Below are 55,818 nucleotides of genomic sequence, written 5' to 3'. Positions count from 1 at the left end.
CAGGATCAACGGCGACGGCGTCTTCCACGTCCTCAAGTACGGCATCGAGGCGATGCTGCGCGGGGGCGGGGGCGCGATCGTCAACACCTCGTCGACGGCGGGTCTGACCGCCCAGGACAACATCTCCCCGTACACGTTCACCAAGGCCGGGGTGGTGGGGCTGACCCGTTCGGCGGCGGTGGAGTACGCGGCGCACAACATCCGGGTGAACGCCGTCGCCCCGACTGTGGTGATGACCCCGCTGGTGGAGAACTTCATCGCCAGCGCCCCGGATCCGGAGGCGATGCGGACCCGGATGGAGTCGTTCAACCCGAAGCCGGGCATCCCGACCCCGGACGACATCGCCGGGGTGGTGCTCTTCCTCGCCTCCGACGACGCCGCCTGGATCACCGGGCACACCGTCCCGATCGACGGCGGGTACGTGGCCCGGTGACGGGGGCCGGGGTCAGCGGCCGTCGAAGACGGGCTTGCGCTTCTCGACGAAGGCCTGCGTGGCGGCCCGGTGGTCCTCGGTGGCCCCGCAGATCGCCTGGGCCTGCGCCTCGGCGGCCAACGCCTCGGTGAGGGTCCCGGCGTCGGCGATGGAGAGTTGCCGTTTGATCGCCCCGTAGGCCACCGTCGGGCCGGCGGCGAGCCGGGCGGCCAGCTCCTGCGCGGCGGGCAGGACCTGCTCGTCCTCGTCGACAAGCCGGGTGAGCAGCCCCAGCCGGTGTGCCTCGGCCGCACCGACCGGCTCGGCCAGCATCAGCAGTTCGACGGCTTTGGCGTGGCCGACGAGGCGGGGCAACGTCCAGGAGGCGCCGGTGTCGGCGGCCAGCCCCACCCCGGCGAAGGCCATCAGGAAGCGGGTCTTCGGCCCGCCGATGCGGAAGTCGGCCAGCAGGGCCAGGGAGGCACCCGCCCCGGCGGCCATTCCCCGGACCGCCGCCACCACCGGCTTGGGCAGGTCGGCGAGGCGTGCGGCGATCGGGTTGTAGTGCGACCGTACGGTGGCCAGCGGGTCGGGGCCGTCCAGCGCTTGTACGTGTTCGCGCAGGTCCTGCCCGGCGCTGAACGAGCCGCCCGCCCCGGCCAGGACCACCGCCCGGCAGGTCCGGTCCTGCTGGAGTTCGGCGAGGGTGTCCCGGAGCGCCTCCTTGAGTGCCACGTCGAGCGAGTTCAGGGCGTCCGGGCGGTTCAGGGTGAGGGTCACCACGGCGTCGGTACGGTCAACGAGGAGGGGCTCGGTCACTTGTCAACGACCCTTCTGTCGGGGCAGGCGGACGCCGGAGTCGAGGCACTGCTCGACGTAACGGTCGGCGGCGGGACGCAGGCGGGTGGCGTGCCTGTCGAAGAAGCCGGCGGCCTTCGCGCCGGGCCAGCTCTCGGGCAGCAGCGCCGGGGGCAGCTGGGGGTCCCGGAACAGGAACGTACGCCACGCGTGCACCAGCCGGAACCGGGCCGCGTATGCCTCCTCGTCGGAGCTGCGGACCGTCACCCCGGCCAGCAGGGGACGCTGTTCGGTGATGAACCGGTCGTAGGCGCGGCCGATCTCGGCGAGGTCCCAGGCGCGGCTGACCAGCCCCATCGCGCCGGGGGTGCCGGCGGCGTGGACGGCGGTGAACCGCTCGTAGCGGACCCCTGCCTCGTCGAGGAGCAGGTCGACCTCGGTGGAGGTGCGGGTCGCCACCCAGAACTGCTCGTCGAGGGTGCCGTAGCCGAGGAAGACCAGGTTCGCGGCGAGGCGTTGCCGGTCGCGGCGACCGGTCGGTGGCTCCAGGACGAGCAGATCGAACCGTCCGTCCCAGTTGATGCGACCGGTTCGGTAGATCCGGGCCGCCGATTCGTCCAGTCGGCGGGCCGCTTTCGACGTGATCGAATACCCCGGTCCGGTGGCGAGTCGCAGGGGGTTCAACCACCCTTGACGGACCATACGGGAGACGGCGGTGCGAACCGCCGGCGGTGCGATTCCCAGCGGTGACAGTAATTTGACCAGGGAAGCGACCGGAGCGCGACCACCCCTGTTGCGGAGGTGGTCGCCGTAGAGGTCGAAGAGCGCCGACCGTGCCTGCATGACCGCACATTGTGACAGGCGTTCCCAAGATATGCTAGGTGCTGTTACATCCCTGCTGCTTCAGTTTGGGTCCGGCGGTGTTCATCAGGGAAAATCGTTGGTCGACACCCCGCGAAGGCTGCGGTGGTCATTGCGATGGAGGCTGTGGGGCAACCCACCGACCCTGGTGTAGGTCTGAGGGGAGACAACATGGCGGCGATGAAGCCGCGGACGGGCGACGGTCCGCTGGAGGTCACCAAGGAGGGCCGGGGCATCGTCATGCGGGTCCCGCTGGAGGGTGGTGGCAGGCTCGTCGTCGAGATGACTCCCGACGAGGCCAACGCGCTCGGTGACGCGCTGAAGGCAGCCGCCGGCTGACGAGGCGCGCCCGGTCCGGCGGCATTCGTCGTGCGGACGGTTCGTCGACCCTGAGTCACCGGCGACGCCGGTGACTCAGGGTTCTTCATCAACCCCGACGTGGGGCGCGTTCGTGCGTACCCGCAGCGACTCCTGGAGGTACGGACCAGCGTGCTTGCCTTCCGCCTGGTGGCCGAGCCGGAGCGGCTCGACACCCTCGTCCTGCCCATCCGACCCGACGACCGCACCGACGACGGGGACGCCCCCGCCGCCCTGCTGGCGACCCTCGGCTGGGAACCGGCCGAGGAGGTCGGCGCCGAGGCGCGGGCGCTGCTGTCCGTGGCCCGACTCCACGGGCGGGCCGGCGAGGCGCGGATGCACCTCCGTCCGCTGGGTTCCCCGGGGCGTCTGCTGCTGATCGGCACCGGGGACGGCGACGAGGCGGCCTGGCGGACCGCCGGGGCCGCACTGGCCCGCGCGGCCTCCGCCGAGGAGCACGTCACCGTCGTGATGCCTGCCGACGCCGTCGACTCGGCGGTCAGTGGCCTGGTCGAGGGGCTGCTGCTGGCGTCGTACCGGTTCCGGCTCACCGAGGCGGGCGACTCGCCGGCACTCGCCGGGGTGGACGTCGTGGTCGCCGACCCCGCGGCCCACTCCCGCAGCCTCGACGTGGCACGGATCACAGCCGAGTCGACCCGGTTCGCCCGGGACCTGACGAACACCCCGTCCTCGACGAAGAACCCGCAGTGGTTCGCCGAGCAGGTAGCCGCCGAGGTGGCCGACCGACCCGGGTTGACGGTGCGGGTCCGGGAGCCCGAGGAGTTGGCCGCCGAAGGGTTCGGCGGGCTGCTCGCCGTGGGCGGTGGCTCGGCGAGCGGCCCCCGTCTGGTCGAACTGAGCTGGCAGCCGCCCCAGGCGACCACCCACGTGGTCCTGGTCGGCAAGGGCATCACCTTCGACACCGGCGGCATCTCGATCAAGCCGGTTCCGGCGATGAAGCTGATGCGCAAGGACATGGCCGGCGGGGCGGCGGTGGCTGCCGCCACCCTCGGCGCTGCGGCGCTGGACCTGCCGGTCCGGATCACCACGTTGATCCCGCTGGCCGAGAACATGCTCAGCGGAGCGGCCTTCCGCCCCGGCGACGTCGTCCGCCACTACGGGGGGCTGACCAGCGAGACCACCAACTCCGACGCCGAGGGGCGGCTGGTGCTCGCCGACGCCCTCGCGTACGCGGTCGCCGAGCTCTCCCCCGACCTGCTCGTCGACCTGGCCACTCTGACCGGCGCCAACTCCGTCGCGCTGGGTAACCGGACGGCCGCCCTGTACAGCGAGAACGACGAGCTGGCCGGGGCGCTGCTGACTGCCGTCTCGGAGGCCGGTGAATCGGCCTGGCGGATGCCGCTGCCCGCCGACTACGTCGAGTACCTCGGCAGCGACCTGGCCGACCTGTACAGCGCCCCGACGCAGGGGGGCGGGTCGGTGACCGCCGCCCTGTTCCTCCGCGAGTTCACCGGGGACCTGCGGGACCGCTGGGTGCACGTCGACATGTCCGCGCCCTCCTGGGCGGCTGCCGCCGAGGCCGAGCTGACCAAGGGTGCCACCGGTTGGGGCGTACGCGGTCTGCTGCGCTGGCTGGGCACCCTCGACTGAGCCGGAGGCGGACCCGGGTCGGCGACGGCCGCACTGGCACACCGCCGGTGCCGGTCGGTGGCGAGCGGCCCCTGCCCGGTCAGCAGTGGACGGCGGCGAGCAGCCCGTGCCCGACCGGAAGGAGCGCCGGGATCCAGTGCTCCGACTCCCGGATCGCCTTGATCGTCTCGCGTACGGTCACCGTCTCGACGTCCCGGGCCGACGGGTCGCCGATCCGGCCGTCGGCGAAGGCTCCGTTGAGGACGAGGACGCCGCCCGGCCGCAGCAGCCGCAGGGCGGCGTCCACGCAGGCACTGAACCCCATCGCCTCGGCGTCCACGAACACCAGGTCGTACGCCCCGTCGGCGAGCCGGGGCAGCACGTCGAGCGCCCGACCGGCGATGATCCGGGTACGCCCGGGCGGGAACCCGGCCCCGGTGAAGATCCGGCGGGCGATCCGCTGGTGCTCCACCTCCACGTCGATCGTGGTCAGTACGCCGTCGGCGCGCATGCCGCGCAGCAACCAGACCCCGCTGACTCCGGTGCCGGTGCCGATCTCCACCACCGCACGGGCACTGCCCGCAGCGGCCAGCAGACGCAGGGCGGCCCCGGCCCCCGGCGTCACCGCCTCGACCCCCACCTCCTGGGCGAGACCACGGGCGGTACGCAGGACGAGATCCTCGGTGACGTACGACTCGGCGAACTGTCCGGCCTGCGTCGACGGACCACCGGGACTGCCGGGACTGGCGACCATGGCGACGGGGCACCTCCGGGCGGCGATGTGGTGCGGGGCGGGTTGGCGCTATGAGCCTAGAGGCGTACGCAAACGGGTGCAGCCGGGCGGTCGCCGGACAACCACTGACCCCACCCGGCGCATCCGTGCAATCCTGGAGGCGGTACCCCATCGGTCGCGACGGCCCGGTTCGACGCCGACAACCGCGGCGGGGGCACCAGGGGACACAAGTGGGAGGCACCGACGTGACCGACGGCTGGGACTGGCGCCAGCCCGGGACAACTGGGGCACCGGCGGGACAGCCGGCACCCGGTTCTCCACCGGCAGGGCCGCCGACGGGACCACCGTCCGAGGCCGGAGCGCCTTCGACGGGACGTTCCGATCATCCGACCGCTCCGCCGCCCGGCCCGACGCCGGGCGTACCGACGACGCAGCAGACTGCCCGTTCGGGCATGACGGCGGGGCAGCCCGCCGCCCATCCGGGCATGCCGGTGGGGCAGCAGACTGCGTATCCGGGCCCGCCGGTCCATCAGTACGGGGCGGGAGCCGCCCCAGGTGCTCCCTACCGGATCTCCGGCCTCCCGGGTGGTCCGTCGACTCCGGGTGCCCCGACGGCCCCCTACGGTGTCGCAGGTGCCCCGGGTGGGGCGTCGCCCTGGTGGTCCGACGCCCTGGCCGACCCGTGGCGGGATCCGTCCGCGCCGACGGCGGTGGTGCTCAGCGCCCCGTCGACCCGGGGCAGCGACCCGGAACCGGTCACCGACCCGGACGCTCCGGGCCGCACCACGCTGCGGCACCTCCTGGTGATCCCCCTGATCACCGCGCTGCTCGCCGGGAGCCTGGGCGGTGCCCTGGGCTACGCCTTCGCGGTACGCGGCGGGGCCGGTGCCCCCACGGTCCTGGGTGCCGGGTCCAGTGAGCCGCCCTCGCTGGCCCAGCGCCGCCCGGAGTCGCTGGCCGGGGTCGCCGAACGTGTCCTGCCCAGCGTGGTGACCGTACGGGTGACCGGGATCGGTGGGACCAGCGAGGGGTCCGGCTTCGTGGTCAGCGGGGACGGACACGTGATCACCAACGACCACGTGGTGACCGGCGGGTCGGGCCGGGCGTCGGTGGTCTTCCACGACGGCAGCACCGCCTCGGCGACTGTGGTCGGTCAGGACCCGGAGTCGGACATCGCGGTGATCAAGGTGGCCCGGACCGGGTTGCGTCCGGTGGAGTTCGGTGACTCCGACTCGCTCGCCGTCGGTGATCCGGTGCTCGCCATGGGTTCGCCGTTGTCGCTCGCCAACACGGTGACCGCCGGGATCGTCAGCGCGCTCGACCGGACCATGCAGGCCGGTGAGCCGGGTGGGCCGGTCCGCTACTACGCGGCGATCCAGACCGACGCGGCGGTCAACCACGGCAACTCCGGTGGACCGCTCGTCGACGGGGCCGGTCGGGTCATCGGGGTGAACTCGACGATCAAGTCGCTGGTCTCCGAGGGACAGGAGGCGGGCAACATCGGCCTCGCCTTCGCCATCCCGATCAACCAGGCCAAACGGATCACCCAGGACATCATCGGCACCGGCAAGGCCCGGCGTACGGTGATCGGCGCGCAGGTCGGTGGACCCGGCGGGACCAACGGCAACGGCGTACGCCTGACCGCCGTGGAGCCGTCCGGGCCGGCGGCCGGGGCGGGCCTGCGCACCGGTGACGTGATCCTGAAGGTCGCCGGTCGGCCGACGAACGAGCCGAGTGACCTGATCGCGTTGGTCCGCAAGTTCGCGCCGGGTTCGGTGGTGACGGTGGAGTACCGGCGCGGATCGGATCGGCAGGACGCCTCGGTGACGCTGGCCGCGGATGTCAAGTAGCGACCTTTCACCCCCTCCCCGACCCCCCTGTGACGTGCGTACCCTTGCCAGGACGCCGACGAGGAGGCTCAGGCAGTGTTCGAGAACCTGAACTGGTGGGAGATCGGGGCGCTACTGCTGCTGGCGCTGCTGATCTTCGGTGACCGGCTGCCCAACGTGATCAGCGACGGCCTGCGGATGGTGCGCAACCTGCGCAACATGGCCACCAACGCGACAACGGACCTGAGCCGGGAACTGGGCACCGACATCAAGCTGGAGGACCTGCACCCGAAGGCCTTCATCCGTAAGCACCTGCTCTCCGAGGAGGATGAGCAGGCGATCCGCAAGCCGGTGCAGAGTCTCTACGAGGACCTGCGCAAGGACGTCACCGGCGTGCAGGACGAGCTGAAGCAGGTGGCAGCGAACGTCGACCCCCGGTCGCCGGTCGCCACGCAGGCGCGGGAGACCACGCCCGCCCCGCCGGTGACGCCGGTTCCCGCTCCGCGTCGGCAGAACTTCGACGACGTCACCTGACGAGGTGCCCCCGCACCGTCACGGGTGCGACGTGCCCCCGCACCGTCACGGGTGCGACGGGCCTCTGCACCGTCACCGGTGCGGGGGGGGGTCAGCGGCTGGAGGGGGTGAGCCCGAGCGGGCGCCCGGCCAGCGACTCCCGGCGGACGGCGAGCCGGTCGGCGATCTGGGACAGGGCCTTCGCGGCCGGGGACTCCGGCTCGGCCAGCACGATCGGGGCGCCCGCGTCGCCGGCCTCCCGGACCCGGGTGTCCAGCGGGATCTGCCCGAGCAGCGGAACCTGCGACCCGATGGTCTGGCTCAGCGAGTCGGCGACGGTCTGTCCGCCACCGGCGCCGAAGATCTCCATCCGGGAACCGTCCGGCAGCTCCAGCCAGGACATGTTCTCGATGACCCCGACCACCCGCTGGTGCGTCTGCAGGGCGATGGCCCCGGCCCGCTCGGCCACCTCGGCGGCGGCGGCCTGCGGGGTGGTCACCACCAGGATCTCCGAGGTCGGCAGCAGCTGGGCCAGGGAGATCGCGACGTCGCCGGTGCCCGGGGGGAGGTCGAGCAGGAGGACGTCGAGGTCGCCCCAGAAGACGTCGGCGAGGAACTGCTGAAGGGCCCGGTGCAGCATCGGACCCCGCCACACCACTGCGGCGTTGCCGGCGGTGAACATCCCGATGGAGATCACCTTCACGCCGTTCGCCTCGGGCGGCATGATCATGTCCTCGACCCGGGTGGGTCGGCCGTCCGCGCCGAGCATCCGAGGTACCGAGTGTCCGTAGATGTCCGCGTCGACCACCCCGACGGAGAGCCCCCGGGCGGCCAGCGAGGCGGCCAGGTTCACTGTCACGCTGGACTTGCCGACCCCGCCCTTGCCGCTGGCGACCGCGTACACCCGGGTGCGGGAGCCGGGCTGGGCGAACGGGATCACCGGCTCCTCGGTGGCACCGCCACCGCGCAGCTTCGCCTGGAGCTGCTGGCGCTGCTCCTGACTCATCACCCCGAACTCGATCTCGACACCGGTCACCCCGGGGACCGCGCCCACGGCGGCGGTGATGTCGCCGCGCAGCTTGTCCTTGAGCGGGCAACCCGCCACCGTGAGGAGGAGCTCGACCCGGACCACCCCGTCGTCGCCCACCTCGGCGGAACGGACCATGCCCAGGTCGGTGATCGGCCGGCGGATCTCCGGGTCGTCGACGGTGGCCAGGGCGGCCTGGATGGCATCCGCGAGGGTGCTGACAGGTGCTGACATGCCCGCAATGCTACGTCGGCCGTCGTCAGGGGCCACGACCAGCGGGGGCGGTGTGCGCCAATCGACGCCCCCACCCGGCGAATCGAGTTCCTCACCCCGCCAATCGACTCCCTCACCCCGCGAATCGACTCTCGGCCCGGAGAAACGTCGCCCGGCCCGGAGAAACGGCGGCCCGGTCGGCGAATCGTCAGCCGTCCGGGGGTGGACGGGGTGGCCCGACCGGTGGGACGATCCCCACAGACGCCGCCCGCCTACGCCCCTTGAGGCAGGCGGCGTCTTCGTGCCCGTTCACCGCCCGCCCCCTGCGGTTGCCGGGGGTCGGTCACCCGTCGACGTCGTCGCGGGGCTCGTCGAGCGGTTCGCCGGACCGGCCTCGGTGCGGCACCCGGTCCTGCTGGCGGCGCTCCAGGCGCTGCCGTCGCTCGTTCGCCTCGTCCAGCTCCTCGGCCAGCCGCGTCAACTCCGAGCGGAGGAAGTCCCGGGTGGCCACCTCGCCCATCGCGATCCGCAGGGCGGCGACCTCCCGGGCCAGGTACTCGGTGTCCGCCTTCTGCATGGTGGCCCGCCGTCGGTCCTCCTCCAACGCCACCCGGTCCCGGTCCGTCTGGCGGTTCTGGGCCAACAGGATCAGCGGTGCCGCGTACGACGCCTGCAACGACAGGACCAGGGTCAGGAACGTGAAGGTGTACGGGTCGAAGCGCCAGTCCGGTGGGGCCAGCGTGTTCCAGCCCAGCCAGATGCCGATGACCACGGTCATGTAGACGATGAACATCGCCGTACCCATGCCCCTGGCGATCCCCTCCGACCAGTGGCCGAACGCCTCGGGGTCGATCCGGGGCAGGCGGAACCCGCGTGGCTCGCGCGGCTGGTCCAGCCGCTGCGGCCGGTGCTGGTCAGCCATGTCCGCCGTCCAGGGCCGGTCCGGTCAGGGTCGGTTCGGACGGATTGTCCCGGTCCCGCCAGTCCGGCGGCAGGGACTGGTCCAGGACGTCGTCGACTGTGACCGCGCCCACCAGGCGGTTGTTCTGGTCGATCACCGGCATGCCGACCAGGTCGTACGTGGCCATCCGGCGGGTGACCTCCGGCAGCGGGGTGTCCGGGCGCAGCGGGTCGATGTCGTTGACCACCACCCCGCCGAGCAGGTCGGCCGGGGGTTCCCGCAGCAGCGCCTGGAAGTGCACCATGCCCAGGTACCGACCGGTCGGGGTGGCCAGTGGCGGCCGGGCGACGAAGACCTGGGCGGCCACGGCGGGCGAGAGCTGGGGTTCCCGGATCCGGGCGAGGGCCTCGGCGACTGTCGCGTCCGGGGGCATGATCACCGGCTCGGAGGTCATCACGCTCCCGGCAGTGCCGGGGTTGTACTTCAACAGCTGGCGTACCGGGTCTGCCTCGCCCGGACGCATCAGGTCCAGCAGCAGGTCCTGTTCGGGCTGGGGCAGCTCGTTGAGCAGGTCCGCCGCGTCGTCAGGGTCCATCTCCTCCAGGACGTCGGCGGCGCGTTCCCGGTCCAGGGCGGCGAGGATCTCCACCTGGTCCCGCTCGGGCAGCTCGCTGAGCACGCTGGCGAGGCGTTCGTCGTCCAGTGCCGCCGCCATCTCGTTGCGGCGGGTGTCGGGAAGGTCCTGGAGGGCGTTGGCCAGGTCCGCCGGACGCATCTCCTCCAGGACGGCCAGCAGGTTGGCAGTGCCCCGGGCGTCGGCGACCCCGGTCAGCCCCGGGACCCGGTCCCACTCGACCTGGTGCAGGTTGCCCCGGCGGGACAACCTGCCGGTGTGTTCCCGGACCGCGACCCGGGTCAGCGACCACTCCCCGTCCCGGGCGCGTTCCATCGCCACGTCGACCACGCTCGCGGCCTGACCGTTCGGTTCGAGCTGCACCCGCCGGTCCAACATCTCCTCCAACACCAGCAGTTCGCTGGGGCGCTTCTCGAACCGGCGCAGGTTGAGGGTGCCGCTGCCCAACACGACCGCGTCGGCCTCGATCGTGGTGATCCGGTTGATGGACAGGAAGATGCGTCGCCGCATCGGCATCTCGGCCACCAGGCCGACCACCTCGGGCTGCTGCTGGGCGGGGCGGATCCGGGCCACCGCGTCACGGACCCGGCCCACCTGGTCACCGTTCGGGTCGAAGACGGTGACGCCGGCGAGGCGGGCGAGGTAGACCCGGTTCGGCGCGCTCACGGGCACCAGCCTAAGGGCCTAGTGTCTGTCAGCATGTCGACCCTGGCCTACGAGATCGTGGACGTCTTCACCGACCGCCCCTTCGCCGGAAACCCCCTGGCGGTGGTCTTCGGCGCCGACGGGCTCGCCGCCGAACAGATGCAGGCGCTCGCGATGGAGTTCAACCTCTCCGAGACGGTGTTCGTGCTCCCACCGACCCAGGTCGGGGTCACCTACCGGGCCCGGATCTTCACCCCCACCGCCGAGCTGCCCTTCGCCGGGCACCCGAGCATCGGTGCGGCGGTCACCGCCGCCCGCCGGGGGCTCTTCGCCGCCGGTCAGGTCGCGCAGGAGTGCGGGGCCGGGGTCATGCAGATCGAGGTGGGCGAGGACCGCGCCACCCTCACCGGCGGAATCCCCACCCTCGGCCCCGAGCTGGGACCGGAACCGTTGCTGGAGATGGCCGGGCTCACCAGCGACGACCACGTGGGCCCGGCGGCCCGGGTGGCCGGTTGCGGTCTGGAGTTCCCCTACCTTCCGGTCCGCCCGGACGCGGTGGCGCGGGCCCGGCTGAACTCGGCGGCGGCACGACGGTACGGAGTGGAGCACGTGAGCGTCTTCTCCTGGAACGCCGAGTCGCAAACCGCCCACGCCCGGGTCTTCGTTCCCGGGCTGGGTGTGCCGGAGGACCCGGCCACCGGTTCGGCAGCCCTCGGGCTGGGGGTGTGGCTGGTCGCCAGTGGTCTGCTCCCCGGTGACGGCCGTTCGACGTACACGGTGTTCCAGGGCGCCGAACTGAACCGTCCCTCGGTGCTGGCCTGTACGGTGACCGCCGGTGGCGGGGTGGCGTTGGGTGCCACCGTGACCGGGAACGTGGTTCCGATCGCCCGGGGCGAGATCGTCGTCCCACCTTTCGTGGGTTGAGCGCCGAGTCGGATGCGACAGGAGGCAGGCGATGACTGACCGGACGGCTGGGCCCCCCACCGGGCCCCTCGTCGACGAGGCGATGAAGAAGGCGGCAGTGGCCTGGGTGAACGTCCCCGGCTCTGCGGCGTACGCGCTGTGGTGTGTGGCGTCGGAGGGGGCGCTGGTGGTGGTGAGCGGGCCGGGGGAGCAGCGGGCCCCCGGGCTCGCCGACGCCGAACGGGCCGAGGTCAGCCTGCGTGGCGACCACGGCGGCCGGATCGTGACCTGGCCCGCCCGGGTGACCCGGATCCTGCCGGGCACCGAGGACTGGGAACAGACCGCCCCGGTGGTGGCGGCGAAGCGGCTGAACGCCTCCGGTAGCAGCGCCGACCTGGTGGCCCGGTGGGCCGCCGAGGGGTGTGCGCTGAGCCGGTTGTCACCGGCCGGGGAACCGTCGGCGGGGGAGGACCTGCCGGACGGCTCCCTGGCCGAGCCGCCGCGGGACGCCCCGGTGCTCCGGGCGACCCGCAAGCCGTTCCGGCTGCACCGGGTCCGCCGCCGCTGACCGGCGCCGCCCACCCCCGGGCGGGGAGCCGTCGATCCCGTCGACGACGTCGACGACGTCGCTGAGCGACTGCAACACCGGGCCGGGCCAGGCGATCTCCGGGTTGAACACCAGGTGCCCGGCCAGGTCGGGGGCGGCCAACTGGAGGGCGGTCAGCCCGGCCCGCTGTGCCCCGGTCAGCTCCTGGCTGCCGCCGTCACCGACGTACAGGCACTGCTCCGGGGCCAGGCCGAGATGCCGACAGGCGGCCAGGTACAGCGCCGCGTCCGGTTTGCAGCGCCCCACCTGCACGGAGAAGATCCGTACGTCCAGCAGCGGCCCGACCGCCAGCTGCGGAAGGAACGCCGGTAGTTCGTGGGTGCAGTCGCTGACCACCCCGGTTTGGATGCCCCGGTGACGCAGCGCGGCCAGGGTGGGCACCGCCTCGGCGCGTAGTCGGGTGTCGGCCCGGATCGCCAGGTGTCGGGAGGCGAGCGCCGCCCGCAGAGCGCTCGCCGAGGGGTCGACGCCGGCCTGGGTGCATACCCAGCGCAGTGTCGCCTCCGCGTTGCCCAGCTGTCCGGTGGCCCGTTCGTAGAAGGTCCGGTCCAGCACCTCCGCCAGCCGGTCGGTGGTGCACCCGAGCAGGGCTGCGGTGCCCCGGTGGGCTCGGCCGCGTTGGACGGCGTGGGTGAGGGTGCCGAAGAAGTCGAAGAGAACAGCCTTGAATCGGGGCACGGGAGATCGCTCCGGGCGTCGAGGGGGAGGGCCGCCGGCGGGTCGGGAAGATCGTAACCGAGTGGTAGCTCTCCGTCTCGTGTGAGGATTGCCCATCGTGCTGTCTGTCGCCTCCCGCCCGTCGCTGGACCCGGTGACCGCCGGGGCCCTCGCCCTCGCCGTCGTCGCGGTCTCGTCCTCGGGGCCCCTCGTCGCGTACGCCGCCGCTCCGGCCCTGGCCGTCGCCTTCTGGCGGAACACGCTCGCGCTGGCCGTGCTCGGCCCGTACTCGCTGGCCCGTCGGCGGGTCGAGTTCCGGGACCTGGCCCGGGGGACCGGGCGTCGCGAGGGCCTCTTCTGCGTCCTGTCCGGGGTGGCCCTGGCCGCCCACTTCGCCACCTGGATGCCGGCGGTGCAGCTCACCTCGGTGGCCACCGCCACCGCCATGGTCGCCACCCAGCCGGTCTGGCAGGGGCTCATCGCCCGCGCCCAGGGCCGTCGGCTCCCGGGGCTGGTCTGGGTGGGTATCGGGGTGGCCGTCTGCGGGGCGGTGGTCGCCTCCGGAGCCGACTTCGTCGTCTCGGCCAGCGCCTTCGCCGGTGACCTGCTCGCCGTGGTCGGCGGGTTGTTCGCGGCGGTCTACACGGCGCTCGGCGAACGGGCCCGGGTCAGCATCAGCACCACCACCTACACCACCATCTGCTACGGGGTCTGCGCCCTGGTCCTGCTGCTTGTCTGCCTGGTCGGCGGGGTGCCCCTGAGCGGGTACGACCTGGGCACCTGGGCGGCCGTCCTCGCCCTGGTGGCCGGTGCCCAACTGCTCGGGCACTCGATGTTCAGCTACGCCCTGCGGCGGGTCTCGGCGACCACGGTCAGCGTGCTGATCCTGCTGGAGGTGCCGGGGGCGGCGCTGATCGCGTGGGCCTGGCTGGGGCAGCTGCCCCGGATCACCGCGCTGCCCGGATTGGCGTTGCTGACGGTGGGGGTGGCGGTGGTGGTGCTCGGCGGTGCGCGCGTCGGCCGCCGGGTCGCCCCGGCACCGGTGCCCACGGACCCCACCCCGCTGGACCGCTGACCGTCAGGCGGACCCACCCCGCCGGACCGGCGACCGCCATGGTGCCGACCCGGGGACCGATGTCCGTGACGTCGGTTACCGTACGTCATGGCATACGACTTCCAGGTGACCGTGGACTCGTCCGGCCCCCACGACCTGGCCGAATGGTGGGCGGAGACGCTCGGCTGGCGGGTCGAGCCCACCGACGCGGCGTTCATCAGGGGTCTCGTCGACCAGGGGGCGGTCACCGAGGCGGAGACGATCGTCCACCGTGGGCAGCTGATGTGGCGGGCCGGTGCCGCGATCGTCCACCCCGACAACGGCCGACGGGTCCTCTTCCAGGTGGTGCCCGAGGGCAAGACGGTGAAGAACCGGGTCCACCTCGACGTCCGGGTGGGTGCCGACCGGATCGAGGAGGAGCTGGCCCGGCTCACCGAGCGGGGTGCGACCTTCCTGCACCGGGGCGAGCAGGGGCCGTACTCGTGGGTGACCCTTGCCGATCCCGAGGGCAACGAGTTCTGCCTGACCTGAACCCGACGGTCCGACAGCGCACCTTCCCGGGACCGGGCGGACCCCCTCGGCGGAGGGCCACCCGCTGGTCGGGCGGCCCTCCGCCGGTACGCGACGGCGGTCGGCGGTCAGGGGGCGCTGGTCGCGGCGGCGGTGGTGCCGAGGATCGCCCAGACGATGATCACGACGTAGAAGAGGATCGCGAGGACCATGAAGGCGGTGATGATCCAGCCGACGATGATGCCGGCCTTGGCGAACCCCTCACCGCTCTCACCGGTCTCCCGGATCTGCTTCTGGGCGATGTGCCCCAGGATCGCGCCGATCGGCGCGGTGATGCAGGACGCGACGCCGACCAGGGAGAGGATCAGCGAGGCGAGGGCCAGGCTGTTGGTCCGGGGCGCCGGGGGGTAGCCGTACCCGTAGCCGCCGGGCGGGTAGCCGGGGGCACCGGGCGGGTACCCGGCGGCCTGGTACGTGTCGAAGCCCGGGGCGGGCGCGCCGCTGTACGGATTGGCAGGGGCGGGCGCCCCGCTGTACGGATTCGCCGGGGCGGGCGCCCCGCTGTACGGGTTGGCCGGTGCGTGGCTCTCCCTGCTCACCGGGGCGTGCGCCTCCGGTCCGGCCGGGGGGTACGCGGACTGGTCGGCGGGGGCCGGTGAGGACGGCTCCGGGTCGGCGGGCGGCGCGGGGATGGACGCCTGCCCGGGGGTGTAGGAGTGCTGGGGCGCGATGAGGGTCGGGTCGAGCGGCGGGGCGGACTGCGGCTGCGGTGCCGACGACTGTGGCGTGACCGCCGTCGGGTCGGACCAGTTGTCGGGCGAGGGGTTCGTCATATGGGGTCTCCGTCGGATGCGGGGTAGCGCCGTCAGGGTAGCCAGCACCACTCAATTCGTCTGCGACGCTCCTCGAAGCTCGGTCAGCGCGCCACCGGGTGCCGCGTTGCCCGGGCCGCCGTGACCGGGCAGGATCGCGGTCATGGCGATTGACGCGCGAGCTGCGGACCGTTCCGGCAGCCGACCCAGACGGGACGCCAGCCGTCCCGGGTTCGCCCGACGGGCCCGGGGCCTCAACACCTCGGCCGGGACGGGACCGGACGAGCCGCTGGCGTTGCCGGAGCCGGTGACCCTGCGCCTGGACGGCAAGGTCGCGTTGGTGACCGGGGCGGGCAGCCCGGACGGCATCGGGTACGCCACCGCGCGTCGACTGGCCGACCTCGGGGCGCGGGTGGCGATCGTCTCCACCACCCGGCGGATCCACGAGCGCGCCGGTGAACTGGGGGTCACCGGTTTCGTCGCCGACCTGACCGACGAGTCGGAGGTCGGTGCCCTCGCCGACGCCGTGACCGAGCAGCTCGGCGACGTCGAGGTGCTGGTGAACAACGCCGGGCTGGCGAGCCGGGCCAGCCCGGAGATCCTCCGCCCGGTGGCTCAGCTGAGCTACGACGAGTGGCGGGGCGAGATCGACCGGAACCTGACCACCGCCTTCCTGTGCAGCCGGGCCTTCATCGGGGGGATGGCCGAGCGGGGGTGGGGTCGGATAGTCAACCTGGCGGCGACGGCGGGGGCGGTCAACGCCCTGCCCACCGAGGCGGCCTACGCGGCGGCGAAGGCGGGGGTGGTCGGACTGACCCGGGCCCTGGCGATGGAGATGATCGCCGACGGGGTGACTGTGAACGCCGTCGCGCCGGGAACCATCCACACCGCCGCGTCCACGATGGCCGAGATCAAGCAGGGGCTCGGCACCCCGGTCGGCCGCTCCGGCACCCCCGACGAGGTGGCTGCGGCGATCACCTTCCTGTGCTCCCCGGCGGCCTCGTACATCACCGGTCAGATGCTCGTCGTGGACGGCGGGAACAGCGTCCGGGAGGCGGAGTTCCGCTGACCGTCCGCCGGGGCGGGGTCCGCGTCGGTGCCGCCCCTCACCGGTACGACCCGGTGCCCCCGTCGGATCCGGCCCAGAACAACACTGCTACCCATCCGATGCAGCCGAGGACGTACAACGCGGTGAAGACGTAGCCGAGGATCAGCCCCCAGGTGGCCAGCCCGTCGCCCTGCTCGCCGCTGCGCCGGATCTGTCGTTTGGCCAGGTGACCGAGAACGATCCCGGCGGGGGCGAACACGAAGGCGAAGATCAGCGACAGGACGGCCATGACGTTGGTGCCGCCCACCGACGGGGGACCGTACTGCCCGTAGGGGACCTGTGGGGCGTAGGGGGGTTGCTCTCCCCAGTGCGGGTGTGACCCGTGCCCCGTCGACGGCTCGTACGGTGACGGCGGCTGCTCCCCGTCGGTCGGACGCCCGTCGGGCCGGTCGGATCCTGGTGGTTGGCTCACGCCTGCCCCCTCGACGCCTACGGCTCCCCGGTCGACGCTACCGCCGCAGCGGGTCGCCGAGGGCGGCTTTGCCGGCCTCGGGAGAGGTCGTCAGGGCAGTCGGGTCAGGCCGGCGGCGCCCCGTTCGACGATCAGGCAGCGATCCTCGACGTAGTCGATTCCGGCCTCCTCGGCGATCTGTCGGGCCTGCGCCGAGACGATCCCGAGCTGCAACCAGACCGCCGGTGCGCCGATCGCCACCGCCTCCCGGACCACCTCGACGGCGTCGGCCGCCGGTCGGAACACGTTCACCAGGTCGACCGGGTGCGGGATGTCGGCCAGGGTCGGGTACGCCGGTTCCCCGAAGAGCGCGTCGACGGTCGGGTTCACCGGGACGATCCGCCAGCCGTACCGCTGCATCTCGGCGGGCACCCGGTGTGCGGCCTTGCCGGGGTTCCGGGACGCGCCAACGACGGCGATCACTGCGGAGTCGGCGAGGAGTTGCTGGGCGGTACGCACCTGGCGACTGTAGCCCGCCGGGGCGCTCGCCGCCGGACCTCGTACCGCCACGGTGCGACAATGGGGGCATGGAGACGTCCACGTTCGTCTACGACGGCGACTGCGCGTTCTGTACGCGTTGCGCGGAGTTCGTCGGGCGGCACATCCCCGGTTCGTTCACCGTCCTGCCGTGGCAGTTCGCCGACCTCACCGAGCTCGGGTTGGGCGCGGCCGAGTGCAGCGAGTCGGTGTGGTGGGTCGGGGTGGACGGCACCCGGGCCGCCGGTCCGGACGCCATCGCCCGGCTCCTCGGGGCCAGCTCGGCGCACTGGCGGGCGGCCGGGGCGGTGCTGCGTCTCCCACCGGTACGCGCGCTGGCCTGGCCGGTGTACCGGTGGGTGGCCCGTAACCGTCACCGGATGCCAGGCGGTACGGCTGCCTGCGCGGTCCCCTCCGCCCCACGGGACTGACCCCGCCGCCGAGCCGACGCGGCCCCCGAGCCGACGGCCCGGCGGGACTGACGCCGCTGCGGAGCCGACGGCCCGGCGGACTGACGGCCCGGCGGGACTGACGGCCCGGCTATCCGGGCCGGACCGACGGGGCGGTGCCCCTGTCGTCGCCCGCCACCGCGAGGGACTGTTCGGCCACCGGGGCGGATGCCCCGTCGTCGGTCCCCGGTCCGCGACGGTCCGCGCCGACCAGTCGCCGCAGCCGGTGCACCGGTCGGACCCGTTCCAGCGGCAGGAAGGCGGCCATGGCCACCAGGTGCGGGGCGAACGAGATGGTGATCGTCGCCATGGTCACCGCGTGGAACGAGTAGAAGAACCCGACCATCGCCAGGCGCCAGCGTTCCCGGAGCACCAGGACCACCGGACTGAGCAGCTCGAAGGCGACGATCCCGATCTGGGCGACGATCAGCAGGTACGGCACGGCGGCGATCAGGTCGGCCAGTTCGGTGCCGCGCCTGATGATCGCGCGGGCCAGCACCGACCCGGTCAGCCAGTCCAGCCCGCCGAAGCGCAGCTTGGCCCAGGCGGCCAGGAAGTACGTGCAGATCACCGCGATCTGGGTGACCCGCAGGGCCCACCCGCCCGCTTCGGTGCGGGTGGCGTCACCGTGCCGGGCCCGACCGGCGGTGGGCAGCACGGCCAGGGCGACGAGCAGGGCGAACCGGTCGTGGTCGACCTTGCCGTAGCTCATCGCGATGATCATCCACTCGAAGTAGAGCAGGAAGACCGACCAGCCGAGGAGCCGGGGAAGTCGCCCGGAGGCGGCGAGCAGGGACACCCCGAGCAGCAGCCAGAAGACCATCGAGACCAGGGCGGGGGTGGGGGTGGGCAGCGGGAGGATCCGGCCGACGAAGAGCGGTTCGTAGAGACTCCCGGGCACGCTGACCCGGGTCCGGATCCACGGGGTGAAGAAGACCAGGTCCGCGGCGACGAAGAGATAGACCAGGGTACGGAAGGCCGCCACCCGGCCTCGGGGGACCGGCTCGGTCAACCACCGGGTCACGGGGTGCCCGCCTGCCACTGGACGACAGTCTCGTCGTGGTACGTCCCGGTCGGGCGGCCGTCGGTGATGCCGTGCCACCTGATGACGATCCGCACCTCGGCCAGGGCCGGCGCGTCGGGGTGCCGGTCGGCGTACGCGTCGGCCACCTCGCGGAGCCGTTCGGGCTCGGCGACGTACCAGCTCTGCTGCCCCTCGATCTCGGCCCGGCGGATGCCAGTGGCGTTCTGGTCGAGGTCGACGAGGGCCCCGTCGCTGTCGACGCCCTCGACCCTGGTGTCCGGGGCGGGCTCGTTCGGGGGGTTGGAGGTGGCGTACATCCGGAACGGCCCGAAGGGGAAGTGGTCGTCACTGCCCCAGACGGTGCCGGCGAGCAGCAGGGCGAGGCCGAGTGCGGTGGCACCCAGCCGCAGGGCCCGGCCCCGAGTGGTCAGTGTCTCCATGGGGCGCTGACGCTACGCGTAGCCCGGTGGTGACGGGTACGTCCGTTCGGTCGGTTTGTCCCCTCCGGTCCGGGAATTCACGCCGGTGCCCACCGGGAACGACGGACGGCCGAGCCGGTCCCGCGCGGAGCGGGACCGACCCGGCCGTCACCGGTCGACGATCAGTGCTGGTGCTCGGACAGCTTCTTCCGGACGTCGTCCATGTCCAGCGCCTCGACCTGCTCGATCAGGTTCTCCAACGCCGACTCCGGCAGCGCACCCGGCTGGGAGAAGACGATCACCCCGTCCCGGATCGCCATCACGGTCGGGATGGAGCGGATGTCGAACTTGGCCCCGAGTTCCTGTTGGGCCTCGGTGTCCACCTTGCCGAAGACGATGTTCGGGTGCTTCTCCGAGGAGCGCTCGTAGAGCGGAGCGAACCGCTTGCACGGGCCACACCACTCGGCCCAGAAGTCGACGAGCACGATGCCGTCCTTGCCGGTCACCTCGTCGAAGTTCGCCGTGGTCAGCTCAACGGTTGCCATTGCCTCTCCGATCACCGCAGATTCGTTTACGCCCCCTCAAACGACAGGGGGGTGTCCGAGAATTCCCGGACCGGCGGTGGTGAAACGCCCGGAGCGCTCCGGAAGCCACCGAAATCATCGACGTACGTCGGTGTGGCGGGCGCTCGGCGGTTGGCAAGTGCAGTACGCAATTGCGTGACCACGGGTGATGGGAGCGTTTCCAGTCCCCTCGGGTTGTCAAGGCGGTGCGGGCCGGCAACTTCGCTGCTGACAAGGGTGGATGTGACCTGCGGAGATCGCGGTGAGAATCGATCTCCGTGACTCTTCGTATTGTTACGAAAAGATAAATGTGACCCCGGTCTCTGTTGGGATGGCGTCGGGCTGGGGCAGAATCTTCCCCATCAGAGCGTGGGCGGCGGGTGCCGGGGAGGGCCCCGCCGCTCATTGCGTCTGCACCCGGTTCGAGCGGTGACCACGACCCCCGCCGGGCGACGAACCCGACGACTCGGATCAGCCCCCCGACGTGTTTGCCTCCGTGTCCCGCCTCCGTCGGAAACGGCACATATGCTGACGCCGGAGGTCCGCATGAGCCACTCCGTCCCCGCCGAGCCACCCTCGGCCGACCGGCGCGTCGCACCGCTCGCCGTCGCCGCGTACACCCCCGCCGAGTGGGACCTGCTCACCGAACTGCCGGGGCGGGCCGTGGTGGTCGCCGCCGTACCCGGTCCCGGTCGGGCCGACCCCGGCGTCGCGGCCGGTCTCGCCGGTCTGGAGGCGGTGGCCGCCGGCCGGTCCTTCGACAGCGAGCTGGTCCGTGCCGTGGCCGCCGCCATCTACGCCCGGCACGACGTGGGCACCCCGCATCGGGTGCCCTCGGCCGCTCCGGACGACCTGCTGGCCGCCGCCCGGGTCGCCACCCGGGTGCTGCACCGCCGCGCCGATCCGGCCGACTCCGCCGCCTACCGGCAGTGGGTGCAGTCGGTGGCGGCCCGGGTCCGCCGGGTGGTGCCCCCCTCCGTCGCCGCGCCGCAGCCGCCCGACGCCGACGACCGGCTCTTCCTGGACCGGCTGGGCCGGGCACTGCGACTGCGCTGACCGCGGACGGCGCCCGGTGTGGACGAGAGCGCGGCGGCGGGACGGCCGCGAGCACGGGCGGCGGCGGGACGACCGCCGTGCCGTAACCTGTTGTCCCCGTGACCGATGAGCAGCTTGAAGTCGGTGTCGGCCCGTGGACGGGCGACCCGCCGGAGGACCCCCGCTACGACCCCGAGCTGCTCGCCGAGGGCGACCGCCGCAACGTGGTCGACAGGTACCGCTACTGGAGCCGGGAGGCGATCGTCGCCGACCTGGACCGGCACCGGCACGGGTTCCACGTCGCCATCGAGAACTGGCAGCACGACTTCAACATCGGCACCGTGGTCCGCAACGCCAACGCCTTCCTCGCCGCCGAGGTGCACATCGTCGGGCGGCGCAGGTGGAACCGGCGTGGAGCGATGGTGACCGACCGCTACCAGCACGTTCGACACCACGACACGATCGGGGAGTTCGTCGACTGGGCGGCCGGGGAGGGGCTCCCGGTGGTGGGGATCGACAACCTGCCCGGTTGCCGCCCGCTGGAGACCGCCGTCCTTCCGCGTCGCTGCGTGCTCGTCTTCGGTCAGGAGGGGCCGGGTCTGTCCGAGCCGGCCCGGGCCGCCTGCGACCACCTCTTCTCCATCGCCCAGTACGGCTCGACCCGATCGATCAACGCCGGGGTGGCCAGCGGGATCGCCATGCATGCCTGGGTACGCGCACACGCCGGCCCTCCACCGCCCTGACCTGCCCCGACGTCACCCGTCGGTGAACCGGATCCGCCGCCCGGCTTGACGGGGCGGCTGGACAGGAGAACGGTGGAGATGTGAGCGTCGCGGTGAGTTGTCCAAGATGTGGCGGGCCGGTACGGCCGGCGGACCTGATGAACTCCGAGTCGCGCTGTCTGGCCTGCGGCCCGGTCCCGCCGTTGCACGTGCCCCGGAACATCGGCGCGGAGATCGTGGCGAGCGTCGTCGACCGCCTCGCCGCCGACGTCGACCCGCCCTCGCGTCCCGGGGTGCCGCTGTGGTGTCCCTGGCCGCTGCCGGCGGGCTGGACGCTCACCGGTGTGGCGTACGCCGGTGACGACAGGGGTGGGATCCGGGCCACAGCGGTGGCCTGTGCCGGCCCCGCCCCGCTCGGCGGTGGCCCCGCCGATCTGCTCTTCGTGGCCGAGGAACCGGGTGTCGGGCTGGGCACCAGGTTCGCCGGGACGACAGGCCCCGACCCCGGCCCTGAGCTGGTCGAAGCACTCCGTGATCCGGGTCCACGCCATCCGGGACACCGCAGCACCGCAAAGATCAAAGTGGCCGGTCACCCCACTCCACTGTGGGTCGTGGAGTCCCGCGACGATCGAAGCGCGTACGCCGGAGAAGCTCGGGGAATGTGGCTTCATGCGATAGCCTGGCCGGCGAGTGCGGGACATCTGCTCGCGGAGGACGTCGTGTTGCACGACCTGACCGAGTGGACACCCCCCGAACTCGTGTACGGCGCACCGTCTCCGTACCTGCAGGGCAGGGCCTGACCGGGTCGTGTCGATCGAGGCAGAGTGGCCTCGATCTAGGACAGGGCTTGACAACCTGCCTCAGGTGTCGGAGAAAGGACGCAGATATTCACTGTACGACACCTTGCTGATACTGTGGGTGCCGCTGCGGTAATCGAACCCGGCGCCGCGCGAGAGGATGGGACCGCCATGGTCAAGAAGGTTCTCACCTGGGCCGGTATCGCATTCCTGGTTTTCTTCGTCGCCTACCGACCGAACTCGGCAGCAGACGTCTTCAAGTCGCTCGGTGGCGGCATCGTGGACATCGCTGAGGGGTTCGGCGACTTCTTCACCAGCATCGTGGCCTAGCCACCGATGGGTAGCCCCTCGGGTCCACCCTTCGACCCTGACGACCCGGATCGGGCCCGCCGGGAACACGACACCGAGCCGATCCCTCGCTACCGTGAGGACGGTCCGGAGTCGGGCTTCGGTGCCCGCCCCGTCTTCTCCGACGACGTCGGATACGGCGACCGCGCCGGCTACTCCGGCGAGGAGCGGCCCGGCCAGACGTGGGTCCGTGACCCCGAGCCCGACTACCAACCCCCCAGCATCTCCGAAGAGGAGCTGGCGGGCCTGCGGGTCGACGCCTCCGGGATGCCGCTCGGCCCCCGCCGGGTGCTGCCCCTGGAGGACGAGCCCAGCTCGCTCGTCGCCCGCTACCTGTTCCCCACCGAGCGGTACCGGGGCGAGTGGAAGCGACACTGGATCCACCTCACCACCCCGGTCCTGGTCGGCGTCGCCGCCACCTTCGTCCTCGGCTACCTCTCCGGTTTCCTCGCCGGGCAGGACGTCGGTGCCCTCACCACGATCGCCGTACTGGTCTGGTTCGCGGTGATGGGATGGGTGGCCTGGCGGGTCGCCGACTGGTGGTACGACAGGTTCATCCTGACCAACAAGCGGGTGATGGTGGTCAACGGCATCATCACCCGCAAGGTCGCGATGATGCCGCTGGCCCGGGTCACCGACATGAAGTACGAACAGTCCCCCACCGGCCGGGCCCTCAACTACGGCACCTTCGTGCTGGAGTCCGCCGGTCAGGACCAGGCCCTCCGCGAGATCAAGAACCTGCCCAACCCCAACGAGCTCTACCTGCGCGTCGTCGAGGAGATGTACGAGCCGCAGGCGGTCGAGGCGCGGCTGGGCAAGGAAGCCGACGAGGCGAAGGCCGACGACGGCGCCTGACGGCTTCGGCGCGGCGGGGCACGGAGGTGTGCGGTGGCGACCAGGGACCCCTTGGAGGAGGAGTTCCGAGAGTTCGTCGCGGCCCGCTCCGCCGCGCTGTTGCGGACGGCGTACCTGCTCGCCGGGGACTGGGCCACCGCAGAGGACCTGTTGCAGACCGCGTTGACCAAGACGTACCTGGCGTGGCGGCGGCTCGGCGGGATCGACGCCGTCGAGCCGTACGCCCGACGGGTCATGGTGAACACCTCGACGAGCTGGTGGCGACGTCGGTGGCACGGGGAGCGCCCCACCGACGTGCTGCCCGAGTCGGCCGCCGTCGACGAGATGGAGCGGCGACTCGACCGTGACCTGCTCTGGCAGCACCTGCGGATGCTGCCCAACCGTCAGCGGGCGGTGCTGGTCCTGCGCTACTACGAGGACCTGTCGGAGTCGCAGACGGCGACCCTGCTCGGGATCTCCACCGGCACCGTGAAGAGTCAGACGGCCCGGGCACTGGCGACCCTGCGCCGCCGCCTGGGCGACCAACTGGTCCCCGACCTCGCGGCCCACCCCCGCCCGGCCGACCCGGCACCCGGCAAGCCCGCACGCCGGAGTGATCCGGTGCCGAGTGTGGGTCAACGGCGGCGGACACCCGTACAACAGGTGACGCCGGCGCTCGCCGGACCCGTCGTACCGACGGCGGTGGAGACCCGGTGAGCGGGGTGACGGGCCGGCCCGGCCCCCGGACCCCCGACCGGCCGGTGCCCACCGACGACCAGGGTGACCAGCCCGACGAGCTGGAACTGGCGGTACGGGAGTCGTTGCGGCGACAGGCCGAGTTGGCCCGACCGCTGCCCGTCGACCCGGCCGACCGGGCGATCCGCCGGGCGAACCGGACCCTGCGGCGGCGGACCCTGACCGGGGTGGCCCTGGCTGCGGTCGCCACCGTCGCTGTCAGTACCGGGGTGGCGCAGATCGGGGGCGGGTCGACCCGGCCGGACTCGCCGGTGCTCATCGGTGACCCCCTCGGCCCCTCGACTGCCGTCTCCGTCGGTCCACAGCCCCCGGCGGTCGGGGCGGTACGCGCCGAGGCCGACCTGATCGTCGGCACGTCGCTGGGGACCACCGAGGGCCGCCAGATCGAACTGGAGGGGGTCGGCCCGGTCGAGCGGGCCCAGCGGATGCCCGACGACACCGGGTGGCTGCTCCTGGGCCGGGCGACCGCTGCCGGTCGTACCCTCTGGTCGGTCGGCTCGGACGGGACCGTCGGGGTCCTCCTGGCCGGGGCCGCGACGATCGTGGCGGCCCCGGACGGTCGACGGGTGGCGTGGCGCGACGGCGGGCAGCTCCACACCGCCGGGGTGGTCGCCGGGCAACTGGTGGCGACGGTGGGGACCCCGGTGGCCGACGGTGTCGAACCCGTCGGCGTCGTCGGCGACACGGTCCTGGTCCGCCGGAACCCGGACCGGCCGGGCCTGGCGAGCTGGCGACCGGCCGAGGGGCCACCCCGGGACCTCGACGGGTCCGTCCGGCACGTCTACGGCAGCCGTCCGGACGGGCGGCTGGTCGGTCAGGTCGTCGACGGAGACGGCCGGTCCTGCCTGGCGTCGCTCGGTCCCACCGGACGGGTCGAGGGCCGGCCCGGCTGCGTGCCGCTCGGTCCGGACGGGCACGGGGCGGTCTCCGCCGACGGGCGCTGGCTGCTCGTCAACCGGGCGGACGGGGACGCGGGAGCGGTCCTGGTGGATCTGGACACCCTCGGTGGGGCACCGGGGGTGCACCCGGCCGGTCCGTCGTTGACCGGCGCGGTGGCCTGGGCTCTGCCGGGTACCGCCCTCTACGCCGACCGGGCGGGCAACCTGGTCCGGCTGCGGGTCGACCGGGTGCTCGCCGGTGACCGGGGCACCTCGACCAGCCTGGCCGGGGCGGGGCCGGAACACCCGCCGGTGGTGGTCACCCCGAGCCACCCGTGACCGGGCGGCGGTCGCGGGAGCCGTCGGGCGAGCCCGGTACGGTCGGATCGTGATCACCAGTCCCCGCATCGACCTGCACACCCACTCGACGGCGAGTGACGGCACGCTGACCCCGGCGGAGCTGGTCCGGGCCGCTGCCGACGCCGGCCTCGACGTGGTCGCGATCACCGACCACGACACCACCGCCGGGTGGGCGCCGGCCGTGGCCGCCCTGCCGACCGGGCTGAGCCTGGTCCGGGGGGCGGAGTTGTCCTGCTGCTGGCACGGCGTCGAACCGGCGCTGTCGCTGCACCTGTTGGCGTACCTGTTCGATCCGGAGTCCCCGGAGCTGGTGGCGGAGCTGGCGCGGGTACGGATCGCCCGGGAGACCCGGGCCGAGCGGATGGTGGCGCTGCTGCGCGCCGACGGGGTCGAGGTGAGCTGGCCGCAGGTGCTGGCCGGGGCCGCCGGGGGGACCGTCGGTCGACCGCACATCGCGGCGGCGCTGATCCGGGCCGGTCTGGTCGCCGACACCGCCGAGGCGTTCGCCCCACGGTGGCTGGGTGAGCGGTACCGGCTGCCCAAGGACGACATCGACGTGTTCCGGGCGGTGGAGTTGGTCCGGGCAGCCGGTGGGGTGCCGGTCTTCGCCCACCCCCGGGCCAGCCGTCGGGGGCCGATCGTGCCCGACGAGTTGATCGCCGACCTCGCCGCCGCCGGGTTGGCCGGGTTGGAGGCCGACCACGAGGACCAGTCACCTGCCGAGCAGGCCCACGTGCGGGGTCTCGCCGCCGAGTTGGGCCTGCTGGTGACCGGGTCGTCGGACTTCCACGGCACCCACAAGACGGTCCGGCTCGGCGCGTTCACCACCGCGCCGCAGGCGTACGAGCGGATCCTCGCCGAGGCCGGTGAAGTGACCCCGGTCGCAACCGGATGACCTGAATATTCCCTGCCCAGGGCACCGATACCGTGTCCGGGTGGATGTGCAGCTGTTCGGCGCGGTATTCGTGACCCTGTTGGTGATCGTCGACCCACCGGGCATGATGCCGATCTTTCTCGCCCTGACCGGTCCGTTGTCGGCCCGGGACCGGAACCGGGCCGCCTGGCAGGCGGTGGCGTTGGCGCTCGGCGTCATCGTGATCTTCGCGGTCGCCGGGCAGACCATCCTGGCCTACCTGCACGTGGACCTGCCCGCGTTGCAGGCCGCCGGTGGGCTCCTGCTGATCCTGGTCGCCCTGGAACTGCTCACCGGCAAGACCGACGACCCGACGAAGCAGGCCACCTCCAACATCGCCCTGGTGCCGCTGGGCACCCCGCTCCTGGCCGGGCCGGGGGCGATCGTGGCGACGATGCTCTTCGTGCAGCAGGGCGACGGCCCCGGTGACTACGCCTCGATCGGGGCCGCGATCGTCGCGGTGATGGTGACCGTCTGGGTGGTGCTGCGCTTCTCCGGTGGGATCGTCAAGGTGCTGCGGCCGGGCGGGATCGAGGTGCTGACCCGGATCGCCGGTCTGCTCCTGGCGGCGATCGCCGTACAGCTCATCGCCGATGCGGTCTTCGCCTTCGTCACCCAGTACGCCCAGCAGGTCTGACCGGACCCTGGTTCGCCCGGCAGGTCTGATCCGGTCCCGGCGGGTCACCGGATGCCCGTGTCGTACCGGGATGGCAGGATCGCAGGGGTGCGACGACCCACCTCGAACAGCCGTCCCTCCTCGACGGGTCGACGGGCCCCCCGTCCCCGGGCCGACCAGTCCGAGCAGCTCGGCTTCGAGGGCATGCCGGAGCGGTTGTTCGTCTGCACACCGAGCCGACTCGGGGCGTACGCGGACTGCCCCCGCCGGTACCGCTACTCCTACGTCGACCGGCCCGCCCCGCAGAAGGGGCCGCCGTGGGCGCACAACTCCCTCGGTGCGAGCGTGCACACCGCCCTGAAGAACTGGTACGCCCTCCCGGCCGACCGGCGTCGACCGGAGGCGATGGCGGCGCTGCTCAAGGGCGTCTGGGTCCGTGACGGGTACCGCGACGACGAGCAGGAACGGGCCGCCTTCCGGCGGGCCTCGGACTGGCTGGAGTCCTACGTCGGCACCCTGGAGCCGGGCGTGGAGCCGCTCGGGGTGGAGCGGGTGGTCGCGGTGAAGACCGCGGTCCTGGCCTTCAACGGCCGGGCCGACCGGATCGACTCCCGGACCGGCCCGGACGGGCCGGAGCTGGCGATCGTCGACTACAAGACGGGCCGGTCGGGGCTGGACGCCGACGACGCCCGGGGATCACAGGCCCTGGCCCTCTACGCGTACGCCGCCGAGCGGGTGTTCCGCCGCCCGTGTCGCCGGGTGGAGCTGCACCACCTGCCCACCGGGACCGTCGCCGCACACGATCACACCGCCGAGTCGCTGGCCCGGCAGGTGTCCCGGGCCGAGGCGGCGGCCAGGGACATCATGGCGGCCGAACGGGCGGTCGCCGACGGAGGCGACCCCGACGAGGCCTTCCCCACCACCCCGGGCGCCCTCTGCGGCTGGTGCGACTTCCGGCGTACCTGCCCGGACGGGGCGCAGGTCGACGGGAAGGAGCCCTGGGCGTCGGTGGAGCGGACCCTCACCGACCCGTCCGGCGGCGGTCCGGACTCGACCCGTGGTGTGTCGGCGGCGACCGGTGGCCTGTCGGGTTCCACAGGCAGTGCGTCGGTGGCGACCGGCGGTCTGTCGGGTTCAGCCGGCGGCGTGCCGGGCGGCCCGCTCCCGGGCGGCGACCTGGATCGGGCCGATCAGTAGGTGCCTCGGGACGGCGGTCAACGCCAGTCTGAGGGTGCGGACGCCCAGGTCCGCCGAGAGGGCGGTGGTGGGCAGTCCCAGACCTCCGTAGAGCCGACGGGCCCAGGCGGGCAGCAGGCCGAGCGCGGTGGTGGCGAGACCCAGGTACGCCCAGCGGGGCGGTCCGAGGGTCAGGCCGAGCCGGACCGGGAGGCTGACCTTCCACGGGATCGGCGGCACGGTGAGGAAGAGCGCCGTCTCGGCGGCCTCCCGGGTCATCCGTAGCTGCGGACGGACCTCCCGGTAGTACGCCTCGACCTCGGCGGCCCTTCCGGGGACGCTGTCGGGGTCCAGCCCGACCAGGGCGGCGGCCCGACGCTGCTCGGTGTAGTACCTGTCGACCTCGTCGCCGGTGAGGGCCACTCCGGCCCGACGGGCGGTGCCGACGAAGGACTCCACCTCGGTCACGTGCACCCATCGGAGCAGGTCGGGTTCGTCGACCCGGAACGGCGTACCGGTGAGGGGGTCCGTCGCCCTCATCCGGGCGTGCACGGCCCGGATCCGGCGTCCGGCCCGTTCGGCTTCGGCAGTGGTCCCGAAGATGGTGGTGGCGACGTACTCGGAGGTGCGGACCAGGCGGCCCCACGCGTCCGTACGGTAGTTGCTGTTCTGCGCCACCCCGGCCATCGCCCTCGGGTGCAGCGACTGGAGGTAGAGCGCACGCAGGCCCGCCACCATCAGGACCGGCTCCGCGTGCACCTTCCAGGTGACCGAATCCGGACCGAAGAGGCCGAGATCATCGGAGTTCACCGACCAAGAGTGCCACGTCGGGCCCGCCGGTCGGCAACCGTCGCCGACCCGGGACCGCTGATCCGTGACTCGGGAGCCGGGTCAGTGGTCGGTGTCGCGCCGGACCCGGCAGGCGGGGCAGAGCCCCCAGAAGGTCACCTCGGCCTCGTCGATCTCGTACCCGTGGGCGATGTTCGGGTCGAGGCAGGGGGTGCTGCCGGTGGCGCAGTCGACGTCGGCGATCTCGCCGCAGCCCCGGCAGACCACGTGGTGGTGGTTGTCGCCGGCGCGGGCCTCGTACCGGGCGGGGCTGCCGGCCGGTTCGATCCGCCGGGACAGTCCGGCCCGGGACAGCGCCCCGAGGATGTCGTAGACGGCCTGGGTGGAGACCGAGTCGAGCCGCATCCGTACCCGGCGGGTGATCTCGTCGACCTCCAGGTGGCCGCCGCCGCCGAGCACGTCGAGTACGGCGAGGCGCGGCCGGGTGACCCGAAGTCCCCTCGACCGGAGCAGTTCCTCACCGGTGGACATGAGGCAATGACAGCACGCAGGAGTTCGGCAGACACGCGAACCTGTCGGCCGGGTGGCCCCGACCACAACCGAACGTCGGGTGAAACGTGGGTGAACCGGACCGGAACGGGCTGCGTGTACAGCTGAGACAGGCCGGAGGCCGTACGCTGGCGACCCGCGACCGTAACCCGACGTCGGAGGAGCCGGTGTTCAAGGAGTTTCTCGGTCTGCCGCTGCACCCCCTCGTGGTGCACGCGGCGGTGACGCTCATTCCACTGCTGGCGCTACTGGGGCCGGTCTACGCCCTACGGGCGCGGTGGCGTCCGAAGATGGACTGGGCGGTGGGGCTGTTGGCACTGGGCGCACCGGTGGCGGCGTTCGCCGCGACCCAGTCCGGCGAGGCGTTGACCGACGCCCTGGTGGCCAAGGGTTACCCCCAGGAGGCCCTCGACGAGATCTACTACCACTCCCAGCAGGGTGACTGGCTGTTCCGGTTCACCATCGCCCTGTCGGTGGTGACCCTGGCGCTGCTGGTGGTCACCAGCGACCACCCGAAGGCCCCGAACCCGCCGTCGTGGGTCGGGCGGGTGCTGTCGGTGCTGGTGGTGGTGCTGGCCGTACCGGTGTTGATCTACACCTTCCGGGCCGGGCACAGCGGGGCCGAGACGCTCTGGCAGAACACCTTCTGACCCTCGGGCCGCTCAGGAGATCCGACTCTGGGGCTGCTCAGAACAGCAGCCGGGTGCAGAAGAGGCAGAGCAGGATCAGCAGCACCGCCCCGGCCACCGAGCCGACCACGTACGTGATCCGCTGGGCGCGCTGCTCGTCGGTGTCCAGCTCGACCATGTCCTGGGCGGGCAGCCGGCGGGGGGCCGCCGGTTGCAGGTGCAGGGGCGGCCGCCAACCGGCCGGCGGGGCGACGGTGGGCGGGGGCCCGGCGTACCCGTTGGTGGGGGGTCCGGGCGGCGGGGACGCGTCCGGCCCGGAGGGGCCCACCGGCTGGTCCGCGGGGCGTCGCCAGTGGTCGTCGGCGGAGCTGGCACCGCTGGGCGTGGTCACGTCGACCGACGCTACCAACCCGCCGGGTGCCGTGGTGCGCCCTCGACGGCGGGTCGGGGAGCAGGATGCCGGGGCGGCCGGGCGCTATCCTTGCCCCTCGTGAGCGTGGATCCGGGGGTACGCGGCGACGACGACCGGGTGGTCGACCTGAGCGAGGACTTCGTCGTGCTGCCCGAGCAGACGTCCGACGACACCGACCGGGGCTGGGGCGAGCGGGGTGTCGGCAACGACGACCGGCTGCTCGCCGAACGGCCCCCACACTGGGACTGACCCTGTCGGAACCGGGCCGCCCGTAGGCGGACCGGTCCCGGGTGGTCGACGTCAGGACGAGGTGGTTCCGGAGCCGCTGGCGGCCGGGGCCTTCGCGGACCCGCCGGAGGACCCGCCCGACGAGCTGCCCGACGAGCTGTTCGACGATCCGCTGCCGGAGGTCCCGGACGAGCTGCCGGAGTCGGACGAGGAGCTGCTCGACGAGGTGGCGGCGGACTTGTCGCCCCCGCCGCCCCCGCCGCCCCCGCCGCTCCTGCCCTCGGAGCCGGAGGAGCGGGAGTCGGTGCGGTAGAACCCCGACCCCTTGAACACCACCCCGACGGAGTTGAACACCTTGCGCAGCCGGCCCTGGCACGCGGGGCACTCGGTCAGCGGGGCGTCGGCGAAGGACTGCACCGCCTCGAGTTGGTCACCGCACGCGGTGCAGGCGTACTGGTACGTGGGCACGGTCTCCTCCGGAGTTCTGGAACGGCCGATTGGCACTCGACGTATTCGAGTGCCAATGTTGCGTCATCACCCCCGGGTTCGTCCAGCGGAAGTGTGGGGAGCGACACCCGCAGCGTCGACCAGGGTGAGGAGTCCACCGCCGGGGGTGACCACCGCGCGGACCGGCCGGTCGTGCGGCTCGGCCGGCAACCTGTCGACCAGCTCACCGTCGTGCAGCAGCGCCACGGTCAGGGTCCGCGCCGACACCCGGGCCAGCGCCCTGTCGTACGAGCCGCCGCCGCGACCCAGTCGCGCCCCCCGGCGGTCCACCGCCAACGCCGGCACCAGCACCAGATCCGCCCCGGCGATCGCCTCCACCCCGAGCCGGGGTTCCGTCGGCTCCCGCATCCCCCGTCCCGCCGCGACCAGCGAGCCGTCGTACCCGGCCCAGTTCAGGTCCAGGTCGGTACGCAGCACCGGCAGCAGCAGCTCACCGCCGGGCGGGAGGGCGGCGCGCAGCCGGTCGGGCAGGTCGGGTCCGCCCGGCTCGGAACCCACAGGGACGTACGCGGCCACCCGGGCGGGGCGGATCCGGCGTACCAGGTCGGTCAGCTCGGCCCCGATCCGCTCGGCGGCGGCGGCCCGCTGCTGCGCGGTCTGGGCCCGGCGGTGCAGCAGCAGGTCGTGGCGGGTTCGTCGCTTCGCCTCGACGGGAGTCGGTACGTCCTCGGAAAAATCGGCCACGCAACACTCCTGACGCAACGTTGGTCTATCGGTGGCTCTGTGTCAGCATCGCAGGATCGGGCGCGGAACTTCCGGGGGGAAGCGTGACGCTACGCGGGCGATTGAGCGCCGCCTTCCTCGCTGTGGTGCTCGGCCCGGTCCTGCTGGGCGCGGTGTTCGCCGGTACCACCATGGCAGCCGTCGACCGCAGCCGCTCCACCGAGCGGCTGCGGGTGGCGACCGCCTCGGTGCGTACCTCGGTGGACGCCCTCTGTCGGCAACTACGGGCGGCGGCCGACTCGGTCGCCCTGGCCGCCGCCTCCGCCCGGCCCGGCACCGCCGGTCAGGTGGTCAGCCGGGGCCTGGCCGCCGCCGTCGAGGTCACCGACGCCACCGGCCGGATCACCTACACCACCCCCGGGGCACCCAGCCTGCCCTGGGAGGACTGCACCACAGCGACGGCGACCGGCGGGCCGGTCCGGGCCCTGGCCGCCCGGGTCGACCTGCGCGACCCCGCCGGGGAGGCGCTCGGCTCGGTCGCCGCCGCGTGGCGGGTCGACCCGGCGTTCGTCACCAGTCTGGCCGCGGTGACCGGGGTCGCCGTCACCCTCCTCGACTCCGCCGGGGTGGCGCACAGCACCGACGGGGCCGGGCCACCCGGGGCGACCTGGTCCGCCACCGCCGCCGACCGGGTCACCACCAGCGGCGACGGACGCTACCTGCGGCGGGTCACCCCGACGCCGGGTCAGCCGCTGTCGCTGGTCCTGTCGGTCCGCAGCGAACAGTCGACAGGCAGGTACGCGATCCTCTCCGCAGTGGTGCTGCTCGCCGCCGCGCTGGCGGTGCTGGCCGCGTGGCGACTGGCCCGGGTCACCACCCGGCCCCTGGCCGAGCTGGCCGGGGCGGTGGACCGGGTCGCCCAGGGGGACCTGACCGCCCGGGTGCCGATCCGCAGCACCGACGAGATCGGCCGGCTGGCCGCCGCCTTCAACCGGATGACCAGGGAGACCGACTGCTACGTGCAGGCCCTCACCACCAGCCGGGACCAGCTGCGCAGCCACCTGTCGGTGCTCGGCGACACCCTGTCGAGCACCCACGACCTGCACCGCATCCTGCCGGTGATCCTGCACAGCGCGATCGTGACCACCGGTGCCCGGGCGGGCGCGGTGCTGCTGCTCGACGGGGCCGGCACCCTGGTCGGGCAGTGCGACGAGGGGCTTGCCGACAGGTGGCCCGACGGGACCGGGCCGACCCCGCCCGTGCTGCGGGTGCCGGTCGGCCGGGGGATCCTCGGCGCGGTGGCGGCCACCGGCGAGCCGTGTCGGGGTCGGTCCGACCCGAGCGCGCCGCCGGTGGGTGAGCCGGGCTGCACGACGTACGTGGTGGTGCCCCTCGCCGTCCCCGGCCCGGCCGACGCGGGTGACCCGGCGTACGGGACCGCTGTCGGGGCCCTCGGAGTCCTGGTGCTCTACGACAGGCACGGCGGTGACGAGTTCGACGACGACGACCTTGTCACCCTGCGCACCTTCGCCGGTCAGGCGGCGGTGGCGGTGAACAACGTCCGGGTCCACGAGGAGGTCCAACGGCTCTCCCTCACCGATCCGCTGACCGGGTTGTGGAACTACCGCTACCTGCGCGAGTCCCTGCGACGGGAGGTGGAACGCGCCCACCGGTTCGGGCGGATGCTCAGCGTCCTCGTCCTCGACCTGGACCGGTTCAAGGCGGTCAACGACACGTACGGACACCCGGCCGGGGACGCGGTGCTGGCCGAGTTCGCCCACCGGCTGCGCGGCGAGATCCGGGAGGTGGACCTGGCCTTCCGTCAGGGTGGGGAGGAGTTCGTGGTGCTGCTGCCGGAGACCGACGCGCGGGGGGCGGCGATCGTCGCCGAACGGCTCGGCGCGGCGGTCCGGGACCACCCGACAGTGGTCGCGACGAACACCGGGAACGCCGTCGAGGTGCACGTCACCGTCTCGGCCGGGATCGCCGTCTACCCGGACCACGGCACCGTCGGGCAGCAGGTCCTCGACGCCGCCGACGGAGCCCTCTACGCCGCCAAGGCGGCAGGTCGGGACACCTTCCGGGTGGCGGAGTCGCCGGCCGGGCCGAACCCCGAGGAGATGGTGGTCCGGGTACGCGCTGTCACCCCCACCGACGGACTGCCCCGTGCCGGGGCCCCGGGCGGCGCGTCTTCCGGGCCACAACCGCCGCGACAGCCCTGTGGCCGATAGTCTCGCGGCATGTCGGAGCACTCAGCGAACCCCTCATCGGCCACCCCTCCAACCGGTCCTCGACGCGCGGTCAAGGCCGTCATTCCGGCCGCTGGCCTGGCCACCCGGTTCCTGCCCGCCACCAAGGCCGTGCCGAAGGAACTGTTGCCGGTGATCGACCGGCCGGTGTTGCAGTACATCGTCGAGGAGGCCGCCCAGGCCGACATCACCGACGTGCTGTTGATCACCGGACGCGGCAAGACATCGATGGTGGACCACTTCGACCGCCGCCCCGACCTGGAGGCCCGGCTGGAGGCCAAGGGAGACACCGACCGCCTGGCCGCTGTGCGACGCCCGAGCGAACTCGCCGAGATCTACACCTGCCGGCAGCCCGAACAGCTGGGCCTCGGCCACGCCGTCGGGTACGCCGAGTCGCACGTCGGGGACGCCCCCTTCGCAGTCCTGCTCGGTGACGAGTTCGTCAAGCCCTCCGAGCCGCTGCTGCCGGCCATGTTGGAGCTCCAGGCGCGTACGGGTGGGGTGGTGTTGGCCTTCTTCGAGGTCGACCCGGCCGAGACCAAGCGGTACGGCATCGCCTCGGTGGAGCCGGCCGAGGCGGAGCTGACCGACATCGGGGAGGTCGTCAGGGTCACCGGCATGGTGGAGAAGCCGACCCCGGAGGAGGCCCCGAGCAACCTCGCCGTCCTCGGCCGGTACGTCCTGCCGGCCCGGATCTTCGACGCGATCCGGCGGACCAAGCCCGGCAGCGGCGGGGAGATCCAGCTCACCGACGCGATGGAGCTGCTGCGCAGCGAGGGGACACCGGTCCACGCGATCGTCTATAGGGGCACCCGCTACGACACCGGGATGCCGCTGGGCTACCTCCAGACGGTGGTGCAGATCGCCGCCGAGCGCGACGACCTCGGGGCCGAGTTCCGTACGTGGCTGGCCGGGTTCGTCAACGCCGACGCGTCGGGCGGGCCTAGTACATGACCGCGACGGCCGACGCCGAGGCGGCCGCGAACGAGTTGACGCCGCTCGCCGACTACCTGGGCAGTGTGCTGCGCAGGTTACGTGCGCTGCCTCCACTCGACCTCGACCTCACCCAGGCGTACGGCAACGTCCTCGCCGAGGACGTCGTCGCCCCCCACGCCTTCCCCGCCTTCGACCAGGCGGCGGTGGACGGGTACGCGGCGCGCTGGGAGGATCTCGCCGGAACCGGCCGGGGCGGTGCGTACGCCCCGGCCGGTTCCCGCAATCCGGGGGGCCGCACGGTCCGGCTGAACGTGGTCGGTGACCTCGGTGCGGCCAGTTGGCGGCCGGTCCGGTTGACGCCGGGGGCCTGTTTCTCGGTGGCGGCCGGTGCCCCGCTGCCGATCGCCGCCGACGTGGTGGTGCCCGTGGAGTGGACCGACCAGGGCATGGCCGCCGTGGAGATCTACCGGGTGCCCAAGCGTGGCTACGGGCTGCGGCGGGCGGGGGAGGAACTGCCCGTCGGCACCCTGCTGGCCCGGGCCGGGGCGTACGTCTCACCGGCCCTGGTCGCGGTGCTGGCCGCCACCGGCATCGGGCACGTCGTCGTTCGACCCAGCCCCCGCGTGGTGGTGGTGGCCACCGGCGACGAACTGGTCGACGTGGGTCGGGCCAGCCAGCCCGGTCAGGTGGTGGACGCCAACTCGCACGCGCTGACCGCCGCCGCCGCCGAGGCGGGTGCGTTGGCGTACCGGGTGGGGATCTGCGACGACGACCCGGAGGGGCTGCGCGGTCTGCTGGAGGACCAGACCCTGCGAGCCGATCTGATCATCACCACCGGGGGGACCGGGACCGGCCCCGGTGACATGGTGCGGCGGATCCTGTCCCGCCGGGAGGGGGGCCGGGCCGGGCCGGTCACCTTCACCGACGTGGCGCTCTACCCGGGCGCGGCCCTCGGCTTCGGCACCGTCGGCGCCGAGGAGGTGCCTGTCGTCTGCCTGCCCGGCGAGCCCGGCGCCGCGATGATCGGCTTCGAGGTGCTGGCCCGTCCGGCGATCAACCTGCTGGCGGGGGCGGAACCGGTGTTCCGACCCGGGGTCCGGGCGCACCTGTTGGAGACCGTCACCTCCCCCGGTGGACTACGCGAGTTCCGACCGGCCCACGTCGCCGAGCGTCGGGGCGGTGGGTACACTGTGCAACCGCTCAGCGGCGGCCCGTACACACTGTCCGGACTGGCCGAGGCGAACGGTCTGCTGGTGCTCGGCGAACGGGTGACCAGCGCGGCCGCGGGTTCCACGGTGGACGTTCTCCTGTTGGACCGTCGTCGGTGAGCGGGTCGTAGTCTCGACGGGAAGGGTCAGCCGAGTGAGCTGGTTCAGGCAGGCCCCGGGGTGGCCGGTGGTGCTGGCGGACGGACCGGTGGTGTTGCGGCCGTACCGACGCTCCGACGCGATCGTCTGGTCGCAGGTACGCCGGGAGAACCAGGCATGGTTGGCCCCCTGGGAGTCGGCGATGCCCGGCACGTGGCACGACCTGAACTCCCCTGCCGCATTCCGCTGGGTGTACCGCGACCAGCGCCGGTCGGCGAACTCCGGTGAGGGGATGCCGTTCGCCGTCTGTCTCCGCGACGGCGGCGAGGAACGGTTGGTCGGTCACCTCAACGTGGGCAGCATCGTCCGGCGGGCGTTCTGCTCCGGGTACGTCGGCTACTGGGTGGACTCCCGGGTGGCCGGTCGGGGAGTGATCCCCACCGCTCTGGCGCTGGCCGTCGATCATGCTTTCGGCCCGGGTGGCCTGCACCGGGTGGAGGTCAACATCCGCCCCGAGAACAAGCCTTCCCGCCGGGTGGTGGAAAAGCTGGGGTTCCGCGAGGAGTCGTACCACGTGCGATACATGCACATCGCCGGTGCCTGGCGCGACCACATCGGATACGCCATGACCAGTGAGGAGGTCGCCCTCGAAGGCGGCCTCCTGGCCCGCTGGCATCGGCTTCGCGTCGGCGGAGACTGAGTTGTGAGTCCCGTCGCCGGGCCTGTCCGCCCGGCGCGGCGGACAAACTTCCAGGTCGGACACCCCGTAACCTCAGGTGACTGAAAGCTGTGGCAAGCGCTGACCGCCCGCAGGATCTTCAGCGTCCATCCGTGGTCGGCGGAAGATCGTGCGGTGGGTAGGCGGTTGCCCCGAAACTGGTGACGGGAGGGGTGAGGGTGCCGACCTCGGTGCTCCTCGCCGTCCTCGCCGCCGCCGGCCTGCTCGCCCTCGCCCCGGCGCTGGTCCGCCGGTACGACGCCACCGAGCGGCTGGTGGCGGAGCGGGCGCAGTCGACGGCGCGGGTACTCCAGCGCCGCCGGCGGCGTCGTACTGTCCCGGGCCGCCGACCTGTCAACGCCTCCCGCGCCCTCGTCGTCACCCTCACCGAGGATCCGGTCACCGGCGGGCTCGCCGTCTCCGGGGCCCGCCCGGCCACCACCGCCCACGGTGACCCGGACAGCACGGGTGACGGCGACCCGGCCACCGCCGGTCGGGGCGACCCGAACCTGACCGGCCGCCCCGGCCCCGCCGCAGAACCGGTCTCGGGCGGCGGCGTCGGTGCCGCCGCACCCGTCTCCCCCGCCCCGGGCTCCACCCGGCGACGCGGGTCGGCCCGCCGGGCCAAACGGCTCCGGTCCGTACCGCCCTCGGGCCGGCGCGCCCCCCGCCGCCCGCCACCGGGTCGACACACCCCGGCTGTCTACCGGCGACGCCGGGTCCTCGCCGCCCTGCTGCTGCTCAACTTCGTCGAACTGATCGGCGTGGTGGTGGTCGGCCCCGGCTTCTGGATCAGCTTCTCGGTCACCGGCACCCTCCTGCTCGCATACGTGGTGCACCTGCGCGGACGAGCAGTCGCGGAGCGGCGGCGACGGCGGCAGCAGGCCCGGGAGAACGCCTGGCTGGCCGCCCGGCAGGCCGAGGTCCGCCGGGAACAGGCCCGCCGGGCCGCCGCCCGTCGGGAGGCGCAGCGCCGTCTCGCCGCCCAACGCGAAGGGGTACGCCGTGCGGCGATGGGCCTGGACCGCCCCGCCGACCTGCCCGCCGTGGCCAACGGGGGCGGCTCGGTGTCGTACCGGCGGGCCGGCGGGCTGCGGGGCCGCCCGTACTCCTCCGGCCGCAACAACCCCCACTCCGCCTGACCCGTGTCGACGTGGATCACGTCGCGCATCGAGTTCACGCGGCTCGTGCCGCATCGAGTTCACGCGGCTCGTGCCGCGTCGAGTTCACGCGGCTCGTGCCGCGTCGCGTTCACGCGGATCGCGCCGCGCGTCGCGTTTCACGCTGATTTTGGTGGGTTTCGGCCCCTCCGAGGGCCAGTTCCTGTCATCGTTTCGCTGGTCGGAGGCGATGGGGCGGGGTGGATTGGCTGCGGAGGTGAGCCGACTGATAGCCTTGTCGGCGGCCCACCCGGTGCAGCTGGGTGGGACCTACGTCGGTACGCCGACGGAGGGGCTGTGGCGCAGACTGGTAGCGCACCTCGTTCGCATCGAGGGGGTCAGGGGTTCAAATCCCCTCAGCTCCACCACCATCGAGGCCCTGGTCGGGAAGAACACCGACCAGGGCCTCGATTTCTTCTATCTCTGGGCACATGCATCACGGTGCCTGAGTGCTGGCGCTGACCACGCCAGCGGGCAGCATCGCGTGTCAGTCCTCCATGGCTGCGACGAGCCGCCGGAGGCCGGCGCGTTCCCGGCGGTTCTCGTGGGTGATCCACTCTTTGCCTTCGGCGGCGATTCCTTCCAGCACATGCAGGGTGCGCTCAAGGCCCGAGGCGTCGAGGGAGACCTGGGAGGCGATGCGGTCGTCATCGCCGAGTTCCGGCATGCCTGGCCACTCACCAGTGATTGTCAGCTCGTCCCGGGGATTGTTCGTCAGGGTCAGGGAGAGCTTCTTCTCGCCGTTGCGGGCATCGACGACGTGCGCCGCCACGACCGAGTTGTACTGGTAGGTGAGGCGTTGCTGATCGCCGAATCCCGTGGTCTCGAAGTCGAGGGTGACAGTGACCTGCCGGACGCCGTCCTTGGTGAGCAGGAAGAGAAGAAGTCTGTACCGCGAGTAGCGCCAGGGCCCGTTGCTGACTCGGGCACGTTTGCACCCGGAGACCGGCGCCTCGATGAAGGCGTGCGCTATCACGTCCTGCGCGGCGAGGTGGTAGTGCCGCAGCGTGTCCTGGACCAGGATCTTTCGATCGCAGTCGAGCCAGTGTGCCATCTCCGCATCGGTTGGTTTCGATGCCAGCTTGCGTACCCACCTGTCGTACGCCGCGCGTCGGTTTTCATAGTCGTGCCGGACCCGGACCAGGTCGTCTCGGTACCGGTGGCGCTCAAGGAGGATCGTCTGCCAGCCCTGGATGGCGAGCCGAACCCCGGCCACGGCGCCAGCCGTCGCCATCACCGTGGTGATCGGTGCCTCGACGAGGGACTGCCACAGGAGCAGCGGCCCGGCCACCCCCAGGGCGACCACGGCCGCGCCGAAGGCGGTCCGGGTCGAGGATCGCACTCTGGAGTTCTCGGGATGTGCCGTGAGCTCACCGCTGAGCCACAGCCGCCTGACGTCGCTGACGAGGAATCTCACCAGCCATGCGACCCGTTTGGCGTCGACCGCCTGCTCCCGGTACAGCTCGACCAGTTCGTTGCGCAGGGACTGCCGGATGCCCGCCGTCTCCGCCAGCCACGTCTCGCGGGCCATGCCCGGCGGCAGGTAACGGGCGAAGTAGCGGTCGAACAGGGAGTCCATCGCCGAGGCGAACCGGTCGGACTGTGTGGGAACACGCTGGGGTGTGAAGGTGAGACGTTGGCGGGCCACCCGGCGTCGGTGCTGAGCCAGCCTGATCGTGAATCCCGCCCGGGCCGCCACGACGGCGGCTCCAAGAGCCACCGTCAGGTAGCCGGCCGCGCGGGGCCACGAGTGGGACCAGGCGCAGTAGACCACGAACAGGCCCGTGACGAGGAGCAGTGCCGAGCCGCCTGAGGCGCGTAGGTAGTCCGCCGTGTCCGTACGGACCGGGGGTGGCTGGACCGGCCGGGGAGGTATCGGCTTGGGCTGGAAGAATTTCCAGACGCGCTCCGTCCGGTCCTTTGCCGTCCTGTTCCGCCGGGCGGCCGCGAACGTCTTCTGCCAGGTCCAGTCCTGGTGTGGGCCGGCCAGGAAGACCTCAAGGTGGTTGAGGATGCTTGCCTGTAGGGGCGGGTCGAGCGACTCGAACTCCTTGACCACCGCTCCGATCGCGGCCGGATCGGGAGTCTCTGCCGTGGTCTGCGGCAGTGAGTCCAGCAGCGAGCCGACGACATCGATGCCCCTGGCCCAGGGATCCTCGGAGCGTTGCGTGGCCCAGCGGCGGACATGTGCCAACTGCGCAAGTTCCTGGTCCGTCAGGCTCTGCACGGTACGGCCGCTGAGCAGTGCGAGCGCCAGGTAGAAGTAGGAGCGGGAGTTCTTGTAGCCCCGGACGACCGCTTTCATGATCAGCTCCCTCGCCTCGGGCGGAGCGCTGATCTCCAGGTAGCGGAGGCCGACCTCGAACTGCCGCTCAGGCGGGTCGTCGTCGCTGACGTGGTATCCGCCCTCGATGTGGACCTCCTGGGCCTGGAAGCCCACCCGGGCATCGCCGTCGGCGACGTTGGTGAACGACGTCTCCTGCGGTTCGGCGCTCATGACAGATCCCGCAGAGCCGCCATGAGCCCCGTGACCCGCGTGGCGAGGTCCGTCCAGTCCAGCAGCAGGCCGCGCAGCTTCCGCAGGGCCGTGGTCGCCCGACTCCGTGCCTCGTCGTCGGCCGGAGGCACGTCGGCGGCGGCGACGTCCAACTCCTGCTCCGCCGCGCGGTACGTGACGGTGTCCACGTCACCCGCCTCATGGCACTTACGGAGCAAGGTGCGCAGGTCTGCGAGCTGGTCGTGGAATGTCTCCCGGTCGGGACCGCCCGGCGCGCCGTAGACGGTCGCGTGGTGAACGGTGTGTGCCTGAAATCCGACGTGAGCGTTGCCCTTGGCGACGTTTCTGACGGAGCCGGACATCAATGTGTCACCTGCTTCTTTCTGAGAACGGCGAAGGGAGGAGCCATGCTGCGTCTCAAGCTCCTGAGCGAGCGCGAGGGCGAAGGCCGCGGCGTTGGCGGCGGCACGCGGCTGCCAGTTCTCTCCGTCGGTGTGGACCTTGGTTCCGTCGGCACGGTCGCTGATGCCGCGGACGACGACGGCCGGCAGGGAGCGGTTCAGGTGGGCGGCCTGGGCGACCCCTGCCGATTCCATCTCCACCGCCAACGCGTCGTTGTAGTGGTCACGAATGCGCGTTGCCTCGGGCGAGGACGCCGAGTCGAGGACGACCTCCCCGGCGGCGATGGGGCCGAATCGCACCCGGGGCACTACTCCGGCGAGGCCCCGCGCCCAGCCCCGCTCCCGCTCAAGGTGCCGGGCGAGCTGGTCACAGGCATGGGGGATCTCCCACACGCGAGGTCGGGTGCGGAACGCATCGCTCTCGCTGGTGCCGCCGTGATAGGCGTACACGTGGGTGGCCACGACGACGTCGCCGAGGCCGACGGAGGGCCAGAGCGCCCCGGCCACGCCGACGAAGATGACCGCTTCCGGATCGAACTCGGTCATGGCGCGCTCGGCGATGACGGCGGAGGGGTGGTTGCCCTTGCCGACAAGGCCGAGAACGACCTCACACGACCCTCCGGCCACGGTGCCACGCTCGAAGCGCGTACCCATCGGGTGCACGTGCGGTTCGACTTTCGTGAGACGTTCGCGGACTGCGTTGTACTCAAGGTCCAGTGCGGTGAGTACGACCACAGGTCTGGTCATCTCTCGTCTCCTCTGGCTGCGACGGTCGAAGCCGTACGGATCATTGGTGGGTAGAGGTCCCGGCACGGACCGGCGCGGTAGACGCGGGCCGGGCGGCCGGTGCCCGTGGCCCGGGGCGGACCGGCGGGGACCACGAAGCCCTCCGTGCCCTGAACCTTGCGGTAGAAGTTGCGGGGGTCGAGCTGCGTGCCCCAGACGGCCTCGTAGACCTGCTGCAGCTCCGTGAGGGTGAAGACCTCGGGGCAGAAGGCGGTAGCGAGCCCTGTGTGCTCCAGCTTGGAGCGGGCACGTTCCACCCCGTCGACGACGATGCGGAGGTGATCGAAGGCGAGCGGCACCCGCGCGGCGAGTACGTCGTCGGTCGGAGTCCACTCGGCGGCTGCGGCGTCGGTTCCGGCGATGGGCTCGGGAAGGCGCGGCACGACGGCGAGGTGTGCGACGGAGACCACGCGTCCACGAGGGTCACGGTCGGGGTCGCCGTAGGTGCCGAGCTGCTCCAGATGCGGGATGTCGGTGAGCCCCGTCTCCTCCCGCAGCTCCCGGCGGGCGGCACTGAGGATGTCCTCGCGCTCGTCGGCAAGAAACCCACCAGGCAGCGCCGCCCGCCTGGCGAACGGCTCGACGCCGCGCCGCACGAGAAGCAGGTGCAGACGGCCACCGCGCAGGGTGAGGATCACGAGATCGACGGTGAGCAGGATCCGGGGTGGTTTCCACGTGTCGTCAGGCACCAGTCGACCATAGCTTTTTGTCGATCTGACAAGAAGGTGTTCAACCTGTCGGGTCGCGGACACTCGAAGTAGCGTCCAGGTCACCAGGAGCTGAGTCCGGCGGCGACGTGGTCCGACGGGATGGCGGCGCGGAACCGCCCCTGGTGGTGTGGCGGAACCAGTCGACAGACGACATGAGGGCAGAATCCGTTACGCCTGTGTGGGATTCGCCCGCCGGAGCGCTGTGACCTCGGTTACCTAACTGGTGAGCGGGAATCACCGTGCCGGATCAGGATTTGGAGCCAGGTGTGACTGCTGTGCCGAACCCCGCCCGCCGTACGCGTACCGACCCCTCGGTGGTGGCCCGATGACCGCCACCGCCGAACTGAAGGTCACCACGTCTACTCCCGGCGACCTTATGAGCACCCGCCAGCGGGTGCGGTTGGTGTTGGTCCTCGGGTCGCTGATCGCGATCGGCCCGCTGACCATCGACATGTACCTGCCGGCGTTCCCGGCCATCGTCGACTACTACGGGACCACCACGTCCCAGGTCCAGCTGACCCTCACCGGGACCCTGGTCGGCCTCGCTCTCGGCCAGCTGCTCGTCGGTCCGCTCTCCGACGCTGTCGGTCGACGCAAGCCGCTGATCGCCGGGATCGCCCTGCACATCGTGGCGTCGCTGCTCTGCGTCCTCGCCCCGAACATCGCGGTGCTCGGCACCCTCCGGGTGGTCCAGGGGCTCGGTGTGGCGGCGTCGTCGGTGGTCGCGATGGCGGTGGTCCGGGACCTGTTCGACGGGAAGGCGTTCGCCACCCTCCTGTCCCGGTTGTTGCTGGTCATGGGAGCGGCCCCGGTGCTCGCCCCGACGCTGGGCAGCGGGCTGCTGCGGTGGACCGACTGGCGGGGGGTGTTCGTGGCGCTCGCCGTGTTCGGGGTGATCCTCGTCGTGGTGGCGGCCCTCGGCCTGCCCGAGACGCTCCCCGTGGAGCGGCGGCGGCGTGGCGGGGTGGCCGCCACGGTGAAGCTGTACGGGTCGCTGCTGCGTGACCGTCCGTTCGTGGGGTTGGTCCTGGTCGCGGGGCTGGCGATGGCGGCGCTGTTCGCGTACGTCGCCGGGTCGTCGTTCGTGCTCCAGGGACAGTACGGCCTCAACGAGCAGGAGTTCGGCATCGCCTTCGGCGCGGGTGCGGTAGGACTGATCGGGGCGACCCAGCTCAACGTCCGGCTGCTGCGTCGTTTCCAGCCGCAGCGGATCCTCACCGTGTCCCTTCTCGGCGGGACGGTGGCCGGGTTGGTCCTGCTCGCGGTGGCGGCGACCGGACTGGGCGGGCTGCCCCTGCTGCTGGCCTCCCTCTGGGTGGTCCTCGCGGCGGCCGGGCTGGCGATGCCGAACGCTCCGGCGTTGGCGTTGTCCCGCCACGGTGAGGCGGCCGGCACGGCGTCGGCCCTGCTCGGGGCGGTGCAGTTCGGTGTGGGCGCGGTGGCGGCCCCCCTGGTCGGGGTCTTCGGGACCGGGGCGACGGCGATGGCGGTGGTGGTGGCCGGCGGGATGGTGGCCGCGACAGTGGTCCTGTACGTCGTGGTCCGGCCGGGCCAACTCGCCGACGTCGACCCGGACGCGGTGGTGGTCGTCGCCCACTGACGGGCTGGCCCCCACGAACGTCCGGGTCCCGGGGCCGCCGCTACGTCTTGAGGATCGTCAGTGTCGGCCCTGGCCGTGGGAGGTCGACGGGGTGCCGGGGTACTGAAATCCTCCGGCGGGCGGCGAGTAGCTGGACGGCCCGGCCGGCCACGCCCCCGGAGTTGTCTGCCACGCGGTCTGCTGCACACCGGCAGAACCACCCGGCGCCCACCCACCCGGCGCCCACCCGGCTGGTATGAAATTTCCGGGGCCAGGATGAGTCTGCACGATCTTCTGCGCGAGGTGCCTCTGAAGCTGCTCGTGATTCGGAGACCCGGGAGGGAGGTATCTATCCGCTAATTCCTTATTCTCGGCAAAGAATTCCAGCTGACGTGGGCCGAGGTGAGTGCCCCGAACCTTGATGTCTCTTAATCGATCAATGATCCGCTTCCGTTGTCTTTGGTCAGCCTCTCCGTTGGTAAGCTCACAATAAGTATCGACCCATTCTTGGTCGCTCTTGTGGCGCTTTCTGGATTTTTGCGGAGCGGTCGTTTCGGTGTGCAAATTGGCCGTTTCGACGTTGCGGGAATCTGTGGTGGAAGGCCCTGCCGGCCACGTCACCGGAGCTGTCTGCCGCGCGGCCTGCTGAACGCTGGCAGAGTCACTCTGCGCCGCCCCAACTGGGAGGTGGCACTGAAGGTTCTTGTACCTCCGCATGACCTCCAGTTCTTCTTCACTCAATTTTGTGTGGCCACCTGAAACATTTTTCAGGTGGCGTGCGGTTTTGGTGTAGTACTCAGGATCAAGCGAACCATTCCCCCAGGCTTCGAGGCGCGCTGCCCATTCCGACGCGTCGAGGCGTCCCCTTCGTCCGCTACTCCGGTTTGTCTGCTGCATTGCAGCTTGCTGCGCCGTTTCGACAGGGGCTGTTCCACGAGTTTTCAGGTACGTCTGGAGCGTTGCGTGATTCGGAGATCCGGGTGGGAGGTAGCGCTCCGCGAGATCTGGGTTTTCGGCAAAGAACTGCAACTGCTCTCGTCCGATTTTCGCGGGCTTACTCTTTAAGTATCTGAGGCGTCCTCTGATCTGCTCGCTTTGTTTCTTGTCGAGGTTCGGGTCGAGGCGTCTGCAATAAAGTTCGGCCCACTCGCTGTCGCTCCGAGCCGCTCTGAAGATCGCTGGTGATCGCTGGGGATCGGTCATTCGATTGTCCTGGACATCGCCGACCGCTCCGCCATTGTTCTGGAGATCCCCGACCGAGGCGCCATTGCCCTGCTCGTGGCCGACCGAGTAGTTGAAGTTGGCTACCATCTCATCGAGGACTCTCAGTTCCTCTACCGTGAGTTCAGGCTGCACTGTTTCCTCCTGTGGGTCTCGGCTTCGTCATCCATGACGGGCGGGTGCCGCGTTCGGTTCAACCCGGGTCGGCACGAGACGACGGCGGGGCCGGTCCCTGGGGTGGGACCGGCCCCGTTGCGTACGGGTCGGGGAGGCGCTACGGCTTCCAGGAGCCGGAGGTCTGGAACTTGTGGTTGTACTGGAGGACGCCGTTGGTGTCGGCCACGTTGAACACCACGGTCCCGCTGCGTTTCGTGCCCGCCGGCAGGTTGTTGCCGGAGGCGAGGGAGTCCCCGCAACCGGCCAGGATGCCGGCCAGGCCGTTGGTGGTGGTGCCGTCCGCGGCGACCCACTCGAAGTAGATCGGGTTGAGTGACGAGGTCCCCTTGGTGATCTCCGCGTCGACCTCGGCGATCAGGTACATGCCCTTGCTCGGGTCGGGGGAGAAGGAGCGGCACCCCTTGGTGCTGGTGGTGAACTTCTTGACGGTGATCTCCAGGTCGCCGTCGTTGTCGCTGAGGACGAGGGTGGAACCGGCCTTCATGTTGTACGTCTCGCCCTGCGGGGCCGGAGAGGCCGGGGGAGTGGTCGGCGCGGCGGTGGTGGGGGCCGGGGTGGTCGGCTCGGCGGCCGACGGCGACGGGGCCGGAGCTGTCGCCGACGGCCTGGGCTCGGCCGAGTTCTCCTCGGACCCGTCGTCGCCACCGAGGATGATCGCGAGGGCGCCACCGGCGCAGCAGAGCAGGAGGAACGCCGTCACGACGGCGATGATGATCAGTGCCGTCTTGCCGCCCGACCCGGACGGTGGCGCGTGGGGGGCGCCCAGGTAGTGCCCGCCGGAGGCCATCTTGGCTGGCGGGTAGGCCGCCCCGCCCTGAGGGGAGTATGGCATCCCGGACGGCGGCGGGTACGGCTGACCGGAGGTGGGCGCCCCATACGGCTGCCCGGAGACCGGCGGTGGGTACGGCTGCCCGGACACGGGAGGCTGCTGCCCGTACGGCTGGCCGGAGACCGGGGGCTGCTGACCGTACGGCTGCCCGGAGACCGGAGGCTGCTGGTGTTGCGCGTACGGCTGGCCGGAGACGGGAGGCTGCTGCCCGTACGGCTGGCCGGAGACCGGGGGTTGCTGGCCGTAGGGTTGACCGGAGACGGGGGGCTGTTGGCCGTACGGCTGGCCGGAGACGGGGGGCTGCTGCTCGGCGGGGGGCTGTCCCATCCCCGGAGACGACGGGTACGGGGCGGTCGGCGGGTACGCCGGGGTCGGTGGGTACGCGGGACTCGGTGAACTCCACGCGTCAGCCGCGCCCCACGGGTCGTCCTGGGGTGGCCCGTCGGCCGGGCGCGCCCATGGATCGTTCGGCGGCGGCGGAGCCGTCGGGTCGACGGGAGGGGGCGGCTGGTTCGACGGCTCCTGAGCCGGTTGGCTGGGGTCCTGCGGCCCGTATGGGGGCTGGGGGTGGCTCACCGTACTCCTCGGGACCTGGAGAAACTCGAACAGCCTGGACGCTACCGTGCCCCGGCAACCCTCCGATCCTGGTGGGCGGGCTGCTCTCCGGTCGTCCTCTGTTCGGCCGGGAACATCAGGCCGAGAACATGTTGCCCGGTGGCGGGCCGCCGACCACGAGGCTCAGGGCAGGTGCAGCACCGCTGCGGTACGCACCAGGTCCCCGTCGACGACGAACCGGCCACTGATGGTCGTGGGCGGTGCGGGCACCTCTGCCGCGTCGACCCGGGCCGGGGCGATCCGTGCGGTGAAGGTGCCGGAGTCCGGGTCGAGGTCGACCAGGGCGTCGTGGAAGTCGAGCCACTGGCGGACCACCGGGTGCCAGACCTTGTAGACGGTCTCCTTGGCACTGAAGACCACCACCGGCCAGGAGATCCCGGTCGGGAGCCGGGACATCCGCTCCTCCTCCTCGGGGAGGCAGATCAGTCGGCGTACCCCTGCTTCGAGGGTGCGGTGGTGCTCGGCGTCCATCCCGACCGACCGGAGTTCGGTGGCCCTGGCTGCGGCGGCGGCGCAGTAACCCCGGGTGTGGGTGATGGCACCGACCACTTCGGTCGGCCAGACCGGGGACCGGTCCGGGGCCGAGGGGACCGGCGTCGGTGGCAGGCCGAGGGCCGTCATCGCCCGCCGGGCGCAGACCCGCCCGGCGGTGAAGTCCTGTCGGCGACTCGTCACCGCGGACTCGGTCAACGCGGCCCGTTCGGCGGGTAACAGTGGTGCGGTGAAGTCCGGCGGCTCCGCCACCGCCACCGCCACCTGCGGTGGCAGCAGGTCACGCATCACGCCCCCCGAGCAGCATGCGACGACCGTACTCCACCCCGGCCGCTCGCGTGGCCCCGTGTATGGACGACCGCCGCCGGGAGAAGGAGGTGGGAATTGCGCGAGGCGCGATCGACGGATGACGGTACGTTAGCTGCAGGATGTAAACCATTCGGTTGGCATCGCATCCGTCGGAAATCCGAATCACCTGCCCCATTGTGCGGTTCGCCCCTGGTGGCTAAGCTGCTCATGCGCGCCCCAATCGCCCGCTTCCCCCGTGGCAGGCGATCGGGGCGCGCTTCTTCGTTTCCGGCCCGCTCGGGGTCTCAGATCCAGCGGCCGTCCAGCCACATCCGGGCCGACCACTCGGCGGACGTGATCACCTTTCCGACGAACACCGGATAGAAGTACGCGAAGCAGAGCGCCACCAGCAGCACATATGCGCCGACGATCAGGCCACCGACCAGCCGCCGATCGGCCCGTTCCTGTTCCGCCTCGGTCTGCGTCGCCGCTGTCGCCACCGCCGTCGCACCCCCCGACGCCGAGTCCGATCGGGCCGACGTGTCGCCCGATCCCGTGGTCGCCCGGGCCGGCGACACCGGGCCCGGGGTGGCGATCGCACCCAACACGTACGTCACCGCCAGCACCAGGAACGGCAGGGCGGGCGCGGTGTAGAAGGAGAACATCGTCCGCCCGTCGAGGGCGAACCAGAACCAGGGCAGCAGACCGAACGCGGTGCAGAGCAGGATCGCCCCGGCCCGCCAGTCCCGGCGGGCCAGCCCCAGCCAGGCGGTCCCGGCCAGCGCCGGAAGGAACGACCACCACAGCAGCGGGGTGCCGAGCAGCAGGACCTCGGCCGCACAGGCCGCCGCCCCGCAGGGGCCGTCACCGTTCCAGTAGAAGGCGACCGGACGGCCCAACAGCAGCCACTGCCACGGCCACGACTGGTACTTGTGCGACTCGGTGAGGCCGCTGTGGAAGCCGTACGCGGCGAGATGGTACTCCCACAGGTTCTTCAGGGGGCCGATGACCGGCATGTCACTGAGGGCGGTGACGTGCGCGTACTGCGCGGGGTCGCGGTAGTAGCCGTGGTCGGTGAGGAACCAGCCCGACCAGGTGGCGAGGTAGGCCAGGACCATGACCACCCCGGCCAGGACCATCCAGGGCAGCTCATCGAGGAGGGCGTCCCGCCACGGTTTCCGGACGCCGGCCGAGCGGCGCAGGTTGACCTCCCAGAACAGTGCCAGGAGGCCGAAGGCCGGCAGGAAGTACAGGGCGCTCCACTTGACCGCGACGGCCAGGCCGAGCAACGCCCCGGCGGCCAGCCGCCACCAGGGCCAGTTCCGCCATCCGCCGGCGGGACGTCCGGCCCGGCCGGGCCGGGACGGGTCGAGTCCGGCGTCGACGGCGCGCGCCCACCGGCGTCGCCGGGCGTCCCGGTCGAGGACCAGGGCGCCGAACGCGGCCAGGACGAACAGCAGCAGGAAGATGTCGAGCAGTGCGGTGCGCGACAGCACCATGTGGAAGCCGTCCAGGGCGAGCAGGAGGCCCGCCGTGCAACCCAGCAGGGTGGACCGGAACATCCGTCGGCCGATCCGGACCAGCAGCAGGACCGACACGATTCCGGCGACGGCCGCCGAGATCCGCCAGCCGAACTCGGGGGCGGTGGTCATCAGCGCCCCGGGCACATTGATGCCCTGCTCGGCGTCGGAATACCCGAACGCCCACTCGCCGAGCCCGATGAGCCACTTGCCCAGCGGCGGGTGGACCACGTACGCCGCGACGTCGTCCTTGTAGTTCCACTCGACGCCCTTGTCGACGAGCTGCCACCCCTCGCGGGCGTAGTAGACCTCGTCGAAGATCTTGCCCTTGGGGTGGCTGAGCCCGACCAGCCGTAGGATCGCCGCTATCGCCACCACCACGGCGGTGGCGAGCCAGGAGTTGACGTCCAGCCGGGCGTCGATCGTGGCCAGTCGGCGGCGGACGATGCCGACGCCGCCGCCCCCGCCGGACGGGGGAGTCCTCGCTGCCGGATCCGGTGTCGCCGGTCCGGTGTCGCCGGTCGCCGCATCGGCCCGGTCGGCGTTCGCGCTCTGCGCTGTCGACGCACTCGTCACCCGGCGATCGTAGGCTGCGAAGGTGCCCGGTGGCGCCTGTCGTCCCGATACCGGTACGAACGTCGATGAAGGAGTGCCTCTTTTGGGTGACATGTCGGAGTGCGGTCGGCTGGTGCTGCTCGGCGCGCCGCTCGGAAACCCCGGTGACGCCTCCACCCGCCTGCGCGAGGTCCTGGCCGCCGCCGACGTGGTCGCGGCCGAGGACACCCGCCGACTGTCCCGGCTCGCCCGGGACCTCGACGTCACCGTCGGCGGTCGGATCGTCTCCTACTTCGAGGGCAACGAGGAGCGGCGTACCCCGGAACTCGTCGACGTCCTCCGCGCCGGATATCTCGTCGCGCTGGTCACCGACGGCGGGATGCCCAGCGTCTCCGACCCCGGGTACCGGCTGGTGCGGGCGGCGCTGGACGCGGGCGTACCGGTCACCGCCGCCCCCGGCCCCAGCGCCGTCACCACCGCCCTGGCCCTCTCCGGGCTGCCCTGCGACAGGTTCTGCTTCGAGGGGTTCCTGCCCCGCACCCCCGCCGGTCGCCGGTCCCGGCTGCGCGGGCTGGCCGCCGAGGAACGGACCCTGGTGCTGTTCGAGGCCCCGCACCGGATCGCCGGGGCCCTGGCCGACCTGGCCTCGGTCTTCGGCCCGGACCGTCCGGCCGCCCTCTGCCGGGAACTGACGAAGACCTACGAGGAGGTCGTCCGCCGCCCGCTCGGCGACCTGGCCGCCTGGGCCGCCGAGAACCCGCCCCGGGGGGAGATAACCCTGGTGGTGGCCGGGGCGCCGCCGGCAGCCGCGCAGCGGCCCGACGACGCGACGCTACGCGCCGAGGTGGCCGACCAGGAGGCCGCCGGGCTGTCCCGCCGCGACGCGATCAGCGAGGTGGCCACCGCGTACGGGATGCGCCGCCGCGAGGTCTACGGCATCGTCCACGCCACCGACTGACCGGTGTCCCCGCCGAGGCGGCGGCGGTGTGCGCTCGGGCGGCGGTCCCCGCCGAGGAGGTGGCCGCCGGTGTCCCCGGTCAGATGGCGGTGACCAGGAAACCGAGCGTGATCAGCAGGGGGCCGCCGAGGGAGGCGGCGATCGCCCAGCGTCGCATCTTTCCGTCGGTCAGCCGGGTCGCCCCGCCGTACCTGGCGATCCCGACAGCGCACGCCCCCACCGCCGCCAGCCCGAGCAGCCACCGCAGGTGGGTGACCACACCGGTGCCGACGTACGCGGTCTCACCGCCCGGTCCGGTCATCCGGGCGGTCAGCTCGGTGCCGGTGGCGGTGTGCTCGGTCGACACGCCGGTGACGCGTACCCCGTGGGCGACGAACCGTGACCGGTCGGCGACGAAGGTGCCCCGGCACCGTTGGGTCAGCCCACCCCCGGTGCACTCGCCGATCACCACCGTCCCCGTCGTCGCATGGCCGACGGCGATCCACAACGGCCCGGCGGTGACCCAGGCGAAGAAGGCCGTCAGCAGGCTCAACACCAGCACGGCAGAGAGGCCGGGCAGGGGGTCGGGCGGGCGGGGGGCACGACGTACCCGGCTCTGCGTACCCCGGCGGTTGCCGGTGCCCGGGTCGGTGGCGCGGCTCGGGGGGTCGGGGCGGATCGGGGTGCCGTCCCAGTGCACCTCCTCGATCGGCAGCCAGAACGCGTCGTCGTCGGCCGCGTCCTTGAGCCGTCCCCGACGGTTCTGGCGGATCGGCACCCGGTTCGGAACGGCGTCCACCGGGGCGCCGGTGGTGGGTTCCGTCTCGACCACCGTCCCGATGGGCTGGGTGACGGCTGTGGGGTCCTCTTCCGGCGGGCCCGCAGGCGGGGACGGCCGGACGTCCTCTGTCGCTCCCGATCGACTGTCGTTGTGCTCACGGGCGGTGCCTCTACCAGTCACGATGTTCATTGGACACCGACAGGGGAGGGGTCGGAGGGCAGCTCAGAGGGCGTGTCGACGACAAATCGCCACCGATCGCGCAGAGTCGTGGGGGTGTGACGACGGCGTGGTCTGCCCATAGGTTCGCGGTCGGTGTGGGCCGGTCACTAGGCTTGCTGGTCATGAGTCACGTTCTCGCGGCGGTGGCCTGGCCGTACGCCAACGGCCCCCGCCACATCGGTCACGTCTCCGGCTTCGGCGTTCCCTCCGACGTCTTCGCCAGGTACATGCGGATGGCCGGTCACGACGTGCTCATGGTCTCCGGCACCGACGAGCACGGGACCCCGATCCAGGTGCAGGCCGACAGCGAGGGGGTCACCCCCCGCGAGCTGGCCGACAGGTACAACCGGGTGATCGTCGAGGACCTGCACGGCCTCGGCCTGTCGTACGACCTGTTCACCCGGACCACCACCGGCAACCACTACGCGGTGGTGCAGGAGCTGTTCGAGGGGATGCACCGCAACGGGTACATCGTGCCGAAGGTGACGATGGGGGCGATCTCCCCGTCCACCGGCCGGACCCTGCCCGACCGGTACATCGAGGGCACCTGCCCGATCTGCGGGTACGACAGCGCCCGGGGCGACCAGTGCGACAACTGTGGCAACCAGCTCGACCCGGTGGACCTCGTCGACCCCCGATCGAAGATCAACGGGGAGACCCCGCAGTTCGTCGAGACCGAGCACTTCTTCCTCGACCTGCCCGCCCTGGCCGACGTGCTCCGACAGTGGCTGGACACCCGGGCGGGGTGGCGGCCCAACGTGCTGCGCTTCTCCCGCAACCTCCTCGACGACCTCCAGCCCCGGGCCATCACCCGGGACCTGGAGTGGGGGGTGCCGATCCCGCTGGAGGGCTGGGTCGACCGGTCCGACAAGCGGATCTACGTGTGGTTCGACGCCGTCATCGGCTACCTCTCCGCCTCCATCGAGTGGGCCCGCCGCTCCGGCGACCCGGAGGCGTGGCGCAGGTGGTGGTCGACCGACGACGCCGGCAAGGACGCCCAGGGCTACTACTTCATGGGCAAGGACAACATCGTCTTCCACTCGGTGATCTGGCCCGCGCTGCTCTCCGGCTACTCCGGGGAGGGGGCCAGGGACGGTGAGCCCGGTCGGCTCGGTCGGCTCAACCTCCCCACCGAGGTGGTCTCCAGCGAGTTCCTCACCATGGAGGGGCGCAAGTTCTCCTCGTCCCGCAAGGTGGTCATCTACGTCCGGGACTTCCTCGAACGGTACGACGCCGACGCGCTGCGCTACTTCATCGCGGTGGCCGGACCGGAGAGCAACGACACCGACTTCACCTGGGCCGAGTTCCTCCGCCGCAACAACGACGAGTTGGTGGCCGGGTGGGGGAACCTGGTCAACCGGTCGGTGTCGATGGCGGCGAAGAACTTCGGCGCGATCCCCCCTGTCGACCCGACCGGGCTGACCGACGCCGACGAGGCGCTGCTGGCGGTCTCCCGGGCCGGGTTCGCCACCGTCGGCGACCTGATCGGTAGGCACCGGCAGAAGCAGGCCATCGGGGAGGCGATGAAGGTCGTCGCCGAGGCCAACCGCTACCTGTCCGAGCAGGCCCCGTGGAAGCTCAAGGGCGAGGAGGACAAGCCCCGGATGGGGACCGTCCTGCACGTCGCCCTCCAGGTGATCAGCGACGCGAACACGCTGCTCACCCCCTTCCTCCCGCACTCCGCCCAGAAGATCCACGAGCTGCTCGGGGGCACCGGCGTACACGCCCCGATGCCGTCGATCGTCGAGGTCGACGACCTCGACGGCGGACCCGGGTACCCGGTGTTGACCGGGGACTACACGGTCGGGGCCCGGTGGGAGTCGGTTCCCCTTCAGGCGGGTCGGCAGCTCACCGCACCGAAGCCGGTCTTCCGCAAGCTCGACCCGTCCATCGTGGAGGAGGAGTTGGACCGCCTCGGCGGCTGACGTCCCACCACCGGGCGGGCGCGGTGACGCGGCCCCGGGGATCACCCGAGGCCGCGTCGGTCGACCGGGGCCGGACCCGCACCGGCCCCGTCCCCGGTCGTCTCAGGCGCGGGCCATCGCCGGCTGACCGATGAAGTCGAGCATCGCCCGGTTCATCTCCTCGGCGTTGGTCCACGGGATGCCGTGCGGGGCACCGCGCAGGGTGACCAGCCGGCTGTCCGCGATCATCGGCTGCAACCGCTGACCGGTCTTCGGGTAGGGCAGCACCTGGTCCTGGTCGCCCTGGATGATCTGCACCGGCACGTCGATCCGGGGCAGGTCACCCCGGAAGTCGGTCAGCCAGGCGTCAACGCACTCCAGGGTGCCGATCGCCGAGGCCCGCGCGCCGATGTCCCAGTGCGCCCGGTACGCCTCCTCGCTGACCAGCTTCCCCCGGTTCTCCGGGTAGTTGAAGAAGCTGTCGCAGAACTTCGTCAGGTAGGCGAACCGGTCGGCGACGATGGCCTGCTTGAATCCGTCGAAGAGGCTCTGCTCGACCCCCTCCGGGTTGTCCGCCGTCTTCAACAGGTACGGCGCCAGCGGCGCGGCCAGCACCGCCTTGCTGATCCGCTCCGAGCCGTACGTGCCGAGGTAGCGGGTCACCTCGCCGGTGCCCATGGAGTGCCCGACCAGGATCACGTCGGTCAGGTTCAGCTCGGTCAGCAGGACGTCCAGGTCGGCGGCGAAGGTGTCGTAGTCGTACCCGGTGCTGGGCTGGGCGGAGTTGCCGAAGCCGCGCCGGTCGTAGGTGATCGTCCGGTATCCGGCCTGCAACAGCGGACCGACCTGCTTCTCCCAGGTCGCCCCGTTGAAGGGGAACCCGTGGATCAGCACCACCGGCTGCCCGGTGCCGTGGTCCTCGTAGTACAGGTCGATGGGCGCGAGGTTCTCCGCGCCAACGGTGACGAAAGGCATGCGGATCTCCTGATCAACTGACGTCTCGGACCCCCACGCCTACCCGACCCACCCGCCGTTATGCCGCCGCCCCGAGCCCGCCTCCGACGCCGCCCCCCGCCCCCCGCCCCGACCCGGGTCCCGGTCGGCTGCCACGGCTTTGGCACCGGTGGTCGCCTCGGTTCGAACCGAACCCGGTCGGCGTCCGTCAGGTGACCGACGAGTCGAGACCAGCGGAGGTCGCAGTGTCGGATGCGGATTTTGTTGATGATTCCTGGTGGCCAGATGATTCCTGGTTGGCCGCGCCGTTGGACGGGAGCGGGGACAGCGCGCCCAAGCACGTCAAGTACGTTCAATACCGTACGGATCTGGAGTGGGCAGAACTCCTGCGGAGATTTGCCCGAGGCGAACTGAACGACGAGATAGAAATTCGGTCGGTCAAGAACCACCTGTACGACATCAAGCGGGACAAGTCTTTGCTGAGGCGAGACCAACTTCGGTTCTTTGCCGAGCATCCGGAATTTGCAGGTAAGTATCTTCCGAGCGGGTCGGGAAATCGAGCCACGCTGGACGGGTTCGATGCCAGAGGAGTGATCCCCGAGTTACCGGCCGAGCCGAAGGGGCGGGTTCGAACGGATGCCGACTGGGCGGTTCTCCTGAAATTACGCTCGATCGGCGAGCTCCACGACAGTGAGTTGAGAAATAGTGTCTCGACCCACCTGAGTGACATCAAGGCCGGCAAGAAGAAAATCGGCGAGAAGCAGCTAGACTTCTTCAGGAATCATCCAGATTATACGGCGAAATACATTGTGGAGGGCACGGTGAGCGGACGAATCGTCGCCGGGCTGGAAGATCCGCAGAAGTGGGAAGCCGCGCAGGGTCCGCCGAATTCGAAGAAGAAGAAGCGTACCGGAGCTGAGTGGGCGGTGCTCCTCGCGGCGCGCGCGACCGGGCGGATCAGCAAGCAGGACTTGGCGGCCACCAGATTCTACCTGCGCGACATCAGGCGGGGACAGGCGATCCTGAAGGAACCGGTGGCGGAGTTCTTCGTCCGCCATCCGGAATACGCGCACTACCTGCCGTCTGATCCTAAAAGGCGGGAGCCCTACGAGGCGGCGAGGAGGGCTCTGGGCGCTGCCCCGAACGAGCGCACCGTCGAGGTCCACGAGGCGGCGCGGGCGACGGTGCCGGTGGGCATGCCGGGGCCGGTCTCCGTGGCCGGTG

At 71.8% G+C, this 55,818-nt stretch carries 57 protein-coding genes, 1 tRNA gene and 2 pseudogenes (1 of these 60 only partly in view); 34 read left to right on the top strand and 26 right to left on the bottom strand.

Features of this window, described 5'->3' with window-relative positions:
• Positions 1-433: the 3' portion of an SDR family NAD(P)-dependent oxidoreductase gene (locus ABT336_RS08745; protein ID WP_350895919.1), read on the top strand. 320 nt of this gene lie to the left of the window's left edge; 433 of the gene's 753 nt are visible here — the last part of the coding sequence; its start codon lies off the left edge, out of view; the stop codon is at positions 431-433.
• Positions 434-445: 12 nt separating this feature from the next.
• Here the strand turns inward: ABT336_RS08745 and ABT336_RS08740 are convergent, their stop codons facing one another.
• Together ABT336_RS08740 and ABT336_RS08735 are read right to left on the bottom strand one after the other, a co-directional pair.
• On the bottom strand, positions 446-1,231 hold the full coding sequence (locus ABT336_RS08740) for an enoyl-CoA hydratase/isomerase family protein (RefSeq protein WP_350895918.1): 786 nt from the start codon (positions 1,229-1,231) through the stop codon (positions 446-448).
• 3 nt (positions 1,232-1,234) lie between these two features.
• A complete protein-coding gene (locus tag ABT336_RS08735) occupies positions 1,235-2,053 on the bottom strand; it encodes a PaaX family transcriptional regulator (protein ID WP_350895917.1) in 819 nt (272 codons plus the stop codon).
• A gap of 189 nt (positions 2,054-2,242) precedes the next feature.
• On the opposite strand from ABT336_RS08735, the gene ABT336_RS08730 reads away from it, so the two are divergent.
• A complete protein-coding gene (locus ABT336_RS08730; protein ID WP_007455245.1) occupies positions 2,243-2,410 on the top strand; it encodes a DUF3117 domain-containing protein in 168 nt (55 codons plus the stop codon).
• Positions 2,411-2,560: 150 nt separating this feature from the next.
• On the top strand, positions 2,561-4,039 hold the full coding sequence (locus ABT336_RS08725) for a leucyl aminopeptidase family protein (RefSeq protein WP_350895925.1): 1,479 nt from the start codon (positions 2,561-2,563) through the stop codon (positions 4,037-4,039).
• Between the two features lie 79 nt (positions 4,040-4,118).
• Here the strand turns inward: ABT336_RS08725 and ABT336_RS08720 are convergent, their stop codons facing one another.
• Complete coding sequence (locus ABT336_RS08720; RefSeq protein ID WP_350895916.1) at positions 4,119-4,772, bottom strand: O-methyltransferase; 654 nt, start codon at positions 4,770-4,772, stop codon at positions 4,119-4,121.
• Positions 4,773-5,203: 431 nt separating this feature from the next.
• Here ABT336_RS08720 and ABT336_RS08715 point away from each other — a divergent pair, with 431 nt between their 5' ends.
• Together ABT336_RS08715 and ABT336_RS08710 are read left to right on the top strand one after the other, a co-directional pair.
• Positions 5,204-6,601 carry a S1C family serine protease gene (locus tag ABT336_RS08715; RefSeq protein ID WP_350895915.1) on the top strand — a complete coding sequence of 466 codons (1,398 nt, stop codon included), beginning with the start codon at positions 5,204-5,206 and terminating at the stop codon, positions 6,599-6,601.
• A gap of 75 nt (positions 6,602-6,676) precedes the next feature.
• Positions 6,677-7,114 carry a twin-arginine translocase TatA/TatE family subunit gene (locus ABT336_RS08710; RefSeq protein ID WP_350895914.1) on the top strand — a complete coding sequence of 146 codons (438 nt, stop codon included), beginning with the start codon at positions 6,677-6,679 and terminating at the stop codon, positions 7,112-7,114.
• A 91-nt stretch (positions 7,115-7,205) separates the two neighbouring features.
• On the opposite strand, the gene ABT336_RS08705 is transcribed toward ABT336_RS08710, so the two are convergent.
• The 3 genes from ABT336_RS08705 to ABT336_RS08695 all read right to left on the bottom strand — a co-directional run bounded on the left by ABT336_RS08705 (position 7,206) and on the right by ABT336_RS08695 (position 10,534).
• Positions 7,206-8,354, bottom strand: coding sequence for an Mrp/NBP35 family ATP-binding protein (locus ABT336_RS08705; RefSeq protein ID WP_350895913.1), 1,149 nt, complete (start codon positions 8,352-8,354; stop codon positions 7,206-7,208).
• Positions 8,355-8,676: 322 nt separating this feature from the next.
• Complete coding sequence (locus ABT336_RS08700) at positions 8,677-9,255, bottom strand: DUF1003 domain-containing protein (protein ID WP_350895912.1); 579 nt, start codon at positions 9,253-9,255, stop codon at positions 8,677-8,679.
• Entirely contained in the window at positions 9,248-10,534 is a 1,287-nt protein-coding gene (locus ABT336_RS08695) for a magnesium transporter MgtE N-terminal domain-containing protein (RefSeq protein ID WP_350895910.1), read from the bottom strand. Before ABT336_RS08695 ends, ABT336_RS08700 begins: the two co-directional genes overlap by 8 nt.
• Before the next feature lie 33 nt (positions 10,535-10,567).
• Here ABT336_RS08695 and ABT336_RS08690 point away from each other — a divergent pair, with 33 nt between their 5' ends.
• Together ABT336_RS08690 and ABT336_RS08685 are read left to right on the top strand one after the other, a co-directional pair.
• Positions 10,568-11,437 carry a PhzF family phenazine biosynthesis protein gene (locus ABT336_RS08690; protein WP_350895909.1) on the top strand — a complete coding sequence of 290 codons (870 nt, stop codon included), beginning with the start codon at positions 10,568-10,570 and terminating at the stop codon, positions 11,435-11,437.
• A gap of 31 nt (positions 11,438-11,468) precedes the next feature.
• Positions 11,469-11,984 (top strand): hypothetical protein, encoded by a 516-nt coding sequence (locus ABT336_RS08685; RefSeq protein WP_350895908.1) that lies wholly within the window; start codon positions 11,469-11,471, stop codon positions 11,982-11,984.
• 207 nt (positions 11,985-12,191) lie between these two features.
• On the opposite strand, the pseudogene ABT336_RS08680 reads toward ABT336_RS08685, so the two are convergent.
• Positions 12,192-12,797: pseudogene (locus ABT336_RS08680) on the bottom strand (HAD family hydrolase); the annotation flags it as partial.
• A gap of 1 nt (position 12,798) precedes the next feature.
• Between ABT336_RS08680 and ABT336_RS08675 the strand changes: the two are divergent.
• Together ABT336_RS08675 and ABT336_RS08670 are read left to right on the top strand one after the other, a co-directional pair.
• Positions 12,799-13,755, top strand: a complete 957-nt coding sequence (locus tag ABT336_RS08675; RefSeq protein ID WP_350895907.1) for a DMT family transporter — start codon at positions 12,799-12,801, stop codon at positions 13,753-13,755.
• 87 nt (positions 13,756-13,842) lie between these two features.
• Complete coding sequence (locus ABT336_RS08670) at positions 13,843-14,265, top strand: VOC family protein (protein WP_350895906.1); 423 nt, start codon at positions 13,843-13,845, stop codon at positions 14,263-14,265.
• A gap of 107 nt (positions 14,266-14,372) precedes the next feature.
• Here the strand turns inward: ABT336_RS08670 and ABT336_RS08665 are convergent, their stop codons facing one another.
• Positions 14,373-15,077, bottom strand: a complete 705-nt coding sequence (locus ABT336_RS08665) for a DUF4190 domain-containing protein (protein ID WP_502891138.1) — start codon at positions 15,075-15,077, stop codon at positions 14,373-14,375.
• A gap of 142 nt (positions 15,078-15,219) precedes the next feature.
• On the opposite strand from ABT336_RS08665, the gene ABT336_RS08660 reads away from it, so the two are divergent.
• Positions 15,220-16,125: an SDR family NAD(P)-dependent oxidoreductase gene (locus ABT336_RS08660; RefSeq protein WP_350895905.1), complete on the top strand. Its 906-nt coding sequence runs from the start codon at positions 15,220-15,222 to the stop codon at positions 16,123-16,125.
• Positions 16,126-16,162: 37 nt separating this feature from the next.
• Here the strand turns inward: ABT336_RS08660 and ABT336_RS08655 are convergent, their stop codons facing one another.
• Entirely contained in the window at positions 16,163-16,411 is a 249-nt protein-coding gene (locus ABT336_RS08655; protein WP_350895904.1) for a DUF4190 domain-containing protein, read from the bottom strand.
• A 255-nt stretch (positions 16,412-16,666) separates the two neighbouring features.
• On the bottom strand, positions 16,667-17,074 hold the full coding sequence (locus ABT336_RS08650; protein ID WP_350895903.1) for a CoA-binding protein: 408 nt from the start codon (positions 17,072-17,074) through the stop codon (positions 16,667-16,669).
• Between the two features lie 68 nt (positions 17,075-17,142).
• Between ABT336_RS08650 and ABT336_RS08645 the strand changes: the two genes are divergently transcribed.
• Positions 17,143-17,523, top strand: a complete 381-nt coding sequence (locus ABT336_RS08645; RefSeq protein WP_350895902.1) for a thiol-disulfide oxidoreductase DCC family protein — start codon at positions 17,143-17,145, stop codon at positions 17,521-17,523.
• A gap of 109 nt (positions 17,524-17,632) precedes the next feature.
• Here ABT336_RS08645 and ABT336_RS08640 read toward each other — a convergent pair whose 3' ends face one another.
• The 3 genes from ABT336_RS08640 to trxA form a co-directional block, all read right to left on the bottom strand.
• Positions 17,633-18,565, bottom strand: a complete 933-nt coding sequence (locus ABT336_RS08640; RefSeq protein ID WP_350895901.1) for an HTTM domain-containing protein — start codon at positions 18,563-18,565, stop codon at positions 17,633-17,635.
• Positions 18,562-19,005, bottom strand: a complete 444-nt coding sequence (locus ABT336_RS08635) for a hypothetical protein (RefSeq protein WP_350895900.1) — start codon at positions 19,003-19,005, stop codon at positions 18,562-18,564. The genes ABT336_RS08640 and ABT336_RS08635 overlap by 4 nt, the downstream gene beginning before the upstream one ends.
• A 161-nt stretch (positions 19,006-19,166) precedes the next feature.
• The gene (trxA, locus tag ABT336_RS08630) at positions 19,167-19,529 is read right to left on the bottom strand and encodes a thioredoxin (protein WP_350895899.1); all 363 of its coding nucleotides are present in this window, start codon (positions 19,527-19,529) and stop codon (positions 19,167-19,169) included.
• Between the two features lie 543 nt (positions 19,530-20,072).
• Here trxA and ABT336_RS08625 point away from each other — a divergent pair.
• The 10 genes and pseudogenes from ABT336_RS08625 to ABT336_RS08580 all read left to right on the top strand — a co-directional run.
• Positions 20,073-20,603, top strand: a complete 531-nt coding sequence (locus ABT336_RS08625; RefSeq protein ID WP_350895898.1) for a hypothetical protein — start codon at positions 20,073-20,075, stop codon at positions 20,601-20,603.
• Between the two features lie 98 nt (positions 20,604-20,701).
• Entirely contained in the window at positions 20,702-21,325 is a 624-nt protein-coding gene (locus ABT336_RS08620; RefSeq protein ID WP_350895897.1) for a TrmH family RNA methyltransferase, read from the top strand.
• 80 nt (positions 21,326-21,405) lie between these two features.
• Positions 21,406-22,104 carry a DUF6758 family protein gene (locus ABT336_RS08615; RefSeq protein WP_350895896.1) on the top strand — a complete coding sequence of 233 codons (699 nt, stop codon included), beginning with the start codon at positions 21,406-21,408 and terminating at the stop codon, positions 22,102-22,104.
• 168 nt (positions 22,105-22,272) lie between these two features.
• Positions 22,273-22,431 (top strand): hypothetical protein, encoded by a 159-nt coding sequence (locus ABT336_RS08610; RefSeq protein ID WP_169807035.1) that lies wholly within the window; start codon positions 22,273-22,275, stop codon positions 22,429-22,431.
• Between the two features lie 6 nt (positions 22,432-22,437).
• Positions 22,438-23,304 (top strand): PH domain-containing protein, encoded by an 867-nt coding sequence (locus tag ABT336_RS08605; RefSeq protein WP_350895895.1) that lies wholly within the window; start codon positions 22,438-22,440, stop codon positions 23,302-23,304.
• Positions 23,305-23,337: 33 nt separating this feature from the next.
• Positions 23,338-24,000 carry a SigE family RNA polymerase sigma factor gene (locus tag ABT336_RS08600; protein ID WP_350895894.1) on the top strand — a complete coding sequence of 221 codons (663 nt, stop codon included), beginning with the start codon at positions 23,338-23,340 and terminating at the stop codon, positions 23,998-24,000.
• The gene (locus ABT336_RS08595) at positions 23,997-25,256 is read left to right on the top strand and encodes a hypothetical protein (protein ID WP_350895893.1); all 1,260 of its coding nucleotides are present in this window, start codon (positions 23,997-23,999) and stop codon (positions 25,254-25,256) included. The genes ABT336_RS08600 and ABT336_RS08595 overlap by 4 nt, the downstream gene beginning before the upstream one ends.
• A 52-nt stretch (positions 25,257-25,308) precedes the next feature.
• Positions 25,309-26,172 carry a PHP domain-containing protein gene (locus ABT336_RS08590; protein ID WP_502891140.1) on the top strand — a complete coding sequence of 288 codons (864 nt, stop codon included), beginning with the start codon at positions 25,309-25,311 and terminating at the stop codon, positions 26,170-26,172.
• A gap of 40 nt (positions 26,173-26,212) precedes the next feature.
• Entirely contained in the window at positions 26,213-26,827 is a 615-nt protein-coding gene (locus tag ABT336_RS08585) for a MarC family protein (RefSeq protein WP_350895891.1), read from the top strand.
• Between the two features lie 183 nt (positions 26,828-27,010).
• Positions 27,011-27,823, top strand: a pseudogene (locus ABT336_RS08580) (RecB family exonuclease); the annotation flags it as partial.
• Between the two features lie 117 nt (positions 27,824-27,940).
• Here ABT336_RS08580 and ABT336_RS08575 read toward each other — a convergent pair.
• Positions 27,941-28,792 (bottom strand): oxygenase MpaB family protein, encoded by an 852-nt coding sequence (locus ABT336_RS08575; protein WP_350895890.1) that lies wholly within the window; start codon positions 28,790-28,792, stop codon positions 27,941-27,943.
• Positions 28,793-28,873: 81 nt separating this feature from the next.
• Entirely contained in the window at positions 28,874-29,302 is a 429-nt protein-coding gene (locus tag ABT336_RS08570) for a Fur family transcriptional regulator (RefSeq protein WP_350895889.1), read from the bottom strand.
• 185 nt (positions 29,303-29,487) lie between these two features.
• Between ABT336_RS08570 and ABT336_RS08565 the strand changes: the two genes are divergently transcribed.
• Positions 29,488-29,970 (top strand): DUF2231 domain-containing protein, encoded by a 483-nt coding sequence (locus ABT336_RS08565; protein ID WP_350895888.1) that lies wholly within the window; start codon positions 29,488-29,490, stop codon positions 29,968-29,970.
• Positions 29,971-30,007: 37 nt separating this feature from the next.
• Here the strand turns inward: ABT336_RS08565 and ABT336_RS08560 are convergent, their stop codons facing one another.
• The gene (locus ABT336_RS08560) at positions 30,008-30,340 is read right to left on the bottom strand and encodes a hypothetical protein (RefSeq protein WP_350895887.1); all 333 of its coding nucleotides are present in this window, start codon (positions 30,338-30,340) and stop codon (positions 30,008-30,010) included.
• Between the two features lie 90 nt (positions 30,341-30,430).
• Here ABT336_RS08560 and ABT336_RS08555 point away from each other — a divergent pair, with 90 nt between their 5' ends.
• Both ABT336_RS08555 and ABT336_RS08550 read left to right on the top strand, forming a co-directional pair.
• A complete protein-coding gene (locus ABT336_RS08555) occupies positions 30,431-30,610 on the top strand; it encodes a hypothetical protein (RefSeq protein WP_434742782.1) in 180 nt (59 codons plus the stop codon).
• 61 nt (positions 30,611-30,671) lie between these two features.
• Complete coding sequence (locus ABT336_RS08550; RefSeq protein WP_350895926.1) at positions 30,672-30,902, top strand: hypothetical protein; 231 nt, start codon at positions 30,672-30,674, stop codon at positions 30,900-30,902.
• A 221-nt stretch (positions 30,903-31,123) separates the two neighbouring features.
• Here ABT336_RS08550 and ABT336_RS08540 read toward each other — a convergent pair whose 3' ends face one another.
• A complete protein-coding gene (locus ABT336_RS08540; protein WP_350895885.1) occupies positions 31,124-31,780 on the bottom strand; it encodes a 5-formyltetrahydrofolate cyclo-ligase in 657 nt (218 codons plus the stop codon).
• Positions 31,781-31,863: 83 nt separating this feature from the next.
• Here ABT336_RS08540 and ABT336_RS08535 point away from each other — a divergent pair, with 83 nt between their 5' ends.
• The 6 genes from ABT336_RS08535 to ABT336_RS08510 all read left to right on the top strand — a co-directional run bounded on the left by ABT336_RS08535 (position 31,864) and on the right by ABT336_RS08510 (position 38,497).
• Positions 31,864-33,990: a diguanylate cyclase gene (locus tag ABT336_RS08535; protein ID WP_350895884.1), complete on the top strand. Its 2,127-nt coding sequence runs from the start codon at positions 31,864-31,866 to the stop codon at positions 33,988-33,990.
• Between the two features lie 9 nt (positions 33,991-33,999).
• Complete coding sequence (locus ABT336_RS08530) at positions 34,000-34,962, top strand: UTP--glucose-1-phosphate uridylyltransferase (protein ID WP_350895883.1); 963 nt, start codon at positions 34,000-34,002, stop codon at positions 34,960-34,962.
• A complete protein-coding gene (locus tag ABT336_RS08525) occupies positions 34,959-36,272 on the top strand; it encodes a molybdopterin molybdotransferase MoeA (RefSeq protein WP_350895882.1) in 1,314 nt (437 codons plus the stop codon). Before ABT336_RS08530 ends, ABT336_RS08525 begins: the two co-directional genes overlap by 4 nt.
• Positions 36,273-36,342: 70 nt before the next feature.
• On the top strand, positions 36,343-36,951 hold the full coding sequence (locus ABT336_RS08520; RefSeq protein WP_350895923.1) for a GNAT family N-acetyltransferase: 609 nt from the start codon (positions 36,343-36,345) through the stop codon (positions 36,949-36,951).
• 197 nt (positions 36,952-37,148) lie between these two features.
• On the top strand, positions 37,149-38,111 hold the full coding sequence (gene sepX / locus ABT336_RS08515) for a divisome protein SepX/GlpR (protein ID WP_502891137.1): 963 nt from the start codon (positions 37,149-37,151) through the stop codon (positions 38,109-38,111).
• Between the two features lie 309 nt (positions 38,112-38,420).
• A tRNA-Ala gene (locus ABT336_RS08510) sits at positions 38,421-38,497 on the top strand.
• Positions 38,498-38,616: 119 nt separating this feature from the next.
• Here ABT336_RS08510 and ABT336_RS08505 read toward each other — a convergent pair.
• The 3 genes from ABT336_RS08505 to ABT336_RS08495 are packed head-to-tail and all read right to left on the bottom strand — an operon-like array spanning position 38,617 to position 42,502.
• The gene (locus ABT336_RS08505) at positions 38,617-40,626 is read right to left on the bottom strand and encodes a hypothetical protein (RefSeq protein ID WP_350895880.1); all 2,010 of its coding nucleotides are present in this window, start codon (positions 40,624-40,626) and stop codon (positions 38,617-38,619) included.
• The gene (locus ABT336_RS08500; protein WP_350895879.1) at positions 40,623-41,774 is read right to left on the bottom strand and encodes a 5'-methylthioadenosine/S-adenosylhomocysteine nucleosidase family protein; all 1,152 of its coding nucleotides are present in this window, start codon (positions 41,772-41,774) and stop codon (positions 40,623-40,625) included. The genes ABT336_RS08505 and ABT336_RS08500 overlap by 4 nt, the downstream gene beginning before the upstream one ends.
• Positions 41,771-42,502 (bottom strand): NUDIX hydrolase, encoded by a 732-nt coding sequence (locus tag ABT336_RS08495; protein WP_350895878.1) that lies wholly within the window; start codon positions 42,500-42,502, stop codon positions 41,771-41,773. Before ABT336_RS08495 ends, ABT336_RS08500 begins: the two co-directional genes overlap by 4 nt.
• A 346-nt stretch (positions 42,503-42,848) precedes the next feature.
• Here ABT336_RS08495 and ABT336_RS08490 point away from each other — a divergent pair, with 346 nt between their 5' ends.
• Positions 42,849-44,123 (top strand): multidrug effflux MFS transporter, encoded by a 1,275-nt coding sequence (locus tag ABT336_RS08490; RefSeq protein WP_350895877.1) that lies wholly within the window; start codon positions 42,849-42,851, stop codon positions 44,121-44,123.
• A gap of 57 nt (positions 44,124-44,180) precedes the next feature.
• Here ABT336_RS08490 and ABT336_RS08485 read toward each other — a convergent pair whose 3' ends face one another.
• From ABT336_RS08485 to ABT336_RS08470, 4 genes are all read right to left on the bottom strand, one after another.
• A complete protein-coding gene (locus ABT336_RS08485; protein WP_350895876.1) occupies positions 44,181-45,458 on the bottom strand; it encodes a hypothetical protein in 1,278 nt (425 codons plus the stop codon).
• 139 nt (positions 45,459-45,597) lie between these two features.
• Positions 45,598-46,656, bottom strand: a complete 1,059-nt coding sequence (locus ABT336_RS08480) for a hypothetical protein (RefSeq protein WP_350895875.1) — start codon at positions 46,654-46,656, stop codon at positions 45,598-45,600.
• Between the two features lie 411 nt (positions 46,657-47,067).
• A complete protein-coding gene (locus ABT336_RS08475; RefSeq protein ID WP_350895874.1) occupies positions 47,068-47,724 on the bottom strand; it encodes a 4'-phosphopantetheinyl transferase family protein in 657 nt (218 codons plus the stop codon).
• Positions 47,725-48,029: 305 nt separating this feature from the next.
• Positions 48,030-49,820 (bottom strand): dolichyl-phosphate-mannose--protein mannosyltransferase, encoded by a 1,791-nt coding sequence (locus ABT336_RS08470; protein ID WP_350895873.1) that lies wholly within the window; start codon positions 49,818-49,820, stop codon positions 48,030-48,032.
• Positions 49,821-49,911: 91 nt separating this feature from the next.
• Between ABT336_RS08470 and rsmI the strand changes: the two genes are divergently transcribed.
• The gene (gene rsmI, locus ABT336_RS08465) at positions 49,912-50,757 is read left to right on the top strand and encodes a 16S rRNA (cytidine(1402)-2'-O)-methyltransferase (RefSeq protein ID WP_502891139.1); all 846 of its coding nucleotides are present in this window, start codon (positions 49,912-49,914) and stop codon (positions 50,755-50,757) included.
• Positions 50,758-50,836: 79 nt separating this feature from the next.
• On the opposite strand, the gene ABT336_RS08460 is transcribed toward rsmI, so the two are convergent.
• A complete protein-coding gene (locus ABT336_RS08460) occupies positions 50,837-51,568 on the bottom strand; it encodes a hypothetical protein (RefSeq protein WP_350895871.1) in 732 nt (243 codons plus the stop codon).
• A gap of 290 nt (positions 51,569-51,858) precedes the next feature.
• On the opposite strand from ABT336_RS08460, the gene metG reads away from it, so the two are divergent.
• Positions 51,859-53,661 (top strand): methionine--tRNA ligase, encoded by a 1,803-nt coding sequence (gene metG, locus ABT336_RS08455; protein ID WP_350895870.1) that lies wholly within the window; start codon positions 51,859-51,861, stop codon positions 53,659-53,661.
• Positions 53,662-53,763: 102 nt separating this feature from the next.
• Here the strand turns inward: metG and ABT336_RS08450 are convergent, their stop codons facing one another.
• On the bottom strand, positions 53,764-54,615 hold the full coding sequence (locus tag ABT336_RS08450) for an alpha/beta fold hydrolase (protein WP_350895869.1): 852 nt from the start codon (positions 54,613-54,615) through the stop codon (positions 53,764-53,766).
• Between the two features lie 191 nt (positions 54,616-54,806).
• Between ABT336_RS08450 and ABT336_RS08445 the strand changes: the two genes are divergently transcribed.
• Positions 54,807-55,818: hypothetical protein (locus ABT336_RS08445; RefSeq protein WP_350895868.1), on the top strand; the 1,012-nt coding region annotated here is incomplete at its 3' end.

The sequence above is a fragment of the Micromonospora sp. NPDC000207 genome (genome assembly GCF_040300925.1).
Lineage (GTDB): Bacteria > Actinomycetota > Actinomycetes > Mycobacteriales > Micromonosporaceae > Micromonospora.
This window is presented reverse-complemented; position numbering and strand designations above follow the sequence as displayed.

Coding starts and splice junctions, on each gene's coding strand:
- ABT336_RS08735 (WP_350895917.1), bottom strand. CDS start 2,053: ATGCAGGCACGGTCGGCGCTCTTCGACCTCTACGGCGACCACCTCCGC.
- ABT336_RS08730 (WP_007455245.1), top strand. CDS start 2,243: ATGGCGGCGATGAAGCCGCGGACGGGCGACGGTCCGCTGGAGGTCACC.
- ABT336_RS08720 (WP_350895916.1), bottom strand. CDS start 4,772: ATGGTCGCCAGTCCCGGCAGTCCCGGTGGTCCGTCGACGCAGGCCGGA.
- ABT336_RS08715 (WP_350895915.1), top strand. CDS start 5,204: ATGACGGCGGGGCAGCCCGCCGCCCATCCGGGCATGCCGGTGGGGCAG.
- ABT336_RS08705 (WP_350895913.1), bottom strand. CDS start 8,354: ATGTCAGCACCTGTCAGCACCCTCGCGGATGCCATCCAGGCCGCCCTG.
- ABT336_RS08700 (WP_350895912.1), bottom strand. CDS start 9,255: ATGGCTGACCAGCACCGGCCGCAGCGGCTGGACCAGCCGCGCGAGCCA.
- ABT336_RS08690 (WP_350895909.1), top strand. CDS start 10,568: ATGTCGACCCTGGCCTACGAGATCGTGGACGTCTTCACCGACCGCCCC.
- ABT336_RS08685 (WP_350895908.1), top strand. CDS start 11,469: ATGACTGACCGGACGGCTGGGCCCCCCACCGGGCCCCTCGTCGACGAG.
- ABT336_RS08670 (WP_350895906.1), top strand. CDS start 13,843: ATGGCATACGACTTCCAGGTGACCGTGGACTCGTCCGGCCCCCACGAC.
- ABT336_RS08665 (WP_502891138.1), bottom strand. CDS start 15,077: ATGACGAACCCCTCGCCCGACAACTGGTCCGACCCGACGGCGGTCACG.
- ABT336_RS08660 (WP_350895905.1), top strand. CDS start 15,220: ATGGCGATTGACGCGCGAGCTGCGGACCGTTCCGGCAGCCGACCCAGA.
- ABT336_RS08645 (WP_350895902.1), top strand. CDS start 17,143: ATGGAGACGTCCACGTTCGTCTACGACGGCGACTGCGCGTTCTGTACG.
- ABT336_RS08635 (WP_350895900.1), bottom strand. CDS start 19,005: ATGGAGACACTGACCACTCGGGGCCGGGCCCTGCGGCTGGGTGCCACC.
- trxA (WP_350895899.1), bottom strand. CDS start 19,529: ATGGCAACCGTTGAGCTGACCACGGCGAACTTCGACGAGGTGACCGGC.
- ABT336_RS08625 (WP_350895898.1), top strand. CDS start 20,073: ATGCTGACGCCGGAGGTCCGCATGAGCCACTCCGTCCCCGCCGAGCCA.
- ABT336_RS08610 (WP_169807035.1), top strand. CDS start 22,273: ATGGTCAAGAAGGTTCTCACCTGGGCCGGTATCGCATTCCTGGTTTTC.
- ABT336_RS08605 (WP_350895895.1), top strand. CDS start 22,438: ATGGGTAGCCCCTCGGGTCCACCCTTCGACCCTGACGACCCGGATCGG.
- ABT336_RS08570 (WP_350895889.1), bottom strand. CDS start 29,302: ATGTCCACCGGTGAGGAACTGCTCCGGTCGAGGGGACTTCGGGTCACC.
- ABT336_RS08530 (WP_350895883.1), top strand. CDS start 34,000: ATGTCGGAGCACTCAGCGAACCCCTCATCGGCCACCCCTCCAACCGGT.
- ABT336_RS08525 (WP_350895882.1), top strand. CDS start 34,959: ATGACCGCGACGGCCGACGCCGAGGCGGCCGCGAACGAGTTGACGCCG.
- ABT336_RS08505 (WP_350895880.1), bottom strand. CDS start 40,626: ATGAGCGCCGAACCGCAGGAGACGTCGTTCACCAACGTCGCCGACGGC.
- ABT336_RS08500 (WP_350895879.1), bottom strand. CDS start 41,774: ATGACCAGACCTGTGGTCGTACTCACCGCACTGGACCTTGAGTACAAC.
- ABT336_RS08490 (WP_350895877.1), top strand. CDS start 42,849: ATGACCGCCACCGCCGAACTGAAGGTCACCACGTCTACTCCCGGCGAC.
- ABT336_RS08480 (WP_350895875.1), bottom strand. CDS start 46,656: ATGGGACAGCCCCCCGCCGAGCAGCAGCCCCCCGTCTCCGGCCAGCCG.
- ABT336_RS08475 (WP_350895874.1), bottom strand. CDS start 47,724: ATGCGTGACCTGCTGCCACCGCAGGTGGCGGTGGCGGTGGCGGAGCCG.
- rsmI (WP_502891139.1), top strand. CDS start 49,912: ATGTCGGAGTGCGGTCGGCTGGTGCTGCTCGGCGCGCCGCTCGGAAAC.
- metG (WP_350895870.1), top strand. CDS start 51,859: ATGAGTCACGTTCTCGCGGCGGTGGCCTGGCCGTACGCCAACGGCCCC.
- ABT336_RS08450 (WP_350895869.1), bottom strand. CDS start 54,615: ATGCCTTTCGTCACCGTTGGCGCGGAGAACCTCGCGCCCATCGACCTG.